43 protein-coding genes are annotated in these 44,113 nt (G+C 73.0%); 25 read left to right on the top strand and 18 right to left on the bottom strand.

What is annotated here, in order from left to right; translation table 11 throughout:
- Positions 1-300 precede the first annotated feature (300 nt).
- The 5 genes from AB0D01_RS36005 to AB0D01_RS35985 all read right to left on the bottom strand — a co-directional run bounded on the left by AB0D01_RS36005 (position 301) and on the right by AB0D01_RS35985 (position 4,280).
- The gene (locus tag AB0D01_RS36005) at positions 301-555 is read right to left on the bottom strand and encodes a hypothetical protein (protein WP_363062938.1); all 255 of its coding nucleotides are present in this window, start codon (positions 553-555) and stop codon (positions 301-303) included.
- Positions 548-700 (bottom strand): hypothetical protein, encoded by a 153-nt coding sequence (locus AB0D01_RS36000; RefSeq protein ID WP_363062936.1) that lies wholly within the window; start codon positions 698-700, stop codon positions 548-550. The genes AB0D01_RS36005 and AB0D01_RS36000 overlap by 8 nt, the downstream gene beginning before the upstream one ends.
- Before the next feature lie 94 nt (positions 701-794).
- Positions 795-1,952 (bottom strand): helix-turn-helix transcriptional regulator, encoded by a 1,158-nt coding sequence (locus tag AB0D01_RS35995; protein ID WP_363062934.1) that lies wholly within the window; start codon positions 1,950-1,952, stop codon positions 795-797.
- A gap of 34 nt (positions 1,953-1,986) precedes the next feature.
- Positions 1,987-2,628 carry an HAD family hydrolase gene (locus AB0D01_RS35990; RefSeq protein ID WP_363062932.1) on the bottom strand — a complete coding sequence of 214 codons (642 nt, stop codon included), beginning with the start codon at positions 2,626-2,628 and terminating at the stop codon, positions 1,987-1,989.
- A gap of 530 nt (positions 2,629-3,158) precedes the next feature.
- Entirely contained in the window at positions 3,159-4,280 is a 1,122-nt protein-coding gene (locus AB0D01_RS35985) for a beta-eliminating lyase-related protein (protein ID WP_363062930.1), read from the bottom strand.
- A gap of 131 nt (positions 4,281-4,411) precedes the next feature.
- Between AB0D01_RS35985 and AB0D01_RS35980 the strand changes: the two genes are divergently transcribed.
- From AB0D01_RS35980 to AB0D01_RS35925, 12 genes are all read left to right on the top strand, one after another.
- Positions 4,412-5,347, top strand: a complete 936-nt coding sequence (locus tag AB0D01_RS35980) for a DUF2520 domain-containing protein (protein ID WP_363062928.1) — start codon at positions 4,412-4,414, stop codon at positions 5,345-5,347.
- Positions 5,344-6,339 (top strand): pantoate--beta-alanine ligase, encoded by a 996-nt coding sequence (gene panC, locus AB0D01_RS35975; RefSeq protein ID WP_363062926.1) that lies wholly within the window; start codon positions 5,344-5,346, stop codon positions 6,337-6,339. Before AB0D01_RS35980 ends, panC begins: the two co-directional genes overlap by 4 nt.
- Before the next feature lie 41 nt (positions 6,340-6,380).
- Positions 6,381-8,132: an L-aspartate oxidase gene (locus AB0D01_RS35970; RefSeq protein ID WP_363062943.1), complete on the top strand. Its 1,752-nt coding sequence runs from the start codon at positions 6,381-6,383 to the stop codon at positions 8,130-8,132.
- A 2-nt stretch (positions 8,133-8,134) separates the two neighbouring features.
- Positions 8,135-9,103: a carboxylating nicotinate-nucleotide diphosphorylase gene (gene nadC / locus AB0D01_RS35965; RefSeq protein WP_363062941.1), complete on the top strand. Its 969-nt coding sequence runs from the start codon at positions 8,135-8,137 to the stop codon at positions 9,101-9,103.
- A gap of 3 nt (positions 9,104-9,106) precedes the next feature.
- Positions 9,107-9,916 (top strand): type III pantothenate kinase, encoded by an 810-nt coding sequence (locus tag AB0D01_RS35960; RefSeq protein ID WP_363062924.1) that lies wholly within the window; start codon positions 9,107-9,109, stop codon positions 9,914-9,916.
- 297 nt (positions 9,917-10,213) lie between these two features.
- On the top strand, positions 10,214-10,966 hold the full coding sequence (locus AB0D01_RS35955; protein WP_363062922.1) for a GntR family transcriptional regulator: 753 nt from the start codon (positions 10,214-10,216) through the stop codon (positions 10,964-10,966).
- Positions 10,967-11,099: 133 nt separating this feature from the next.
- Positions 11,100-11,291, top strand: coding sequence for a DUF397 domain-containing protein (locus tag AB0D01_RS35950; protein WP_363062920.1), 192 nt, complete (start codon positions 11,100-11,102; stop codon positions 11,289-11,291).
- 90 nt (positions 11,292-11,381) lie between these two features.
- Positions 11,382-12,113: a hypothetical protein gene (locus AB0D01_RS35945; RefSeq protein ID WP_363062918.1), complete on the top strand. Its 732-nt coding sequence runs from the start codon at positions 11,382-11,384 to the stop codon at positions 12,111-12,113.
- Between the two features lie 14 nt (positions 12,114-12,127).
- Positions 12,128-12,295 (top strand): hypothetical protein, encoded by a 168-nt coding sequence (locus AB0D01_RS35940; RefSeq protein ID WP_363062916.1) that lies wholly within the window; start codon positions 12,128-12,130, stop codon positions 12,293-12,295.
- Between the two features lie 169 nt (positions 12,296-12,464).
- Positions 12,465-12,887 carry a BlaI/MecI/CopY family transcriptional regulator gene (locus tag AB0D01_RS35935; protein WP_363062914.1) on the top strand — a complete coding sequence of 141 codons (423 nt, stop codon included), beginning with the start codon at positions 12,465-12,467 and terminating at the stop codon, positions 12,885-12,887.
- A 9-nt stretch (positions 12,888-12,896) separates the two neighbouring features.
- On the top strand, positions 12,897-13,427 hold the full coding sequence (locus AB0D01_RS35930) for an amino-acid N-acetyltransferase (RefSeq protein WP_363062913.1): 531 nt from the start codon (positions 12,897-12,899) through the stop codon (positions 13,425-13,427).
- Positions 13,428-13,593: 166 nt separating this feature from the next.
- On the top strand, positions 13,594-13,932 hold the full coding sequence (locus AB0D01_RS35925; protein ID WP_363062911.1) for an Lsr2 family protein: 339 nt from the start codon (positions 13,594-13,596) through the stop codon (positions 13,930-13,932).
- On the opposite strand, the gene AB0D01_RS35920 is transcribed toward AB0D01_RS35925, so the two are convergent.
- The gene (locus AB0D01_RS35920) at positions 13,911-14,513 is read right to left on the bottom strand and encodes an SCO3374 family protein (protein ID WP_363062909.1); all 603 of its coding nucleotides are present in this window, start codon (positions 14,511-14,513) and stop codon (positions 13,911-13,913) included. The two genes, AB0D01_RS35925 and AB0D01_RS35920, sit on opposite strands and share 22 nt — an antisense overlap.
- A gap of 451 nt (positions 14,514-14,964) precedes the next feature.
- On the opposite strand from AB0D01_RS35920, the gene AB0D01_RS35915 reads away from it, so the two are divergent.
- Positions 14,965-17,490, top strand: a complete 2,526-nt coding sequence (locus AB0D01_RS35915) for an ATP-dependent Clp protease ATP-binding subunit (RefSeq protein WP_363062907.1) — start codon at positions 14,965-14,967, stop codon at positions 17,488-17,490.
- Between the two features lie 421 nt (positions 17,491-17,911).
- Positions 17,912-18,529 carry a M23 family metallopeptidase gene (locus AB0D01_RS35910; RefSeq protein WP_363062905.1) on the top strand — a complete coding sequence of 206 codons (618 nt, stop codon included), beginning with the start codon at positions 17,912-17,914 and terminating at the stop codon, positions 18,527-18,529.
- A gap of 129 nt (positions 18,530-18,658) precedes the next feature.
- Here the strand turns inward: AB0D01_RS35910 and AB0D01_RS35905 are convergent, their stop codons facing one another.
- The 7 genes from AB0D01_RS35905 to AB0D01_RS35875 all read right to left on the bottom strand — a co-directional run bounded on the left by AB0D01_RS35905 (position 18,659) and on the right by AB0D01_RS35875 (position 25,153).
- Positions 18,659-19,828, bottom strand: coding sequence for a LamG-like jellyroll fold domain-containing protein (locus tag AB0D01_RS35905; RefSeq protein ID WP_363062903.1), 1,170 nt, complete (start codon positions 19,826-19,828; stop codon positions 18,659-18,661).
- 128 nt (positions 19,829-19,956) lie between these two features.
- A complete protein-coding gene (gene cseC, locus AB0D01_RS35900; protein WP_363062901.1) occupies positions 19,957-21,270 on the bottom strand; it encodes a two-component system sensor histidine kinase CseC in 1,314 nt (437 codons plus the stop codon).
- Between the two features lie 62 nt (positions 21,271-21,332).
- The gene (cseB, locus tag AB0D01_RS35895) at positions 21,333-22,046 is read right to left on the bottom strand and encodes a two-component system response regulator CseB (RefSeq protein WP_363062899.1); all 714 of its coding nucleotides are present in this window, start codon (positions 22,044-22,046) and stop codon (positions 21,333-21,335) included.
- Between the two features lie 66 nt (positions 22,047-22,112).
- Positions 22,113-22,763: a hypothetical protein gene (locus AB0D01_RS35890; protein ID WP_363062897.1), complete on the bottom strand. Its 651-nt coding sequence runs from the start codon at positions 22,761-22,763 to the stop codon at positions 22,113-22,115.
- A 38-nt stretch (positions 22,764-22,801) separates the two neighbouring features.
- Entirely contained in the window at positions 22,802-23,362 is a 561-nt protein-coding gene (locus AB0D01_RS35885; protein ID WP_363062895.1) for a SigE family RNA polymerase sigma factor, read from the bottom strand.
- Positions 23,363-23,607: 245 nt separating this feature from the next.
- The gene (locus AB0D01_RS35880) at positions 23,608-24,519 is read right to left on the bottom strand and encodes an A/G-specific adenine glycosylase (RefSeq protein ID WP_363062893.1); all 912 of its coding nucleotides are present in this window, start codon (positions 24,517-24,519) and stop codon (positions 23,608-23,610) included.
- A gap of 28 nt (positions 24,520-24,547) precedes the next feature.
- Entirely contained in the window at positions 24,548-25,153 is a 606-nt protein-coding gene (locus tag AB0D01_RS35875) for a phosphatase PAP2 family protein (RefSeq protein ID WP_363062891.1), read from the bottom strand.
- Positions 25,154-25,313: 160 nt separating this feature from the next.
- Between AB0D01_RS35875 and AB0D01_RS35870 the strand changes: the two genes are divergently transcribed.
- Positions 25,314-26,114 (top strand): hypothetical protein, encoded by an 801-nt coding sequence (locus AB0D01_RS35870; protein ID WP_363062889.1) that lies wholly within the window; start codon positions 25,314-25,316, stop codon positions 26,112-26,114.
- 103 nt (positions 26,115-26,217) lie between these two features.
- Here AB0D01_RS35870 and disA read toward each other — a convergent pair whose 3' ends face one another.
- Both disA and radA read right to left on the bottom strand, forming a co-directional pair.
- Complete coding sequence (disA, locus tag AB0D01_RS35865; protein ID WP_363062888.1) at positions 26,218-27,342, bottom strand: DNA integrity scanning diadenylate cyclase DisA; 1,125 nt, start codon at positions 27,340-27,342, stop codon at positions 26,218-26,220.
- A gap of 197 nt (positions 27,343-27,539) precedes the next feature.
- Complete coding sequence (gene radA, locus AB0D01_RS35860; protein ID WP_363062886.1) at positions 27,540-28,955, bottom strand: DNA repair protein RadA; 1,416 nt, start codon at positions 28,953-28,955, stop codon at positions 27,540-27,542.
- 179 nt (positions 28,956-29,134) lie between these two features.
- Between radA and AB0D01_RS35855 the strand changes: the two genes are divergently transcribed.
- Positions 29,135-31,168 (top strand): hypothetical protein, encoded by a 2,034-nt coding sequence (locus AB0D01_RS35855; protein WP_363062884.1) that lies wholly within the window; start codon positions 29,135-29,137, stop codon positions 31,166-31,168.
- A gap of 29 nt (positions 31,169-31,197) precedes the next feature.
- On the opposite strand, the gene AB0D01_RS35850 is transcribed toward AB0D01_RS35855, so the two are convergent.
- A complete protein-coding gene (locus AB0D01_RS35850) occupies positions 31,198-32,022 on the bottom strand; it encodes a hypothetical protein (protein ID WP_363062882.1) in 825 nt (274 codons plus the stop codon).
- 62 nt (positions 32,023-32,084) lie between these two features.
- Between AB0D01_RS35850 and AB0D01_RS35845 the strand changes: the two genes are divergently transcribed.
- The 4 genes from AB0D01_RS35845 to ilvD all read left to right on the top strand — a co-directional run bounded on the left by AB0D01_RS35845 (position 32,085) and on the right by ilvD (position 36,533).
- Positions 32,085-33,011 (top strand): Ppx/GppA phosphatase family protein, encoded by a 927-nt coding sequence (locus tag AB0D01_RS35845; protein ID WP_363062880.1) that lies wholly within the window; start codon positions 32,085-32,087, stop codon positions 33,009-33,011.
- 29 nt (positions 33,012-33,040) lie between these two features.
- Positions 33,041-33,865 carry a sugar phosphate isomerase/epimerase gene (locus AB0D01_RS35840; protein ID WP_363062878.1) on the top strand — a complete coding sequence of 275 codons (825 nt, stop codon included), beginning with the start codon at positions 33,041-33,043 and terminating at the stop codon, positions 33,863-33,865.
- Positions 33,862-34,539, top strand: a complete 678-nt coding sequence (locus AB0D01_RS35835; protein WP_363062876.1) for a TetR family transcriptional regulator — start codon at positions 33,862-33,864, stop codon at positions 34,537-34,539. The genes AB0D01_RS35840 and AB0D01_RS35835 overlap by 4 nt, the downstream gene beginning before the upstream one ends.
- A 143-nt stretch (positions 34,540-34,682) precedes the next feature.
- On the top strand, positions 34,683-36,533 hold the full coding sequence (ilvD, locus tag AB0D01_RS35830) for a dihydroxy-acid dehydratase (protein ID WP_363062874.1): 1,851 nt from the start codon (positions 34,683-34,685) through the stop codon (positions 36,531-36,533).
- 58 nt (positions 36,534-36,591) lie between these two features.
- Here the strand turns inward: ilvD and AB0D01_RS35825 are convergent, their stop codons facing one another.
- Positions 36,592-38,766, bottom strand: coding sequence for a serine/threonine-protein kinase (locus AB0D01_RS35825; RefSeq protein ID WP_363062872.1), 2,175 nt, complete (start codon positions 38,764-38,766; stop codon positions 36,592-36,594).
- A gap of 106 nt (positions 38,767-38,872) precedes the next feature.
- On the opposite strand from AB0D01_RS35825, the gene AB0D01_RS35820 reads away from it, so the two are divergent.
- The 5 genes from AB0D01_RS35820 to proC all read left to right on the top strand — a co-directional run bounded on the left by AB0D01_RS35820 (position 38,873) and on the right by proC (position 42,382).
- Positions 38,873-39,175 (top strand): peptidase, encoded by a 303-nt coding sequence (locus AB0D01_RS35820; protein ID WP_363062870.1) that lies wholly within the window; start codon positions 38,873-38,875, stop codon positions 39,173-39,175.
- A 189-nt stretch (positions 39,176-39,364) separates the two neighbouring features.
- Positions 39,365-39,814 carry a hypothetical protein gene (locus AB0D01_RS35815; RefSeq protein ID WP_363062939.1) on the top strand — a complete coding sequence of 150 codons (450 nt, stop codon included), beginning with the start codon at positions 39,365-39,367 and terminating at the stop codon, positions 39,812-39,814.
- Between the two features lie 91 nt (positions 39,815-39,905).
- Positions 39,906-40,712 (top strand): ABC transporter ATP-binding protein, encoded by an 807-nt coding sequence (locus AB0D01_RS35810; protein WP_363062868.1) that lies wholly within the window; start codon positions 39,906-39,908, stop codon positions 40,710-40,712.
- Positions 40,709-41,446, top strand: coding sequence for an ABC transporter permease (locus AB0D01_RS35805; protein WP_363062866.1), 738 nt, complete (start codon positions 40,709-40,711; stop codon positions 41,444-41,446). The genes AB0D01_RS35810 and AB0D01_RS35805 overlap by 4 nt, the downstream gene beginning before the upstream one ends.
- A gap of 126 nt (positions 41,447-41,572) precedes the next feature.
- Positions 41,573-42,382, top strand: coding sequence for a pyrroline-5-carboxylate reductase (gene proC / locus AB0D01_RS35800; protein ID WP_363062864.1), 810 nt, complete (start codon positions 41,573-41,575; stop codon positions 42,380-42,382).
- Positions 42,383-42,445: 63 nt separating this feature from the next.
- Here the strand turns inward: proC and trpS are convergent, their stop codons facing one another.
- Positions 42,446-43,444, bottom strand: a complete 999-nt coding sequence (trpS, locus tag AB0D01_RS35795; protein ID WP_363062862.1) for a tryptophan--tRNA ligase — start codon at positions 43,442-43,444, stop codon at positions 42,446-42,448.
- Between the last annotated feature and the right edge of the window lie 669 nt (positions 43,445-44,113).

Here is a 44,113-nt window from a genome sequence, read left to right as displayed (position 1 = left end):
TGTCGGGAAACCCCCGAAAGAACGGCCACGGGGCAGGAGCAGGAATAACTCCCGCATCAGCGACCCTCGACCTCCCGGGCGAGGAGCCGAGACCGGGCGACCCCCCCTTCACAGCCCCTTTCGGGACCCCACTCCCGCCCTACCCGCACCAAAAGTCGACCAGACCGCCCCACGGAGCACCCGAGCGCGTCAGATCGCTACGCGCTCCTCGATTCTCGGCGTCCGACCGCCGTCTTGGGCCGCTACTCGCACGACAGGACCATCACAGAGGCCCGGGAAGCGGTCGAGCGCGACAGATCGCTACGCGCTTCTCGATTCCTGGCGTCCGCCGGCCGTCTTGGGCTGGTCGTAGGCGGGTTCGAGGTTGGTGACGGCGGTGGTGAATTCACGGCCCGAAGCGGCACGGATGTAGGCCAGGTGCATCCAGCGCTCGATGCCGGTCGTCGAGACGTTCTCGTTGATCACGGCCATCAACTCGCCCTCGACTCCCGAGGCCACGTCGCGGACGCGACGGCGCAGGAGGTGGTGCGCGAGGTATTCGTAGCTCTCACTCATCGGGCGCCTCCTCCATGGAAGCGAGGAAGCGTTCCCAGCCGGCGTGAGCACGGTCGAGGAGTGTCTGACTGGGCGGGGGAAAGATCTCCTTGTCCGGTGTGGGGGCGGTGATGGTCCCTGCTGCTGCGGCCTTCTCGTCGGTCACTGTCCCTCTCAGCTGCCTGTGGGGTGTCGGCAGACAGATGGTGGGCCGCCACAAGAGGGCCAAGGGATACAGCCTGTATCCCTCCGCAGGGTTGTCAGATCACGCCGAGCCACTCGGCGTACGAAGTCAAAGGTTCCGCATCGGCGCGCTTGAGACGACGGATGGTCGCGATGTCCTCTCGGGCCCAGGGGTGCTCGCGTACGTGCTGCGGCGCGTGCCGGCGTGCTTCCTGAAGGGACCTGAAGGCGCCGTCGGGGTCCCCGGACCACAGTCTTGCCCGGGCCACTTCGATCCAGAATCCGGACCGGCGCTCGGCGGGGACCTCTGGGCCCGGGTGCCACGTGCGGGCAAGGTCGAGGGCATGACCGATGTGGTCTCGGCCGAGACTGACCGAGAGCGCGACCTCGTGGATGCGGACGCTCGACGGACCGAACGCGGTGCCGAGGTAGGTGCCTTCGTCGACCGTCTCGGCGAGCATTCGAGCCTCGCGGAGATGCGCGTAGGCAGCGTCGGGATCTCCACCGCGCGCGGTGACGACAGCGGTCCTCATGTGCAGCGCGCCACGTGTGGCAATCGACTGCTCGATGTTCGATGAGGGCATGGCGTCCAATGCCTGCTCCAGGACGATCCGGCCGACCCGGAACACACCGGCGGCGAGGAAGGTCTCAGCCCGGACGTAGGCGACCGTGGCGTGTACGGCCGGATCGTCCACGAATGCGGACGCCCATCGCATCACCTCGATCAGCCTCGCGGAGAGGTCGTGCGCCCCGAATTTGTAGGCCACCGCGTCCGCCGCGCGCGCGGCCGAGATGACCAGGTGCGCGGCTTCTGCCTCACCCGCGTGCAGGTGGGCCAGAACATCCGTGAGTAGTTCGGGTGCCTGGGCCGCGATCAGTCCGTACTGAGCTCCGAGCCGCCATTCGACGGCTTGGTCGATCTCGGCGCGGAGGCGGTTCAGGGGGCGCCGGGGCGTGTGCGGAGCGTACTCGTAGCCGGCGACGACCGCGGAGAGAGCCGGGAGCGCGGCGTGCACACGACGAGTCGTGCCCACGTATGTGGGATCCAGGCGGGAAGCGTCCACGCCCAAGGCGGTGGCGATGGCCTCCACGATCTGCGGGCCGGGCGTGCGGACACCCCGTTCGCAACTTTTGATCATGGAGAGGGAGACGTGGGCCTCGCGAGCGAGATCGGCCTGGGTCATGCGTCGGGCCCGACGCCGCGTGGCGATGCGCTGTCCGATGTGGTCGGCCATCCCGGCAACGTAGCCCGTTGGCGGGGGTGCGGGGCTACGGTTCGAGGAGGGTGGTCAGCTCGATGAGTGAATCGACGGACCAGTCGGCGGCGGACCGGACTTCGGGGGCGTCGGCCCACCAATGACCCCACGGCCCCCGTCTGAGATGTGCGGTGCGCAGGCCGGCGGCACGGGCGGGGTGGATGTCGTTGGCCGGGTGGTCCCCGACGTACAGGGTCTCGGCGGCAGGGTGGCGGGAGACGGACAGCACCCGGTCGAAGAAGCCCCGCGCGGGCTTGGCCACGCCCCACTCGCCCGAGGTGGCGATCAGGTCGGCCGGCAGATCCAGTCGGCGCAGCAGCTCACCCGCCCGACGCGTTTGGTTCCCCGCGATGACGACGCGCGCCCCGGCGGCCCGCAATGCGGACAGGGCCGGACGGACGTCCTCGTAGAGGTCCGATTCGTCGAGCCGCTCACCACACCCGGCCGCCTCGCGAGCGGCGTACTCGGCGGAGACGTCGATGCCGGGACGCAGGAGTCGGATGGCGTCCGCGTTGTCCCTTCCGTCCACGACCACCGCCCCCACCAGGGCGGAGAGCGTGTGCCGGGGCACGCTGAGCCAGTCGGCCCAGGCGGCCCAGTAGCGATCGTCTCGGGTGAGGGTCTCGCCGATGTCCAGAACGACCGTCCGAATCATGCGGTCAGCCTACGACCAGCCCAAGACGGCCTGAGGTCGCCGAGACCAGAGAGGCGCGTAGCGATCTGTCGCGCTCGACCGCTTCCCGGTCCTCTGTGATCGTCCTGCCGTCGTGCGAGTAGCGGCCCAAGACGGCCGGCGGACGCCGAGAATCGAGGAGCGCGTAGCGATCTGTCGCGCTTGGGTGCTCCGTGGGGCGGTCTGGTCGACTTTTGGTGCGGGTAGGGCGTCGGTCCGGTCCCGAAAGGGGCTGTGAAGGGGGGATGTCGGTCTCGGCTCCTCGCCCGGGAGGTCGAGGGTCGCTGATGCGGGAGTTATTCCTGCTCCTGCCCCGTGGCCGTTCTTTCGGGGGTTTCCCGACAGTCTTCGTTTGTCCGGGGCGGGACGGGCGGTCAAGGGTGGCCGAAGGCCATCGCGAAGCGACGCGAACGAAGTGAGCGCCCTTGAGGGCCCGGCCCGACCCGGAGAGACGATGAGACTGACGGGAAACCACCGGCACCTCCCCGACCCCGCCCGGCTCGGGTTCGGCTCTACACCCGGTCCAGGAAGTCTCGGACCGCCGTGGCGACGTCCTGGGGGGTCCAGGTCAGGCCCGGTTCGGTGATCGTCAGTTCCGTCACCGCGCAGCCCGGGGGGCCCTGGGCGTGCCAGCGGCGGAACAGGGCCGTGCCCGTCTCCTCCGCCAGGCGTACGGAGGCCTCCGTCAGGCGGTCGGCCCCGTACGGCAGCCACACCTGGAACTGGTGCGTGTGCGGGACCTCCGGGTGGACGCGGAACCACGGCACGCCCGCCCGGGCGAGGGACTCGTGGAGCGCCGCCGCGACCGTCCGCGCCCCCGCGACGTACTCCGGCAGGCGCGGCAGCTCCCGTTCCAGCCCGGCCAGCGCGGCCAGGGCCTGCGGGAACTGCCGGAACACCTGGCCGCCGTAGCGGTGGCGCCACACGCGGGTCTCCTCCACGAAGGAGCGGGGTCCCGCCAGGGCGGCTCCGCTGAGCCCGCCGAGCGACTTGTAGAAGGAGACGTAGACCGAGTCCGCGAGTCCCGCGATCCGATCCAGCGGGCGGCCGAAGTGGACGGTGGTCTCCCACAGCCGGGCCCCGTCGAAGTGGACGACCGCGTCGCGCTCCCGGGCCGCGGCGACGACGTCCTCCAGCTCCTCCCACGTCGGCAGCAGGAACCCGGCCTCGCGCAGCGGCAGCTCCAGCATCAGGGTGCCGAAGGGTTCCGCCGTGCCGGTGACCTCCTCGGCCGTCGGCGGGCGGGGTTGCGTCGTCGGGTGGGTGGTGCGCAGCCCCGACACCACGGACAGGGCGTCGCCCTCCCACATCTCGGGGTGGCTCATGGGGTGGAGGGCCACGACGGGGTTGCCGGTGCGGCCCGCCCAGCAGCGCAGGGCGATCTGCTGCGCCATGGTCCCGGTGGGGAAGAAGGCGGCGTCCTCGGTGCCGAGCAGGTCCGCGACCCGTCGTTCGAGTTCCGCGACCACTCCGTCGCCGTAGAGGTCGGGGGAGGCGTCCGGGTCGTGCGGGGTCCGGGTCAGGTCCGCCAGCAGCTCTCCCAGGGTGGGTTCCAGGGGGCCGCGCGTCAGGGTCCGCTCGGCCGCGCGCCAGGCCGCGACCAGCCGCTTTCCGTGTTCCTCGTCATCGCTCATGGAGTCGATCATGCCGCCGGCCGCGGGTCGGCGGTACCCGGCCGCCACCGGCGGGCCCCGGGCCCCAGGAGCTAGCATGGCGGCGTATCGTCCGGTACCCCCCGCGGACTGGAACGGAAGGCATTCCCCGCGTGAACGCACCCCATCAGACGGAGCCCCGGGATCCGTCCGGCCGTCCTGCCCGGCTCGCAGTCGGCGTCGTCGGGGCCGGTCGTGTCGGCCCGGCGCTGGCCCGGGCGCTCCGGCAGGCCGGTCACCACCCCGTCGCCGTGTCCGGCGTCTCCGAAGCCTCCCGGCGCCGTGCCGAGCGGATGCTGCCCGACGTGCCGCTGGTGGCGCCCGCGCAGGTGCTGGAGCGGGCCGACCTGGTGCTCCTGACGGTCCCCGACGACGCGCTGCCCGGGCTCGTCGAGGGCCTGGCGAACACCGGGGCCGTCCGGCCCGGTCAGCTCCTCGTGCACACCTCCGGCCGCTACGGGACCGCCGTGCTGGACCCCGCGCGCCGCGCGGGCGCCCTGCCGCTGGCCCTGCACCCCGCGATGACCTTCACCGGTACCGAGGTCGACGTGCAGCGCCTCGCCGGCTGCTCCTTCGGGGTGACCGCCCCCGAGGAGCTGCGGCTGGCCGCGGAGGCCCTGGTCATCGAGATGGGCGGGGAGCCCGAGTGGATCGCGGAGGAGAACCGTCCGCTGTACCACGCCGCTCTCGCCTTGGGCGCGAACCACCTGGTCACCCTGGTCGCGCAGGCCATGGAGCTGCTCCGGAAGGCCGGCGTCGGCCACCCGGACCGGATGCTCGGTCCGCTGCTCGGCGCGGCCCTCGACAACGCCCTGCGCTCCGGTGACGCCGCGCTGACGGGGCCGGTGGCCCGCGGTGACGCCGGCACCGTCGCCGCGCACGTCTCGGAGCTGCGCAAGCACGCCCCGGCCACCGTCTCCGGGTACCTGGCGATGGCCCGTACCACCGCCGACCGGGCCCTCGCCCACGGCCTGCTGAAGCCCGAACTCGCCGAGGACCTGCTCAGCGTCCTCGCCGACACCGTCGAACCGGAGGGTGGCGAGCGATGACCGGCCCGCTCCTGCTGAACACCGCCGAAGAGCTCCACGGGCTCCCGCGCGCCGGCCGTCGCGCCGTCGTGATGACCATGGGCGCCCTGCACGAGGGGCACGCCACGCTCATCCGCGGGGCGCGCGAGCAGGCCGGGCCCGACGGGCAGGTCGTCCTCACCGTCTTCGTCAACCCCCTCCAGTTCGGGGCGAACGAGGACCTCGACCGTTACCCGCGCACCCTGGAGGAGGACCTGCGGATCTCCGCGGCGGCGGGCGCCGACGCCGTGTTCGCGCCCTCCGTCGACGAGGTGTACCCGGGCGGCGACCCGCAGGTGCGGATCACCGCCGGACCGATGGGCGGCCGGCTGGAGGGCGCCACCCGGCCCGGGCACTTCGACGGGATGCTCACCGTCGTCGCGAAGCTGCTCCACCTCACCCGCCCCGACCTGGCCCTCTTCGGTCAGAAGGACGCCCAGCAACTGGCGCTGATCCGGCGCATGGTGACCGACCTGAACTTCCCCGTCGAGATCGTCGGGGTGTCCACGGTCCGCGAGGAGGACGGGCTCGCCCTGTCCTCGCGCAACCGCTACCTGTCGACGGCCGAACGCCGTACGGCGCTCGCCCTGTCCCGGTCCCTGTTCGCGGGCCGGGACCGGCTCGCCGCGCAGGCCGCGCTGCGGGCCCGTGCCGAGGCCGCGCCGGCCAGTGACGAGCGGGCCACCGCCCTGGCCCGGCTGGGCGAGGTCCGGGCCTCCGCCGACGCGCACGCCGTGTCCGCCGCGAGCCGCTGCCTGCCGGACGCCGTACGGGCCGCGGCCCGGCACGTCCTGGAGGAGGCGGGCCGGCACGATCCGCCGCTGGCCCTGGACTACCTGGCGCTGGTCGACCCGCGCGACTTCACCGACGTGGGGCCCGACTTCACCGGACACGCCGTCCTGGCGGTCGCCGCGAAGGTCGGCGCGACCCGGCTGATCGACAACATCCCGCTGGAATTCGGAGCACACGCGTGAGCACCACAGGCAGAGGCAGCAACCCGGCGAACGGCACCGGCATCGACAGCGGTGCCGGCACCGGCTCGGGCTCCGGCGGCTCCGCCACGGGCGGCACCGGCATACGCCTGCACGCCCCGGCGCCCGGCTGGGCGCTCGACGCCGACGTCGTGGTCGTCGGCTCCGGCGTCGCGGGCCTGACGGCGGCGCTGCGCTGCGCCGCCGCGGGGCGCCGTACGGTCGTGGTGACCAAGGCCCGTCTCGACGACGGCTCCACCCGCTGGGCCCAGGGCGGCATCGCCGCGGCCCTCGGCGAGGGCGACACCCCCGAGCAGCACCTGGACGACACCCTGGTCGCGGGCGCCGGCCTGTGCGACGAGGCGGCCGTACGGCTCCTGGTGACCGAGGGCCCCGGCGCCGTCCACCGGCTCATCGAGACCGGCGCCGTCTTCGACACCTCCGCCGAGACCGGGGAGATCGAGCTGACCCGGGAGGGCGGCCACCACCGCCGGCGCATCGCGCACGCGGGCGGTGACGCCACCGGCGCCGAGATCTCCCGCGCCCTGGTCGACGCCGTCCACGCGGCCGGCATCCGTACGGTGGAGAACGCCCTGGTCCTGGACCTCCTCCAGGACGCCGAGGGCCGCACGGCCGGGGTCACCCTGCACGTCATGGGCGAGGGGCAGCACGACGGCGTCGGCGCCGTCCACGCGCCCGCCGTGATCCTGGCGACCGGCGGCATGGGCCAGGTGTTCTCCGCGACCACGAACCCGTCCGTCTCCACCGGTGACGGCGTGGCCCTGGCGCTGCGCGCCGGCGCGGAGGTCTCGGACCTGGAGTTCGTCCAGTTCCACCCCACCGTGCTCTTCCTGGGCCCGGACGCCGAGGGGCAGCAGCCGCTGGTGTCGGAGGCCGTGCGCGGCGAGGGCGCGTACCTCGTCGACGCGGACGGGGTCCGCTTCATGCGGGGGCAGCACGAGCTGGCCGAGCTGGCGCCGCGCGACATCGTCGCCAAGGGCATCATGCGCCGCATGCAGGAGCAGGGCGCGCAGCACATGTACCTCGACGCCCGCCACTTCGGCGCCGCGATGTGGGAGCAGCGCTTCCCGACGATCCTGGCCGCGTGCCGGTCCCACGGGATCGACCCGGTGACCGAGCCGATCCCGGTCGCGCCCGCCGCGCACTACGCGTCGGGCGGCGTACGCACCGACCTGCACGGCCGTACGACGGTCCCGGGCCTGTACGCGTGCGGCGAGGTGGCCTGCACCGGCGTGCACGGCGCGAACCGGCTGGCCTCCAACTCGCTGCTGGAGGGCCTGGTCTTCGCGGAGCGGATCGCGGACGACATCGTGGCGCGGGCCCCGCACGGCGGTGGTCCGGGCATACCGGTGCCCGCCACGGGCCCGCTCCAGCCGGCCGAGGCCCGCTTCGAGGTCCAGCGGATCATGACGCAGGGCGCGGGCGTGCTGCGTTCCGCCGAGTCCCTGGCCACGGCCGCGGCGGCGCTGGAGGACCTCTACACGACGGCTCTGGGCGAGCTGGAGGCCCACGGCAAGACGGCCGTACCCGGCGTGGAGACCTGGGAGGCGACCAACCTGCTGTGCGTGGCCCGGGTCCTGGTCGCCGCGGCGCAGCGGCGCGCGGAGACCCGCGGCTGCCACTGGCGCGAGGACCACCCCGACCGGGACGACGCCGACTGGCGCCGCCATCTCGTCGTGCGCCTGTCGCGCACCGAGAAGCGGGCCCTGGTCGTCACCCCCACCGACTCCGCGGACTTCCCGTCCGTACTTCACCCCCTCAGCCTGGAGAAGTGACCGTGAGCACCCCCGAACTCCCCCTGATCGAGCAGAACGAAGGCGGCTGCGGCGACGACTGCGGTTGCGGTGACGGCGAGGAGACCGGTCTCGACCCGGCGCTCGCCCAGCTGCTGGTCGACGCGGGCCTGGACCCGATCGAGGTCGAGGACATCGCGCACATGGCGCTGTCCGAGGACCTGGACGGCGGGGTCGACGTGACCACCGTCGCGACCGTCCCCGAGGAGGCCGAGGCCGTCGCGGACTTCGTGGCCCGCGAGGCCGGTGTCGTGGCCGGTCTGCGGATCGCCGAGGCCGTGTTCTCCGTGGTGTGCACGGAGGCGTTCGAGGTCGAGCGGCACGCCGAGGACGGCGACCGGGTCGAGGCCGGCGCGCTGCTGCTGTCGGTCCGCGCCCGTACGCGCGACCTGCTGACGGCCGAGCGCAGCGCGCTGAACATCCTGTGCCGGCTGTCGGGCATCGCGACCGCCACCCGCCGCTGGGCGGACGTCCTGGAGGGCACGGGGGCGAAGGTCCGCGACACCCGCAAGACGACCCCGGGCCTGCGCTCGCTGGAGAAGTACGCGGTGCGCTGCGGCGGCGGCGTCAACCACCGCATGTCGCTGTCGGACGCGGCGCTGGTCAAGGACAACCACGTGGTGGCGGCCGGTGGCGTCGCCCAGGCCTTCAAGGCCGTCCGCGAGGCCTTCCCGGACGTGCCCGTCGAGGTCGAGGTCGACACGATGCACCAGGTCCGCGAGGTCGTGGACGCGGGCGCCGACCTGATCCTGCTGGACAACTTCACGGTCCCGGAGACCGAGGAGGCCGTCGCGATCGTGGCCGGTCGCGCGACGCTGGAGTCCTCGGGCCGGCTGACGCTGGAGAGCGCCCGCGCCTACGCCGGGACCGGTGTGGACTTCCTGGCGGTCGGCGCGCTCACGCACTCCTCGCCGATCCTGGACATCGGCCTCGACCTGCGCGAGGCGGTGTAAGGCGTGCTCCTCACCATCGACGTCGGCAACACCCATACGGTCCTCGGCCTGTTCGACGGTGACGAGATCGTCGAGCACTGGCGCATCTCGACCGACCCGCGCAGGACGGCCGACGAGTTGGCCGTCCTGATGCAGGGCCTGATGGGGACGCACCCGATGCTCGGCACCGAACTGGGCGACGGGATCCACGGCATCGCCATCTGCGCGACCGTCCCGTCCGTCCTGCACGAGCTGCGCGAGGTCACGCGCCGCTACTACGGGGACGTTCCGGCGGTGCTGGTGGAGCCGGGCGTCAAGACGGGCGTGCCGATCCTGATGGACAACCCGAAGGAGGTCGGCGCGGACCGCATCATCAACGCGGTCGCGGCCGTCGAGCTGTTCGGGGGGCCGGCGATCGTCGTCGACTTCGGTACGGCGACCACCTTCGACGCGGTCTCCACGAAGGGCGAGTACGTGGGCGGGGTGATCTCCCCGGGCATCGAGATCTCGATGGAGGCGCTCGGCGCGCGCGGCGCCCAGCTGCGCAAGATCGAGCTGGCGCGTCCGCGCAACGTGATCGGCAAGTCCACGGTCGAGGCGATGCAGTCGGGCGTGGTCTACGGGTTCGCGGGCCAGGTCGACGGGATCGTGAACCGGATGGCGCGCGAGCTCGCGGGCCCGGGCGGCGATCCGGACGACGTGCGCGTCATCGCCACCGGCGGGCTGGCCCCGATCGTCCTGGGCGAGTCCTCGGTGATCGACGACCACGAGCCGTGGCTGACGCTGATCGGCCTGCGGCTGGTCTACGAGCGCAACGTGCCCAACTTCGGCTGAGGCGAAGGCTCCGGCGCCCCCGCGAGGGGCCCGGCGCCCGCCCCCGCGGACGGCCCCCGCCCCACCGGCGGGGGCCGTCGGCGTCCGTCGGCGTCCGTCCGCGTCCGTCGACAGACGCCGACCGCGAGGGCGCGTGTCGCGCCCCTACGGCCTTTGTTCCGGGGCGACTTGGGGTCTGCGGCCTCCGGTCACCGGCCGCCAGGCCGAACCATCAGCTTCAAGCTGATCGGTTAGCTTGGCGGCGTCGGACGCCGCGCATGGGAAACGGCACCGCCGAGACGCCACAGGACGGCCCAAATGCCCCGTAAATCACCGTACTTGCAGGTGGTCGATTCACTCCGCGACCGGATCGAGGCGGGTGAATGGGAGATCGGCGGCAAACTGCCCTCGCGCGCCCGTTTCGCCGCCGAATACTCCGTCGGGCAGAGCGTCACCCAACGCGCCATGGAACAGCTGATCATCGAGGGCCTCCTCGAAGGCCGCGCCGGCTCCGGCACCTACGTCCGCACCCCGCGCCGCCGCATGCGCATGCTGCGCACCCGCCGTCGCGTCCCCGGCTCCGGCAACACCTTCCGCTCCGAGGCCGCCGCGCACGGCATCGCCGCCTCCTGGGACTCCCGCACCTACCCCCAGCTGCCCGCCCCCGCGCACATCGCGGCCCGCCTGGCCATCGAGCCCGGCGACCCCTGCGTGATGACCCGCTACGAGTTCATGGCCGACGGCAGTCCCGCCGAGCTCTCCGAGTCCTGGGAGCCGCTGGCCATCACCTCCGGCACCCCCGTCGTCATGCCGGAGGACGGCGAACTGCGCGGCGCGGGCGTCGTGGCCCGTATGCGCGCCATCGGCATCACGGTGGCCTCGGTCGTGGAGGTCCCGCGCCCCTCCCGGGCCAACCAGGATCAGGCCAACCTCCTCGGGATCAGCCTCGGCGCCCTGATCACCCAGGTCGAGCGCACGTACATCGACGCCGACGGCCGCCCCGTGGAGACCGCCGACCTCGTCATTCCGGACTCCCGCTACGAGATCGCGTACGCCTTTCCCGTTGAATGAGAACCGGCGGAGGAACGTCGCGCGTCGGAACATACGGGGCACGTTTTTCCCGGATGTCGGCCAAGTCCACGCCCCGTGGCGCTAGCGTCACGCTGGAGAAGCACCGCGACTCGTCCACTGCGGAGGAGAGACCATGACCGCGAACGCGCGCCCCGAGTGGCGGAAATCGTCCTACTGCGGCGAGGGTGACGCCTGCGTCTACGTCGCGGCGGCCCCCGGCACGCTCGTGCGGGTCGCCGACCGGGCCGACCCCGCGCACCTGGTGATGGCCACCACCCACGACGCCTGGGCCGCCTTCGTGGCGGCCGTCAAGCGCGGCGACTGAGCAGGCCGGGCGCGGCGGCCCCGGCCGTCCGCCGCGCCGCACATGCCCACCCTCAGGATGTTTTGTCCGATTAGCGCGTATCTTCGCCCCATGCCCACGCCCTACGGATCCCGCGGCGGCATGGCGTTCAGCGCCGCCGAGCTGCTCGTGCTCAGGCGTCTCCTCGCCCACGCCCTCCAGTCCTCCACGGCCCCCCTGACGGCCCTTGAGGTCCAGGACTGCCTGCGCCTCGCGGCGTCGGTGGACGAGGCCACCGCGGAGGCGCAGCGGCTCAGAGCCTTCCTGCTCGCCGATCTCGACCGCTACCGCGGAGCCCTGCCCGGGAGCCTCTCCGGCTACCTGGAGCTGCTCCAGGACGCCCTGGCGGCCGGCTACGAGCCCGTCCCGGACGATCTCGCGGCCCTGCGCGCCCTGCGGGCCAACCCGGCCGCCGCCGCCGTGCTGGCGCGCGCCCAGGCCGTCGCGGAGCGCTCCGTACGCCGCCGGCTGGCCGCGGCCGGCCCCGTCACCCCCGCGCCCCGCACCCGGCTGCTGGCCCTGGCCGGGGGGCGCGAGGAGCCCCGTACGGACGGCGAGCCCCGCACGGCCGCCGACCGGGCCGCGCGCGCCGACCGCGAGCCGCGCCCCGACCACGAGCCGCGTACCGGCACCGCCCGCTCCGCCGCCGCCGAGCCGCGCCCCGGGCAGCCCCGCCCGGAGCCCTCGCCCAAGGAACCCCCGCGCCCCGCCGAGCCCGGCAGGCCGGTCCCGACCCCCGGCGAGGTCTTCCCGCCGCGCCGCAAGCCGACCCCGCCCCCGGCGGCCGGTCGCGCGGTCGGGTAGCTAGGCTGGGGGGCATGGACTACGTCTCCGCGCTCGTGCCCCCCATCGTGATGGCCGCGTTCTTCATCGCCCTCGTGGTGACGATCGTCAAGAGCCAGGGCGGTGCCAACAAGGCCAAGGAGGATGCGGCCGTGGACGCCGTGCTCGCCCGCGCCGAGTCCGCGCAGCAGCCGCGCAAGTAGTCGCGCGAGGAGCCGCGCGAGGAAGCCCGGCGACCAACCGCGCGGGCAGCGCGCGGCCTCACGCCCGGTCGCCGGCCGGTCACCGCCAGGCGGTCGCCGCGCGGGTTTTCACCGCGCGTTGCCGACGAATAGTCGGGCAATTCATCCCAAGCCGCACTATCGTGCTGTTGTGCCTCGCCCCTTGGGAGAACTCGAAGACGCAGTGATGACGCGGGTGTGGCAGTGGAACCGCCCGGTCACCGTTCGGGAAGTCCTGGAAGACCTCCAGCAGGAACGGTCCATCGCGTACACCACGGTCATGACCGTTATGGACAATCTCCATCAGAAGGGCTGGGTCCGGCGGGAAGCCGAAGGCCGCGCCTACCGATATACGGCGGTCTCCACCCGCGCCGCCTACTCGGCCGCACTGATGAACGAAGCCTGGTCCACCAGCGACAACCCGGCGGCGGCTCTCGTCGCCTTCTTCGGCATGATGTCCGCGGAACAGCGCGAGGCCCTCCGCGACGCCGTACGGATCGTCCAGCACGACGACGAGACCCCGGTCGAACCCGAGGGGGAGTCCGGCGCACGCGGGACCGAGCCGGGGCGATAACGTCCGGGTATGGGAGACCTTTCCACCGCAGACGCGAAATCAGTCACGATCCGCCGCGCCCGCACCCGTGACGTCCCGGCCCTGCGCGGCCTGCTCGACCAGTACGTGCAGCAGCGGATCCTCCTCGACAAAGCCCCCGTGGTCCTTTACGAGGACATCCAGGAGTTCTGGGTCGCGGAACGGGACTCCGACGGCCGGGTGGTCGGCTGCGGCGCACTCCACGTCATGTGGGAAGACCTCGCGGAAGTGCGCACACTCGCCGTCGACCGCGAGTTGAAGGGCGCGGGCGTCGGGCACCAGGTGCTCGCCAGGTTGTTGGAGACGGCCCGTCGACTGGGCGTGAGCCGGGTATTCTGCCTGACCTTCGAAGTGGACTTCTTCGCGAAGCACGGCTTCGTCGAGATCGGCGAGACCCCCGTGGAGACCGATGTCTACATGGAGCTCCTGCGTTCCTATGACGAGGGCGTCGCCGAGTTCCTCGGTCTCGAACGAGTGAAGCCGAACACCTTGGGCAACAGCCGGATGCTTCTGCACCTCTGATCGATCACGCCGGGCTTTTCCGGGGCAGGGCCCGCCTGTGGCCTATGTCCGAATCGCGCACGTTTCCCGCCTTGTTGAGGTCCTGAACCTCTCCACGGGGGTTTGTGTTTTCCAGGCAAAAGCGGTTTCCTTTCCGCGTACTGCATTTTCGATGAAAGGAAATCCGGTGGCACAGAAGGTTCAGGTCCTTCTTGTCGACGACCTCGACGGTGGCGAGGCGGACGAGACCGTGACGTTCGCTCTGGATGGCAAGACCTACGAGATCGACCTCACCACCGCGAACGCAGAAAAGCTCCGCGGGCTGCTCGACCCTTACACCAAGGGTGGACGCCGCACCGGTGGCCGCGCCTCCACCGGTCGCGCCAAGGGCCGCGCCACGGCGTCCACGGGCAACCCGGACACCGCGGAGATCCGCGCCTGGGCGAAGTCCCAGGGCATGAGCGTCAACGACCGCGGCCGCGTCCCGGCCGAGATCCGCGAGGCCTACGAGAACGCCAAGGGCTGACGCGTACGCCGACCCAGGCGGGCGCGGTGGCATTCCGTCGCCGCCGCGGCCACCAGGCGTACGAGATCGGGCCCCGCGGCGTCCCCTCCGGGCCCGGTGCCCCGCCCGGGACCGGGCAGGGCCGGCAGTCGGGCCCCGCACCCCGGCTCCGGGGGCCGCAGCCACACGGCGGCCCCCCGCGGGACCCCGGAGCGCCCCGGCGGCACGGGAGCGGTGATCCCGCCCCCCGCGCCGAGGGCCACCAGGTCCAGGGCCACGCCGCCCCACTCCAGCCAGTCCAGCAGGCCGTCCAGCTCCTCGGCCCCGCCCGGGGCCACCAGGAAGAGCGTCCTGCGCCCCGCCAGCGCCACCGGACCGGTGGCCACGGGGCCCCGCAGCACCTCGGCACCGGCCTCCGCGGGCAGGTCCAGGACGTCGAACCGGGGACCGGTCAGGAGCGTCGCGGGCGGACCCGCGGCCACCGGCCAGCCCAGGACGCGCGCGTACCAGGCGGCCCACCCGGCCTCCCGGGACGTCGCCGCCGGCTCGGCGGCGGGCACGCGGGGCGACGGGACGAGGGCGCCGGCGGCACGGAAGACCATGACCGGAGCAACTGCGGCCCCGACCACGGGGTTACGCGGCGCGCACGGGTCATTGCGGAACGTAAACCCGCGTCGGGCGGAGTCCCACATTCGGGACACAAGCGTGTTCGCCCGTAGCGGAGGGAACCGTGCCCGGGGGCATGGACTGTCGGTCCTTACGGGTAAGACATTCCTAGTGGATCGGGGCGACACGCTGATTTGAGCGGCTTCCGTTCGCCATCGGCGTACACGTGTGACGGGTATCTGCCTGGCCTGCGGGAACATCGTCTCGCACCATCGGGTTGGAGCAGTTGTCGGCTCTTACAGCCGGTTTTCCTCACCGACGTGGGGGTGAGCCGCGGACGGATGTCGGCAGTTGGAATGAGCTGTCCCGCCCCGCGGGACTAGCATGCGGAAGGACAGGGCGGGGACCGACCCCGAACTGCCCGACCGCTCTGAGGAGCGATAAACGATGTTCGAGAGGTTCACCGACCGCGCGCGGCGGGTTGTCGTCCTGGCTCAGGAAGAAGCCCGGATGCTCAACCACAACTACATCGGCACCGAGCACATCCTCCTGGGCTTGATCCACGAGGGTGAGGGTGTCGCCGCTAAGGCCCTGGAGAGCCTCGGGATTTCGCTCGAGGCTGTTCGCCAGCAGGTTGAGGAGATCATCGGTCAGGGCCAGCAGGCCCCGTCCGGGCACATCCCCTTCACCCCGCGGGCGAAGAAGGTCCTGGAGCTTTCGCTCCGAGAGGCCCTCCAGCTCGGCCACAACTACATCGGCACCGAGCACATCCTGCTCGGCCTGATCCGCGAGGGCGAGGGCGTCGCCGCCCAGGTCCTCGTGAAGCTGGGCGCCGATCTCAACAGGGTTCGGCAGCAGGTCATCCAGCTGCTCTCCGGCTACACCGGCGGCGGCAAGGAGTCGGCCACGGCGGGCGGCCCGGCCGAGGGGACCCCCTCGACCTCGCTCGTCCTCGACCAGTTCGGCCGCAACCTCACCCAGGCGGCCCGCGAATCGAAGCTCGACCCGGTCATCGGGCGCGAGAAGGAGATCGAGCGGGTCATGCAGGTGCTGTCCCGCCGCACCAAGAACAACCCGGTCCTCATCGGCGAGCCCGGCGTCGGCAAGACCGCCGTCGTCGAGGGCCTGGCCCAGGCCATCGTCAAGGGCGAGGTGCCCGAGACCCTCAAGGACAAGCACCTCTACACCCTCGACCTGGGTGCGCTCGTCGCCGGTTCCCGCTACCGCGGTGACTTCGAGGAGCGCCTGAAGAAGGTCCTGAAGGAGATCCGCACCCGCGGCGACATCATCCTGTTCATCGACGAGCTCCACACCCTCGTGGGTGCGGGCGCCGCCGAGGGCGCGATCGACGCCGCGAGCATCCTGAAGCCCATGCTGGCCCGTGGTGAGCTCCAGACCATCGGTGCCACGACGCTCGACGAGTACCGCAAGCACCTTGAGAAGGACGCGGCGCTGGAGCGCCGCTTCCAGCCGATCCAGGTGGCGGAGCCTTCCCTCCCCCACACGATCGAGATCCTCAAGGGCCTGCGCGACCGCTACGAGGCCCACCACCGCGTCTCCATCACGGACGAGGCCCTCGTCCAGGCGGCGACGCTCGCGGACCGCTACATCTCGGACCGCTTCCTGCCGGACAAGGCGATCGACCTGATCGACGAGGCCGGCTCCCGGATGCGCATCCGTCGGATGACCGCGCCGCCGGACCTCCGCGAGTTCGACGAGAAGATCGCGGGCGTGCGCCGCGACAAGGAGTCGGCCATCGACTCCCAGGACTTCGAGAAGGCGGCTTCGCTCCGTGATTCGGAGAAGCAGCTGCTCGCCGCGAAGGCCAAGCGCGAGAAGGAATGGAAGGCCGGCGACATGGACGTCGTCGCCGAGGTCGACGGCGAGCTCATCGCCGAAGTCCTCGCGACCGCGACCGGCATTCCCGTCTTCAAGCTCACGGAGGAGGAGTCCTCCCGCCTCCTGCGCATGGAAGACGAGCTCCACAAGCGCGTCATCGGCCAGAAGGACGCCATCAAGGCGCTCTCCCAGGCCATCCGCCGTACCCGTGCGGGTCTGAAGGACCCGAAGCGTCCCGGTGGCTCGTTCATCTTCGCCGGCCCGTCCGGTGTCGGTAAGACCGAGCTGTCCAAGACGCTCGCCGAATTCCTCTTCGGTGACGAGGACGCGCTGATCTCCCTCGACATGTCGGAGTTCAGCGAGAAGCACACGGTTTCCCGTCTCTTCGGTTCGCCCCCCGGCTACGTGGGCTACGAAGAGGGCGGCCAGCTGACCGAGAAGGTCCGCCGGAAGCCGTTCTCCGTCGTCCTCTTCGACGAGGTCGAGAAGGCGCACCCGGATATCTTCAATTCCCTTCTCCAGATCCTGGAGGACGGTCGCCTGACCGACTCCCAGGGCCGGGTCGTGGACTTCAAGAACACGGTCATCATCATGACGACCAACCTGGGTACGCGGGACATCTCCAAGGGCTTCAACCTGGGCTTCGCCGCCCAGGGCGACGTCCGCACCGGTTACGACCGGATGAAGGCGAAGGTCAACGAAGAGCTCAAGCAGCACTTCCGGCCCGAGTTCCTGAACCGTGTCGACGACACGGTGGTCTTCCACCAGCTCAGCCAGGAAGACATCATCCAGATCGTCGACCTGATGATCGCCAAGGTGGACGAGCGCCTCAAGGACCGCGACATGGGCATCGAGCTCAGCGGTGACGCGAAGCTGCTCCTGGCCAAGCGCGGCTACGACCCGATCATGGGTGCGCGCCCGCTGCGCCGGACCATCCAGCGCGAGATCGAGGACCTGCTGTCGGAGAAGATCCTCTTCGGCGAGCTGCGCCCCGGTCACATCGTGGTCGTCGGCGTGGAGGGCGAGGGCGAGGACGCCAAGTTCACCTTCCGCGGCGAGGAGAAGTCGGCCCTGCCCGACCTGCCCCCGATCGAGGCCACGGGCTCCGGCCCGGACCTCTCCAAGGGCGCGTGAGCGGTAGCTCCTGACGCCGGGCGACAGGAGTGAAGGGGCGGCCCCGGAACCGATCGGTTCCGGGGCCGCCCCTTTCGCACGCCCCCAAGGGGCGTCCGCGGTCGCGGGCTTCGGTCCTCGCGGGCGGGGGCGGAGGTCCCGGGGCCGGTGACAAGCCGCACAGGGCAAATCGGACCTACTAGGACCTCTCGTAGGTTTTGGCGTCCGTTTTGTCCATGCCGCGCCCCAGTCCGGAGGCCGTCAACCGACCACGTCACACCCCGGCTCCTACGAGCCGGGGTAGTAAAAGGGATGTTTGGGGAAGTCCGGGGACACGGGTTACCAAGGATGGGCAAGCCCGGCACCGACGGCACACAGGCCGCAGAGCCGGGTCCTTTCTTGCCTGATTCACGTCCTTGTCCCCGGCCCCGGAGGTCCGCACATGTCCGCGAAGCGCGTCAGCACCCGTCGTATCCGCACCGCCATCACCGCCACCGGTCTCGGTGCGGTCCTGGCGCTCGGAGCCGGCACGGCCGCCGCCTTCGCCGACGAGGCCCCCTCCGCGATGCCCGCCACCGTCGAGCTGGCCGCCGTCCAGGCGCAGGCCGACGCCCAGGCCAAGGCCGCCGCCGCGCAGTCCGCCCTGTGGGCCAAGCCGGTCAAGAGCTACACGCTCTCCGCCACCTTCGGTCTCGGCGGCAACATGTGGTCGCACAAGCACTCCGGCCAGGACTTCGCCGTCCCGACCGGCACCCCGGTCAAGGCCGCCGCGGCCGGCACCGTCGTCAAGGCCGGCCCCAACGGTGGCGGCGACGGCCCCGCGTACGGCAACGCCGTCGTGATCAAGCACGCGAACGGCAAGTACTCCCAGTACGCGCACCTGTCGAAGATCCAGGTCCGCATCGGCCAGAAGGTCGCCGTCAACCAGCAGATCGCGCTGTCCGGCAACACCGGCAACTCCAGCGGCCCGCACCTGCACTTCGAGATCCGCACCACCCCGAACTACGGCTCGGCCATCAACCCGATGGCCTTCCTGCGGGGCGTCGGCGTCAGCATCTGACCCGGGCGGTACGCGGCCCCGGCCGCGCCGCCACAGCCCGAGGGCCCCGGACGTCACCACGTCCGGGGCCCTCGGGCGTTCCGTCGATCGGCGGCCGGCCGGGACCCGATCGGGAGCCGGCCGGACGGCCTAGACCAGCCAGGAGTGCGTCGGGCGGGTCTTCTTGTCGAGCTTGTCGTTCTTCATGCCGGTGATCTGCGCCTGGCCCAGTGCCTGGTCGAAGATCCGGATGTGGTCGAGCGGGCCGTCCCAGGCGGCGCTCCAGATCCCGTGGTGGCGGGCCCGACCCAGCTGGAGCGGACCGGGGCCCGCCCAGATGCCGGCGACCTGGGCCTGTCCGGCCTGCTTGTCGTCGACCCACAGCGCGATCGTCTTCTTCTCGGCGTCGTAGGTGCCCGTCAGCAGGGCCCACGTCCGCGTCGTGTCGACGTTGTCGGCGACGACCTGCTGGGCCGTGGCCCCCTGGCCCTTGTCGCCGGTCTGGACCCGGAACACCCAGGCCTTCTTGCCGTTCACGACCTCGAAGCCCAGCTCGAAGGAGTACGAGTCCCCGTCGCCCTGGCTCACCGCCATCCGGGAGCCGTTCTCGGCGACGTTGTAGGCGCGGGTGGAGACGGTGAAGCTCCGCGTCACGTCCACGGCGGCCTCGGAGCCCTGCGCGTAGGAGTCGGGCGTCCCCTTGAAGCGCACCTCGGTCCGCTTGGACAGCTCTCCCAGGGAGGCGCCGGGGCCCAGGGCCACGGCCAGCTTGCCGCTGCGGTCGCGCAGCAGGTTGGGCTCGCCCGGCACGGTGGGGGAGTCGTCCTCGGAGGCCTTCGGGTCGGGGGATTCTGCCGTGCCGCCGGAGGGGTCGGGGGAGCCGGAGACGGCGGTGGCCGGCTTGTCGGCGGGGTCGTCGGAGTCCCGCAGGAAGAACCAGGCGGTGCCGCCCGCGACGAGGGCGAGGACGAGGCCGCCGATCCCGAAGGTCAGCAGCCGGCGCTTGCGCTGTTCGGCCTCGGTGCGGTCGGCCAGCGCCTGCCAGTCGGGCTGCGGGGTGGCGCTGAAGGTCTCGGGGGCCGGGAACGCAGCCTGGGGCTGTGCCTGCGGCTGCGGCTGTGCGGGTCCGGCCGGCGGCGGCCCGAAGCCCTGCCCCTGCCCCTGCCCCGGGGCCGGTTCGGACCGGTACGGGTTCGGCTGCCCCGGCTGCGGCGCGCCGTACCCGCCGGGTATCGCGCCCGGCGGGTATCCGTAGCCGCCGCCGCTCCCGGGGGCGGGGTCGGGCTGGGGGCTGTGCGGGCGATCCGTACCGTCAGTCATGGCACGGATGCTAAGACATGGGCCCGTCGCGGCGAACGGCCCCGTCGGTCCCGGAGCCGTACCCCGTCGGTCCCGGGCCCCGGCGCCGCCGCCCCGCGGGCCCGTACGCCGCCCCGCGGGCCCGTGGTTCAGCCCGGGAGCTGGATGATCGGGAAGCTTCCCGTGGCCGTCGGGGCGTGCTCCGGGAGCCACAGCACCGCCACCGCGCCGGCGGAGGCGCCCTCGGCCACCGACCCGCCGGGCGCGGCGACGTTGCGGAACGTCAGCCGGGCGCCGAGGACCCGCGCCTGTCCCTCCGCGATGGTCAGCCCCAGGCCGTGGCCGACGCCGGCGCGGTCCGTGGAGCCGGTGCGGAAGCGGCTCGGGCCCTCGCGCAGCAGGGCTTCGGGGAAGCCGGGGCCGTGGTCGCGCACCCGCACGACGCGGCCCTCGATGTCGACCTGGATCGGGGCCTTGCCGTAGCGGGCGGCGTTCGCCAACAGGTTGCCGAGGATGCGCTCCAGGCGGCGCGGATCCGTGCTGACGATCTCGTCCGCCACGACCCGTACGGTCGCCTCGGGCATGAGCGTGGCCACCCTGCGGCTGACGAACTCGCCCAGGGCCACGTCCTGGAGCTCGGCCCGCTCGGAGGCGCTGTCCAGCCGGGCCACCTCCAGGACGTCCTCGACCAGGGCCCGCATGGCCTGGGCCCGGTCGCGCACCAGCTCCGTCGGACGGCCGGGCGGCAGCAGCTCCGCGGCGGTGAGCAGGCCCGTCACCGGGGTGCGCAGCTCGTGGGCGATGTCGGCGGTCACCCGCCGTTCGGCCTCCAGCCGTTGTTGGAGGGCGTCGGCCATGGCGTCCACGGCGCGCGCGAGGTCGTCCGTCTCGTCGCGTACGACGCCTCCCACCGCGTCCCGTACGCGGACCTCGGGGTCCCCGTGCGCGACGCGCTGGGCGGCGGCCGCGGCCTTGCGCAGCCGGCTGGAGATCTGGCCGCCGATGAGCACGCCGAGGGCCGAGCCGCCGATCACCACGGCGAGGGAGCCGACGATGAGCGCCTGGTCCAGGTCCCGCACCATGTTGGCGCTCTCCCGGAAGGGGTGGTGCAGGGACAGCACCTGCCCGTTGCCGAGCGGGACGGCGGCCCACACCTCCTGCTTGCCCCTCGGGTTCTCCTGGATGTAGGTGCCGCGCCGGCCCGACCGGGCCTTCTCCCGCAGTTCGGCGGGCAGGTCGGGGTCGTTGAGCTTGGCGCCCCAGATGGGCTTGCGGCCGGCTTCGGCGTTCACGGCGATGAACTGGACGCGGGCCAGCTCGCCGTCGCGGGCGCTCTCCAGCATCGAGACGCGGGCGGCGCTGTGCACCACCAGGCTCAGGGCGAGCGCGGTGAGCGCGCCGACGGCGGCGATGGCGAGCGTGATCTTCCAGCGGATCCCCGTGCGCAGGGTGAAGCGCCTCATATGGTGGTGGCCCTCATGCGGTGGTGGTCCTCACGCGGTCGCGGTTCTCATGCGGTCGGACCTCATGCCTTGAGCTTGTAGCCGAAGCCGCGGACCGTCTCGATGCGGTCCTGGCCGATCTTGGTGCGCAGTCGTTGGACGTGGACGTCCACGACGCGGGTGTCGCCGCCCCAGTCGTAGTCCCACACCCGCTCCAGGAGCCGGTCGCGGGACAGGACGGTGCCGGGGGCGGAGGAGAACTCCAGGAGCAGTCGCATCTCGGTGGGGGTCAGGGCCACCGGGGCGCCGGCCCTGCGGACCTCCATGCCCTCGGTGTCGACCTCCAGGTCGCCGAAGGACAGCACGCCGCGCTCGCCGGAGTCGTCCGCGTCGGGGCCGCCGTAGGCGCCGTTGTGGTTGCCGCCGGCGTGTCCGAAGCGGCGCAGGACGGCGCGGATGCGGGCGACCAGCACGGAGCCGTCGAAGGGCTTGGTGACGTAGTCGTCGGCGCCCGCCTCCAGGCCCAGGACCACGTCGATGGAGTCGGCGCGCGCCGACAGCATGATGACGGGGACGGTGGACTCGTCGCGGATGCGCCGGCACAGGCTCACGCCGTCCATGCCCGGCACCATGACGTCCAGCAGCGCGATGTCGGGGCGGTTCGCGCGGAAGGACTCCAGGCCGGACAGGCCGTCGGGCATGGCGGTGACCACGAACCCGTCGCGTTCCAGCGCCAGGGTCGTGGCCTCGCGGATGACGTCGTCGTCCTCCACGAACAGCACGTGGGTCTCCGCCATGCCCAGCCTCACTTCGTGTCCTCGCCGCGGTCGTCCGTCTCGCGCGGGCCGCGGTGCTCCCGTACGTCAGTTCTTGGTGATGGCCGGTGCGGGTTGGCCCCCGCCGTCGACCACGTTGCTGTACTCCGTGTGCACCCGGTCCAGTTCGGTGAACTTCTCCCCGTCCCAGCGGTAGGTGATCACGTCTTCGCCGGAGGGGTAGGCCAGGGCGTCGCTCTTCGCGTAGACCGGCTTGTTGACCACGAGGTCGCCCCGGTCGATCTCGGCGTAGACGGGTGGTCGCTCGTCCGAGAACACATTCTCGTACTTGCCGGCCGCCGACCGGTACACGTACGAGCCGCGGCCGAGCGCGTCGGCGCAGGACAGCACGTTGACCACGATGTCGACTTCCGTGTTCCCGGTGACCTTGCCGTAGCTGACGTCCACCGGGTACTCGTTGCCCGTGCAGGGCTTGAGGTCCCGTTTGACGGCGGAGCTGACCTTGGGGTCCGCCTTCAGCAGGGCCACCGGGTCGACCTTCTTGACCGGGCTCGCCGTGCCCGCGGCGGGCGAGTGGCCGGGCGCGGCCGGTTCGGTGGCCGCCTCGGCCGTCGGCGGGGTGCTGCGCACCACCGGGTCGGTCCGGGCGGGGCCGCCGTCCCGCAGACCCGTGCCGCCGGTGGAACATCCGGCCGCGAACAGCACTGTGCCGACGAGGACGATCGTCCCCGTCGACATCAGCACCAGTGAAGACCTGCCGCTCAGATCTGGGCCCCTCAGGCCGCGCACCGCTCCCGCCCCTCGTCACGGATGGTGTGGTCACCGCGTTCCAGCGCGCGCAGGTCCAGGTCCCGACTCTCCAGCTCCTGCCGGAGTCGGGCCAGGGCGCGGTGCAGGGTGCTCTTCACGGTTCCCGTCGACATGCCGAGCGCCGCGGCCGTTTCCTCGGTGCTCATCTGTTCCCAGTGTCGCAGGACCACCACGCTGCGCTGCTTGGGCGCGAGCACCTTGAGGATGTCCATCAGCAGGGCGCGGTCGGCGCGCTGCTCGGAGCCGTCCTCGACGGAGGCGTCCGGGAGCTGCTCGGTGGGGACCTCGTCGAGCTTGCGGGCCCGCCACCACTCGGTCCGGGTGTTGATCATGACCCGGCGGAGGTAGGCGTCGGCCAGGGACTTGTCGGCGATGCCCTCCCAGCGGCCGTAGGTGCGCACGAGCGCGGTCTGCAGGAGGTCCTGCGCGTCGGTGGGGTCCGGGACCAGGCGACGGGCACTGCGCAGGAGCGCGTCCTGCCGGGTGCGTACGTACTCCTCGAATTCGAGTACCTCGCCGTGCGCCATCCTGACCGCCTCCGCCTGCCGTCCACCGAACGTCCCTGCCTTGTGGATCCGAAGTTACGGACGGGTTGTCACGGCACTGTGCGGGTCAGCCTTCGGTGGGCGCACGGACACCCGTAGGTTGTGTAACAACGCCCGTGAGCTGCGGTTTCGTGGGCGGAAGCGGAATCTGTGCCTCAGTTCGACGGGGTCCGGGGTCGCGGGCCGGCGCCGCGGAAGGGCGGGGCCCGGCGCCACGGCCTCCCCGCTCAGCCCTGCGGCAGCCGGTACATCCCCTGCGCGAGCGGCTCCACCAGCCCGTCCGCGACCAGCCCGTCCAGCGACCGCGCCCGCTGCACCGGCTCGTCCCACACCGTGTCCAGCACCGACTGCGGAACGGGGCCGACCGCCTCCCGCAGCACGGCGAGGAGCTTGCCGCGCACCTGCCGGTCGGTGCCCGCGTACGTCTGACCGCGCCGCGGCGGCCCGTCGTGCGCCGGCTTGCCCGCCAGCCGCCAGGCGCACTGCCCGGCCACCGGGCAGCGCGCGCAGTCCGGGCTCTTGGCGGTGCACACGAGGGCGCCCAGCTCCATGGAGGCCGCCGCCCAGCGGGCCGCCGTCGGCTCGTCCTCGGGCAGCAACTCGCGCGCCAGGCGCCGCTCGGCGGCGGTCGTCGCGTTCGGCGGGTACTCGACGCCGGTGGTGGTGCGGGCGAAGACCCGCCGCACGTTCGTGTCCAGCACCGCGTGCCGCTGCCCGTACGCGAAGGAGGCCACCGCCGCCGCCGTGTACTCGCCGATCCCCGGCAGCGCGAGCAGCTGCGCGTGGTCGCGCGGTACGTCGCCCCCGTGCCGCTCCGTTATCGCCACCGCCGCGCCGTGCAGGCGCAGCGCCCGCCGGGGGTAGCCCAGGCGCCCCCAGGCCCGTACGGCCTCGCCCGGCGCCTCGGCGGCCAGGTCGGCCGGTCGGGGCCAGCGGGCGATCCACTGCTCGTAGACCGGCAGGACCCGGCTGACGGGCGTCTGCTGGAGCATGAACTCGCTGACCATGACCCCCCAGGGGCCGGCCTCGGGCCGACGCCAGGGCAGGTCACGGGCGTGCTCGTCGAACCAGGTGATGACGGACGAGTGCAGCAGCGCGCGCGCACGCGCGGCGGAGGTGTCTGAAGGCGATGCAGTCATGGCACACGCATCCTGGCACGTTTCGGGCTCAGTGCGCCGGGCCCCGGCCGGTGAACCAGACGGCCAGCGGATTGCCGGAGCCCCGCACGGCGGAGGTCAGCCGCGTCATCGGACCGGCCAGGCCGAGCACGGCCAGCGTCCCCAGGGAGGCGCCCAACAGCAGCCCCATCGCCACGTCGTGCGGGTAGTGCGCCCCGACGAACACCCGGGAGTACGCCATCAGCACCGCCACCGGGAGCGTCAGCAGCGCCAGCCGGGGCGCGGCGAGCGCCACGCCCACGGCCGCCGCGGCGGCGATCGCCGAGTGGTTGCTGGGGAAGGACCAGTCCCCGTAGGGCGGGCACGGCAGCAGGGACGCGGCGGCCCCGGCCACGGCCCGGCACGGCCGTTCCTCCTCGATGGTCGACTTGACCCCCTCGGAGGCGACGTAGACGAGGGCGGTGACCAGCGGCGCCAGGACCGCCAGGGCGAGCGCCCGCGGGGCCTGCGCGCGCGCCCGCCACCACACGGATATGTAGAGCACGGCGAAGAGCAGGAGCCCGTATTCGGTGAAGACCTCGACTGCCGACTGCAACCAGGGGGGCGCGGAGTGGGCGTAGTCGGTGATGTCGCGATAGAGGTCAGAGCTGTCCATGGTCACTGACGGTACGCAAGGCCCCGGAGCGGTCGTACCGGGCCCCTGGCTCATACCGACCGCCCCCGTGTGCTCCCGCGGGATGATCATCGGCAAAACCTGTCGGAACCGCGGCATGTGGGGCACTGATCGCGGGGCGAGTTCTCGTAAGGTTCGGTGCGTGGGATCACTGCGCAATCCGGTCGGGCCGCTCCCCTCCTCCATCTACTGGCGGCGGAGGGCCGTGTTGGCGTCCGTCGCCGCGCTCCTCGCGCTGCTCGCCGTATGGACCGTCAGTTCCGGTGGCGGCGGCTCCAGTACGAACGGCAAGGGCGGCGGAGACGGCTCCGGCCCCACCAAGACCATCACCCCGGGCCCCTCGGGCACCGGGCCGGCGATCAGTCAGGCGCCGGGCGGGCGCACCGAGTCGGGCGCCGCGGCCGGCACCGGCACCGGTTCAGGCTCGGGCGCGGGCGGCGTCGGCAAGAACGGCGAGCCGGGCGGTGGCCCGGGCGCCGGCGCCGCCGGCGGATCGACCGCGGGCGGCGGCGCCCAGGTCCCGGCGGACTCCCCCCTGCCCACGTGCGCGCCCGGCGCCGTGCAGTGGGAGGTCAAGAGCGTGAAGAACGAGTACGAGACGAACGAGAAGCCCCGCCTCGAACTCTTCGTCCGCAACGTCACCGGCAGCACCTGCAAGTTCGGAATCGGCCCGAAGCAGGCCGTCGTGACGATCCTTCAGGCCACGGGCGCCAAGGCCGTCTGGTCCTCCGCCGACTGCCCCACCGGCGCGGCCACCGCCTTCTTCCGCGTCCCGGCGCAGGGCGAGGCGAAGCAGTCGCTGGAGTGGGACCGCAGGTTCAGCGCCCCCGACCAGTGCCAGACGCCGCCGGCGGGCAGCGCCACCCCGGACACGTACGTGGTGGAGGTCAAGGCGAAGGACATGCCGGTGGCCCAGACCTCGTTCGTCCTGAAGCAGGACTGACCCGACCGACGGGACCCGACCCACGGGACCCGACCGACGGGGCTCCGGGAGGCATGCCGAAGGGCGCTCCCGGGGCCGTCGGCCGCCGGGTCCACGGGAACTCCTAGACGTAGCGCTCCAGGATCGAGGACTCCGCCAGGCGCGACAGGCCCTCCCGGACGCTGCGCGCCCGCGCCTCGCCGACGCCGTCCACGGTCTGGAGGTCGTCCACGCTCGCGGCCAGCAGCTTCTGCAGGCCCCCGAAGTGCTCGACCAGCCGCTCGATGATCGCCCCCGGCAGCCGCGGCACCTTCGCCAGCAGCCGGTACCCGCGCGGGGACACCGCCGAGTCCAGGGTCTCCGGCGAACCGGTGTAACCCAGGGCCTTCGCCACGATGGCCAGCTCCAGCAGCTCCGGATGCGTCAGCGCGTCCAGCGCCGGCAGCGCCTCGTCCACCGTGCGGGAACGCTTCGCCGTCGGCTCCGGCACGTAGTCCCGGATGACCAGCTCGCGCTCCTGCTCGATGCCGACGGTCAGCTCGTCCAGCTGGAGCGAGAGCAGTCGCCCGTCCGTGCCCAGTTCGACCACGTACTCGGCGATCTCCGTCGCGATCCGGCGGACCATTTCCAGCCGCTGCGCGACCGCCGTCACGTCGCGGACCGTGACCAGGTCCTCGATCTCCAGCGCCGACAGCGTGCCCGCGACCTCGTCCAGGCGCAGCTTGTACCGCTCCAGCGTGGCCAGCGCCTGGTTGGCCCGCGACAGGATCGCCCCGGACTCCTCCAGGACCCGCCGCTCGCCGTCCACGTACAGGGCGATCAGCCGCATCGACTGCGAGACCGACACCACCGGGAAGCCGCACTGCTTGGAGACGCGGTCGGCGGTACGGTGCCGGGTGCCCGTCTCCTCCGTGGGGATCGAGGCGTCCGGGACCAGCTGCACGCCGGCGCGCAGGATCTTGGTGAGGTCCTTGTCGAGGATCAGCGCCCCGTCGAGCTTGCACAGCTCGCGCAGCCGCGTCGCCGTGAACTCCACGTCGAGGACGAAGCCGCCCGTGCACATCGCCTCGACGGCCTTGTCCATGCCGAGGACGATCAGGCCGCCCGTGTTGCCGCGGACGATCCGCTCCAGGCCGTCGCGCAACGGCTGACCGGGCGCGACCGCACTGAGCGAGGCGCGCATGAGGGCGTCGTGCTTGGAGCTCGCGCCGGACTTCCCGGGTGCCGATGCCCCGTCCTTGGCTGCCACTGCACTCCTCCGGTCGCGGGTTGCGCCGCCTGCGTGGGGCCGGGCGGACCAGCACAAAGTCTACCGGCGCGGCCTGTGCGCCCGCCGAGCCTTGGCCCGCACCGCCCCCACGGGCGCCCGTGGGGACCCTTTGACCTGCCCCGGACCCCACGCCCCGAAACTCCCGCCGGACGGCTCCGGCCGGACGGCTCCCGCCGCTACTCGGCGGCGGCCCGGTCCCGGGCGGGCGTGCGCGAGCGGCCGCGCGGCAGGACCCGCAGCGCGTCCCCCATGTCCGCGACCTCCGTCACCTTCATCCCGGCCGGCACCTTCCCCGGGTCCGCGGGGACCAGCGCGTGCGTGAAGCCCAACCGGTGCGCCTCGGCCAGCCGCCGCTGCACGCCCGTCACCCGCCGGACCTCGCCGGCCAGGCCGACCTCCCCGATCGCGACGAGGTTCTTCGGCAGCGGCACGTCACTGGCGGCCGAGGCCAGCGCCAGCGCGATCGCCAGGTCGGCGGCCGGCTCGGTCAGCTTCACCCCGCCCACGGTCGCGCTGTAGATGTCCCGCTTGCCGAGCGCCGTGATGCGCCCGCGCTGCTCCAGCACCGCGAGCATCATCGACACGCGCGAGGTCTCCAGGCCCGAGGTGGTGCGGCGGGGGGAGGGGATCTGCGAGTCGACGGTGAGCGCCTGCACCTCGGCGACCAGCGGCCGCTTCCCCTCCAGGGTCACGGTCAGGCAGGTGCCCGGCACGGCCTCGGCGCGGCGGGTCAGGAACAGCCCGCTCGGGTCGGCCAGACCCGTGATGCCCTCGTCGTGCAGCTCGAAGCAGCCGACCTCGTCGGTGGCCCCGTAACGGTTCTTCACACCGCGCACCAGACGCAGCCGCGCGTGCCGGTCCCCCTCGAAGCTGAGCACCACGTCCACCAGGTGCTCCAGCAGGCGCGGGCCGGCGATGGCCCCGTCCTTGGTGACGTGGCCGACGAGCAGGGTGGCCATGCCGCGCTCCTTCGAGGCCCGGATCAGCGCGCCCGCGACCTCCCGCACCTGGGCCATGCCGCCGGGCGCGCCGTCGATCTCGGGGGAGGCGATGGTCTGCACGGAGTCCAGGACCAGCAGGGACGGCTTGACCGCGTCGAGGTGCCCCAGCACCGCGGACAGGTCGGTCTCGGCGGCGAGGTAGAGGTGATCGCTCAGGGCGTTGATCCGGTCGGCCCGCAGCCGCACCTGGCTCGCCGACTCCTCGCCGGTGACGTACAGGGTCCGGTGGTCGCCGTCGGCCGCCTTCGCGGCGACGTCCAGCAGCAGCGTCGACTTGCCGACGCCCGGTTCGCCCGCCAGCAGCACCACCGCGCCGGGCACCAGTCCGCCGCCGAGGACGCGGTCGAGCTCGTCCACGCCGGTGCTGCGCGCCGTCGCCGTACGGCCGTCGACCTGGGCGATGGGCAGCGCGGCCGTGGACACGCGACCGGCCGCGGTGGTCCGTACGGCCGGGGCGCCCATCTCCTCGACGGTCCCCCAGGCCTGGCACTCGGGGCAGCGGCCGAGCCACTTCGCGGTGGTCCACCCGCATTCGGAGCAGCGGTAGGACGGTCGGTCCTTGGCGGATGAACGAGCGGTGCGGGCAGCCATACGGGCCACCGTAGCCGCCCGTACCGACAGCGGCGGGCGGGGGCCGACCGGGGGACGGCCGGGGCCGGGGTCGCCCGCGTCAGGGACGCCGTCAGCGGACCTCGGATCTGTTCACCCGTAAGAGCTAAAACCGCTGAAGGCTTCCGGGGCGCCGGCGGCGTGCCGCCTACGGTCGCCGAGTGAACAGCAGCAACCAGGGACACCCCACGGCGCGCACCGGCGCACACCGGGCGCACGGGCGCACGCCCTCGGCGGGGCCGGTGGGACCGGAGGGAGAAGAGGGCTCGATGGGACAGGAGGGATCGCGGGCCCCGGCCGCGTTCCCGGCCGGCCACGGGACGAGGGCCGGCAGCGGAGGAGGGAGCGGGACGCGGGCCGCCGCGGAAGCGGCCGCAGCCCCGGCGGGAGCCGCCGTCGGGGGCGCGGATCCGGGCCCGGGCCCCGAAGCGCGCGGCGCCGAGGGCCCCGACGGGCCCGCCGCCGAGCGCCCTGACGCGCCCGCCGCCGAGCCGCCGCCCTTCCGGCACGAGCCCTATCTCGACGGACTGTTCACGTACTGCCTGTCGGTCCTGTGCGACCACGACGTCGCCACCGACGTCCTCGGCGACGTCCTCGCCGTGGCCGAGCGGCACCCGGGCCGCTGCCCCGACGAGGGCGAACGGCGCGCCTGGTTGTACGCCCTCGCCCGTTGGGCCTGCCTGAGCCGGCTCGCCGAACGGCGGCGCGCCCGCCAAGGGGCGCATTCCGCCCGGCGCACGCCGGAGCACACGGACGCCGGGCATGCGCCGGACGCGCCGCCGGGCCTCGACGTGAACGCCTACCGCCGCACCGAACTCGCCCGGCTCGCTTGGCCCGAGGCCGCCGGCACCACGCCGGAACAGCGCGAGGCCCTCGAACTCGCCGTCCGCCACCGCCTCGGCGTCACCGAGCTCGCCTCCGTCCTCGGCACCCCCGCACCCGCCGCCCGCGAGCTGCTGTCCGCCGCCGCCTGCGAGGTGGAGCGCACCCGCGCCGCCCTCGCCGTCGTCGAGACCGGGAACTGCCCGGCCGTCTCCCGCCTCACCGGCGGCGACGGCCCGGACGAGGGGTACGGCGCCCCGGCCTGCCCAGGCGGGCTGGGCGGGCGCAGCGGCGACGTCCTGCTGTCCGGCACCCTGCGCGCCGAGCTGGTGCGGCACGTCGACGACTGCCCGCGCTGCCGGCGCGCCGCCGAACACGTCGGCGCCCGCGCCCCCTGGCCCGGCTCCGCCGGCGTCACCGCCGCCCTCCCCCTGGTCCCGGCCCCCCGCCGGGCCGTCCACGCCGCCATGCTGCGCTCCGGGCGCCGCCGCTCCGGCCGGCCCGTCCCGCGCTTCGACCGCACCGGCTTCCCCCTCGCGGCCAAGGACCGCGCCGCCCGCCGCGACCGGATCCGGGCCCGCGCCGTGACCACCACCGTCGTCGCCACCGTCATCGCCGCGCCCGTGATCGCCCTGTGGGCCGCCTACCGGGGCGCGCCCGTCACCGGCGAACCCGTCGGCGCCGAGGGCACCCGGATCTCCGCCGGTGAATCGCAGATCCCGCCGCCGCCGGCCGGGGGCCTGCCCCTGACCGCGTACGAGAACCTCGGCAACACCGCCCACACCACGGGCGAACCGGCATTCGCCCCGGGCAGCGCCGCCCCCGACGTCTCCGTCGAGGTCATCAGCTCCGGCCCGCCCGTCACCCCCGAACCGGGTTCCCCCGGCGCCCCCGGGCGGCTCACCGTGGCCGCCACCGGCCAGGGCTCCGTGACCCTGCTGACCCTGAGCGCCGCCGGCGGCGCCCCCGTCGACTGGCGGCTCTGGTCCGACGCCCCCTGGCTGCGGGCGAGCCGGACGGCGGGCACCCTGGCCCCTGGAGAATCGGTCACCCTACGGATCACCGTGGACGTGGCGGCCCAGCCGGTCGGCGCCTGGTCGGCCCGCGTCGGCGTGGACCCGGGCGGCGCGGTGATCGCCATCCAGGGCCGGGGCCGCCCGGCGCCCCCCGCCGAACCCACCCCGACCCGCACCCCGCCCACCGCCGAACCCACGCCGGAGCCCACCCCGACCCCGACGCCCACGCCCACCCCGCCGGAGCCGACGCCGACCCCGACACCCCCCTCACCGACGCCGACCCCGAGCACGCCCGCGGAGCCCGGCCCGTCGGGGGGCCAGCCGGAAGGAACGGTTTCCCCGGGGCCGGCGACGTAGCGCCCCGGGGGAAGCGACGCGGCGGAGACCTAGACCGGGTCCGCCGGGTGCGGGGCCATGGGCAGCAGCGAGGCGAGCCGCGCCTCGCACAGCCGCACCAGCTCCGCGTAGGCCTCCGGGCCCATCAGCTCCGTCAGCTCCGGCCGGTACGACTCGTACACCGGCTTGCCCGCACCGTGCGCCGAGGTCGCCGACGTGCACCACCAGTGCAGGTCGTGACCGCCCGGCCCCCACCCGCGCCGGTCGTACTCGCCGATCGACACCTGGAGCACCCGGGTGTCGTCCGGCCGGTCGATCCAGTCGTAGGTGCGGCGGATCGGGAGCTGCCAGCACACGTCCGGCTTCGTCTCCAGCGGCTCCTGGCCGCTCTTCAACGCCAGGATGTGCAGCGAACAGCCCGCCCCGGCCGGGAAACCGGGCCGGTTCAGGAAGATGCAGGCGCCGTCCCAGCGGCGGGTCTGCTTCTCCCCGTCGTCGTCGAACTGCGTCCAGCCGCTCTCGCTGCCCTCGTCGTGGAACTGCCACAGCTCCGGCGTCAGCCGTGCCACGTGTTCGGCGACCCGCTTCTCGTCGTCCTCGTCGGAGAAGTGCGCCCCGAGCGTGCAGCAGCCGTCGGAGGCCCGACCCGCCTGGATGCCCTGGCAGCCACTGCCGAAGACGCAGGTCCAGCGGGAGGTCAGCCAGGTCAGGTCACAGCGGAAGACCTGTTCGTCGTCGGCGGGATCGGGGAACTCCACCCAGGCCCGGGGGAAGTCCAGCCCCTTCTCGTCCGGCTCCTTGCCCTTGCCCTTGGGCTTCGCCCCGCCCGCGGACTTCTTCGACGCGTTCTTGTTGGCCTTCTTCGTATTTGGCACAAACCCAAGCCTAAGCGCCCCTTACCTCACCCCTACGCGTTCGGCCCAGTAGCGTTTCCCGTATGAGACTCGGTGTCCTCGACGTGGGTTCGAACACGGTGCATCTGCTGGTGGTGGACGCCCACCCCGGCGCGCGCCCCCTGCCCGCGCACTCGCACAAGGTGCAACTACGACTGGCGGAGCTGCTCGACGAGCACGGCGCCGTCTCCCCCGACGGCATCGAGCGGCTCGTGTCCGTGATCGGGGCCGCCGTACAGGCCGCCGAGGACAAGGGCTGCGAGGACGTCCTGCCCTTCGCTACCAGCGCGGTGCGCGAGGCCACCAACGCCGACGAGGTCCTCGCCCGCGTCAAGGCCGAGACCGGGGTCGACCTGCCCGTCCTCAGCGGCGGGGACGAGGCCCGCCTCACCTTCCTCGCCGTGCGGCGCTGGTTCGGCTGGTCGGCGGGCAAGCTCCTCGTCCTCGACATCGGCGGCGGCTCGCTGGAGATCGCGTACGGCATCGACGAGGACCCCGACGCCGCCGTCTCCCTGCCGCTCGGCGCCGGCCGCCTCACCTCCGCCTGGCTCCCGACCGACCCGCCGGACCCGGGCGACGTGAAGGCGCTGCGCCGGCACGTGCGGGCCCAGATCGCGCGGACCGTCGGCGAGTTCAGCCGCTTCGGGGTCCCGGACCACGTGGTGGCCACCTCCAAGACCTTCAAGCAGCTCGCCCGGATCGCGGGAGCGGCCCGCGAGGCGGACGGCCTGTACGTCCAGCGCGACCTGACCCGCAAGTCCCTGGAGGAGTGGGTACCGCGCCTGGCGACGATGACCGCCGCCGAACGCGCCGGCCTGCCCGGCGTCTCCGAGGGCCGCGCCGGACAACTCCTGGCCGGCGCCCTGGTGGCGGAGGCCACGATGGACCTCCTCGGCGTCGAGGAACTGGAGATCTGCCCCTGGGCCCTGCGCGAGGGCGTGATCCTCCGCCGCCTGGACCACCTGCCGTAGCGGGGGCGTCGCGCGCGTAACCTGTCACCGTGGCAGAACCAGTCCGTATCCCGACCACCCGCGCCCCGAAGGTCGCCCTGTCCACCGCCTCCGTGTATCCGGAGTCCACGGCGACCGCGTTCGAGATCGCCGGCCGCCTCGGTTACGACGGGGTCGAGGTCATGGTGTGGACGGATCCGGTCAGCCAGGACGTCGACGCCCTGCGCCGGCTGTCCGACGACCACGGCGTGCCGATCCTGGCCATCCACGCGCCGTGTCTGCTGATCACGCAGCGCGTGTGGTCCACCGACCCGTGGACCAAGCTCCAGCGCGCGCAGGCCGCGGCCGAGAAGCTCGGGGCGTCCACGGTCGTCGTGCACCCGCCCTTTCGCTGGCAGCGGCAGTACGCGCGGGACTTCGTCGGCGGGATCTGGCGGATGGCGGACGAGACGGACGTGCGGTTCGCCGTGGAGAACATGTACCCGTGGCGCTACCGCGACCGCGAGATGCTCGCGTACGCGCCCGAGTGGGACGTGACCAAGGACGACTACCGGCACTTCACCGTCGACCTCTCCCACACCGCGACCGCCCGCACCGACGCCGCCGCGATGATCGACCGGATGGGCGACCGGCTGGCCCACATCCACCTCGCCGACGGGAACGGCTCCGCGAAGGACGAGCACCTCGTCCCCGGGCGCGGTACGCAACCCTGCGCCGAGCTGCTCGCCGGGTTGGCCCGTACGTCCTTCGACGGGCACATCGTCATCGAGGTGAACACCCGCCGGGCGATGTCCTCCGCCGAACGCGAGGCCGACCTCGCCGAGGCGCTGGAGTTCACCCGCCGCCACCTCGCGGAACCGGCGCGACGCCCGTGACCGACCCCACCGAGCCCGAGCGCGCCGAGCCCAAGCCCGAGCCCGCCGAGCCGACGGCCCCCGCCCCCGTCAGGCGCCGGCGCGGCCCCGGCCGCCCCCGGCAGGACGAGGCCGACGACGGCCCCGGCACCCAGGAGCGGATCCGGCTCGCCGCCCGCGAGGTGTTCGCCGAGCGCGGCTACGACAAGACCTCCGTGCGCGGCATCGCGAAGGTCGCCGGCGTGGACCCGGCGCTGGTGCACCACTACTTCGGGACCAAGGACGACCTGTTCGCCGCCGCCGTCGAGGTGTCGATGGAGCCCGCCCTGGTGGTCCCGGCCATCCTCGGCGAGGGCCCCGACGGCATCGGGGAGCGGCTGGCCCGGTACTTCCTGAGCGTGTGGGAGAACCCGGTCACGCGCGTCCCCCTGCTGGCCGTGATCCGTTCCGCGCTCACGCACGAGGCCGCCGCCAAGGTCCTGCGGGGGCTGGTCCTGCGCCGCCTGCTGGAGCGGGTCGCCGCCGACCTCGACGTCCCGAACCCGACCTTCCGGGCCGAGCTGGCCGCCTCGCACATGGTCGGGATCGCGATCCTGCGCTACGTCGTCCAGGTGGAGCCGCTGGCCTCCGCCGACCCGGAGGAGATCGTCACCCTGGTCGCCCCGACCCTCCAGCGCTACCTGACCGAGGCCTGACGGGGCCTGACCGAGGAATGAGCCCCCCGTCCCGGCATGCGGACGAGGTGTCCGGATCGCGGGCGGTGGGCGTAGCCTCGTAACCGAGCCATATCCACAGTCGCGGCTGACCGTACAGCCGCACTCATGGGGAGTGAAACCGCATGCCCGAGCTGAGGTCCCGCACCGTCACCCACGGCCGCAACATGGCAGGCGCTCGTGCGCTGATGCGCGCGTCGGGCGTAGCGAGCGAGGACATCGGCAAGCCGATCATCGCGGTGGCCAACTCGTTCACCGAGTTCGTGCCCGGCCACACCCACCTGGCCCCGGTCGGCCGCATCGTCTCCGACGCCATCCGCGCCGCCGGCGCGATCCCGCGCGAGTTCAACACGATCGCCGTCGACGACGGCATCGCCATGGGCCACGCCGGGATGCTGTACTCCCTGCCCTCCCGCGACCTCATCGCGGACAGCGTGGAGTACATGGTCGAGGCGCACTGCGCCGACGCCCTGATCTGCATCTCCAACTGCGACAAGATCACCCCGGGCATGCTGATGGCCGCCATGCGCCTGAACATCCCGGTCGTCTTCGTCTCCGGCGGCCCGATGGAGGCCGGCCAGGCCACCCTCGTCGACGGCACCGTCCGCAAGCTGGACCTGATCGACGCCATGGTCGACGCCTCCAACGAGAACGTGTCCGACGAGGACGTGCTCCGCATCGAGGAGAACGCCTGTCCGACCTGCGGCTCGTGTTCCGGCATGTTCACCGCCAACTCGATGAACTGCCTCGCCGAGGCCATCGGCCTGGCCCTCCCGGGCAACGGCTCGGTCCTCGCCACGCACACCGCCCGCCGCGCCCTGTACGAGAACGCCGGCCGCACGGTCGTGGAGATCACCAAGCGCTACTACGAGGGCGGCGACGAGTCCGTCCTGCCGCGCAACATCGCCACCCGCGAGGCCTTCGAGAACGCCATGGCCCTCGACATCGCCATGGGCGGCTCCACGAACACGATCCTGCACCTGCTGGCGGCGGCGCAGGAGGCGGGCCTGGAGTACGACCTCAAGGACATCGACGAGGTCTCGCGCCGCGTCCCCTGCCTGGCCAAGGTCGCCCCGAACGTGGCGCCGGGCGGCACGTACTACATGGAGGACGTCCACCGCGCCGGCGGCATCCCCGCGATCCTCGGCGAGCTGCACCGCGGCGGCCTCCTCAACAAGAACGTCACCACCGTCCACTCCCAGGGCCTCGACGACTGGCTGGGCACCTGGGACGCCCGCTCCGCCACCGCCTCCGAGGAGGCCATGGAGCTGTGGCACGCGGCCCCCGGCTGCAAGCGCTCCGCCACCGCCTTCTCCCAGTCCGAGCGCTGGGACACCCTCGACCTCGACGCCGAGGGCGGCTGCATCCGCTCCGTCCAGCACGCCTACTCCAAGGACGGCGGCCTGGCGGTGCTGCGCGGCAACATCGCCGTCGACGGCTGCGTCGTCAAGACCGCCGGCGTGGACGAGTCGATCTGGACCTTCGAGGGCCCGGCCGTGGTGTGCGAGTCGCAGGACGAGGCCGTCGACAAGATCCTCCGCAAGGAGGTGAAGGCCGGTGACGTCGTCGTCATCCGCTACGAGGGCCCGCGCGGCGGCCCCGGCATGCAGGAGATGCTCTACCCGACGTCCTTCCTCAAGGGCCGCGGCCTCGGCAAGGTCTGCGCCCTGGTGACGGACGGCCGCTTCTCCGGCGGCACCTCGGGCCTGTCCATCGGCCACGCCTCCCCGGAGGCGGCCTCGGGCGGCGACATCGCCGTCGTCGAGGACGGCGACCGCATCCGCATCGACATCCCGAACCGCTCGATCGAGCTGCTGGTCGACGAGGCCACCCTGGCCGCCCGCCACGCGGCCCTGGGCGGCGTGTACGCGCCGAAGGACCGCGAGCGCAAGGTCTCCGCGGCCCTGCGCGCCTACGCGGCGATGGCGACCAGCGCCGACAAGGGCGCCGTCCGCGACGTCAGCCGCCTGGGCTGATCCCGCACCACCGCTCCCCGTCCCACCACGGGACGTACGAGGACCCCGCCGGGCCGCTTCACCACCCGGCGGGGTTCCGCGCGTCCACGGCGAACACGCTGCCGTCGGGCGCGGTCGCGAAGACCCGGTTCTCGGCGGCGACGGGGGCGGGCAGGGTGGCGCTGAAGGCGCCCGCACCGGCCGGGGCGCGCAGTTTCGTCTGCCCCTCCAGCCGTCCGGCCGTCGCGTCCACGGCCAGCAGCCGGCCGTCCTGCGCGCTCAGGAAGAGCCGCCCCTGCGAGAACACCGGCCGCGAGGCCGCCGACACCCCGGTCTCCAGGCGCCAGCGCTCCCCGTCCGGCCCGACGGCCACGAGCGCCCCCGCCGTCCCGAAGGCGTACACCGTCCCGTCGGGGCCGACCGACCCCTCCGCGTCGAGGAGGGGCACGGACAGCAGGACGCGGTGCAGGGCGCGGCTCGCCAGGTCCACGCGGACCACCGCGCGGGTCTTCGTCGAGGTGTCGTCGTCCAGGAGGTACGCCGCCCCCCGGGCCACGCCGAGGGGGCGCAGCATCCCGCTCGTGCGCAGGTGCCAGCGTTCGGCCCCGCTCTCCGGGGCCACGGAGACGAGCTGCGTCGCCCTGCCGTCGGCCTCGCGGGTGGCGGCGTAGAGCCCGGAGCCGTCCGGGTCGGACCACCAGACGGAGCCGACGCCGCCGATCCGGCGGGTCCAGCGCTGCGTCCCGGTGGCCGTGTCGAGGACGGTCGCCTCGCCGGTCGGGCCGGCGAGCAGGGTCCGCTCGCCGAGGACCAGGACGCGGGTGGCGTCGGGCAGGGCGCGCTTCCAGCGTTCCGCCCCGGTGGCGGGGTCCAGCGCCCGCAGGGTGCGGCTGCCCGAGGCGACGGAGACGACCAGCCCGCCGCCGTACGCGGGCGCGCTGTCGGTGGCCGTCCGTTCGGCGGCCTCGCCGGCCCGTACGGACCACAGCGGCGCGCCGCTCGCCGGGTCCAGGCGGCCCGCAGCGACGCCGTGCCCGGAGCAGTAGAGGCCGCCCGACAGCCAGGAGCAGGCGGCGGCCCGGTTCCCGGCGCCGGGCTCGCCCAGGGTGGTGGCCCAGGGGGCGAGGGGGGCCGGGTCGTGCCCGGTGTCGGGGCCCTGTCCGACGCGGGTGCGCGGGGCCTCGTCGGCGGTGGCGAAGTGCAGCCAGGCTCCGGCCCCGCCGGCGAGGAGCAGCACGAGGGCGGCGGCGCCCCGCACGAGGCGCCGTCGGGCGCGCCGGGCGGGGGCTGCGGCGGCGGGCCCCGACCCCGCGTCCGGCTCCGCGTCCGGCTCCGGTTCCCGGGCGGCGGGCCGGTCGCGGAGGTGCGTGACCGGCTCCTCCTCCAGCGGGGAGGGCCGGCGCGGCTGCGGTATGAAGGTCTGCGTGTCCTCGCCCGTCGGGCTCGTCGCGGCGCGGACCTCGGCGATCAGGGCCTCGGCGGTCGGCCGCAGCTCCGGGTCCTTGGCCAGGCAGCGGGTCACGATCGGCACGAGCGGCGCGGGCAGCCCGGTGAGGTCCGGCTCGCTGTGCACGACCTGGTAGGCGACGAGGTAGTGGCTGTCGGAGTCGAAGGGGCCCCGGCCGGTCGCCGCGTGCACGAGCACCGCGCCGAGGGCGAACACGTCCGCCGCGGTGCCCACCTCGCGCGGCCGCTGGAACTGTTCGGGCGCCATGAACGGCGGCGTTCCGATCAGCTTGCCCGTCTCGGTCCGCAGGTCGCTGTCGGCCGGGCGCGAGATGCCGAAGTCGATGACGCGCACCCCGTCGGGGGCCATCAGCACGTTGCTCGGCTTCAGGTCCCGGTGTACGACGCCGGCGCGGTGGATGTCGCGCAGGGCCTCGGCCAGGCCGGCCGCGAGCCGGATCAGCTCGTCGGGGTCCAGCACGCGTTCGCGGACCCGCTCGGACAGGGTCGGGGCGTCGATGAACAGGGTGGCCATCCACGGCCGTTCGGCGTCGGGGTCGGCGTCGACGACGGGCGCGGTGAAGGCCCCGCTCACGCGCCGGGCGGCCGCGACCTCCTGCCGGAACCGCGCGCGGAACTCCGGGTCCACCGCGTGCTGGGCGTGGACCACCTTGACGGCGAGTTTCAGCCCGGAGCTGGAGGCGGCCAGGTGGACGACGCCCATGCCGCCGGAGCCGAGCACGGATTCGAGCCGGTACTGCCCGGCGTACTCCGGAAACCCCGCGTAGTCCGCGCGCAGCGAATGCACCGCTCATCACCCCCGATCGAGCCTAGTCGATGGCGCGGGCGGAACCCCAAGGTCCTGCTACCCTGCGCGCGTTGCGCAGGGCAACACCCATGGGGGGAGTTTTCTTATGTCCGTCGAGAACGATTCGAGCCAGGTCGAGAGCCTGGCCGCCGCGAGCGGTTTCCCGACCTTCCCGGTCGCGCCCGGCCACCAGGTGAACGTCCGCAGCGGCCCGGGCACCAACTACTCCGTCGTGCGCGTCCTGCCCCTGGGCGCGAGCGTCACCATCCGCTGCCAGTGCCCGGGCACGATGGTCTCGGGCCCGTACGGCACCACCGACCTGTGGGACTGCATCGGCAACGGCCAGTTCGTCTCCGACGCCTACGTCCGCACCGGGAGCGACGGCTACGTCGCCGGCCGCTGCGCCTGAGCCGGTCGGCCCGTCACCGTTCTGCCACGTGAGACGCCCCCGGCGGGCCGTGCCCGCCGGGGGATAATCGCCGGTGTGAGCGAAGACGAGCAGCGAGACCAGAACCAGGACCGGCAGCCGGAGCAGGGCTCGCCGGAGCGCCGGGCCGAAGCCCGCCCGGAGCCCGCGCCCGGCCCGCGGCCCGAGCCGATCAAGTTCTTCGGCACCACCTGGGTGGACCACGACGGCGGCTACGCCGCGCGCCGCGCGGGCGTCGCCGTCGGCTCGCTGCTGGGCGCCGTGGCCTCCGCGTACCTGCTGCGCTTCGCCTACGAGGGTCTGGAGATCGGCAACGTCGGCCCGTTCCTCAGCATCTCCGTCGTCATCCTCTTCGCGATCGCGAGTTCCATCGCCTTCGTCAAGACCTGGGACTCCTTCAGCCGTCGTGCCGCCCCGTCCTCCGACGAGGCCGCCCTCAAGGGCCTGAAGGCGATCGGCTTCATCGGCTCCCTCATCGCGTACTTCCTGCGCTCCCTCTTCGAGGCGCCGGGGGAGAAGCTCCACCGCGCCGAGTACGAGCGTGCCGTGGCCGAATTCGATCGCCGCCGCAGTTCCCGTACGGGCAACCCGGCCGCCCGCCGTCCCAAGCGCCGGAAGTAGCCCCCGCCGGGTCCGCCCGCACCGCCCGTCCGCGCCTTCGTCCGTTCCGGCCGATTGACGTCCGGGCACCGCCAGGAGCATTATTCATCACATGATGAATAACCGGTCGGACGGAGCCGCCCACGCCGTCCACGCCCACGACCTCACCGTCCGCCGCGGCACCGGCCGCCACCCCCGCACCGTCCTCGACGCCCTCGCCTTCGACGTCCCCCGCGGCCGCATCACCGGCCTCCTCGGCCCCTCCGGCTGCGGCAAATCCACCCTCATGCGCGCCGTCGTCGGCACCCAGGCCCACGTCACCGGCACCCTCGACGTCCTCGGCCGACCCGCCGGACACCCCGCCCTCCGCTCCCGCGTCGGCTACGTCACCCAGGCCCCCTCCGTCTACGACGACCTCACCGTCCGACAGAACCTCGACTACTTCGCCGCCGTCCTCGACCCCGGCCGGGCCGCCGCCGACCGCCGCACCGAAGGCGTCGCCCGCGCCATCGCCGACGTCGACCTCACCACCCGCGCCGACGCCCTCGCCGGCAACCTCTCCGGCGGACAACGCAGCCGCGTCTCCCTCGCCGTCGCCCTCCTCGGCACCCCCGAACTCCTCGTCCTCGACGAACCCACCGTCGGACTCGACCCCGTCCTGCGCCGCGACCTGTGGAACCTCTTCCACGACCTCACCACCGACCGCGGCACCACGATCCTCGTCTCCTCCCACGTCATGGACGAGGCCGAACGCTGCCACGACCTCCTCCTCATGCGCGAAGGCCGCATCCTCGCCCGCGACACCCCCGACGCACTGCGCACCCGCACCCACGCCACCACCGTCGAGGAAGGCTTCCTGCGCCTCGTCGACCAGGCCAACGCCGCCGCCCGGGACATCCAGGAGACCGAAGCCCGATGAACGCCGCCCGCACCACCGCCACCGCCGCCCGCGTCCTGCGCCAGCTCCGCCACGACCCGCGCTCCATCGCCCTGATGCTGCTGGTCCCCGTCCTGATGCTCACCCTGCTGCGCTACGTCTTCGACGGCAGCCCGCGCACCTTCGACGGCATCGGCGCCTCCCTGCTCGGCATCTTCCCCCTCATCACGATGTTCCTCGTGACCTCCATCGCCACCCTGCGCGAACGCACCTCCGGCACCCTCGAACGCCTCCTCGCCATGCCCCTCGGCAAGGGCGACCTCATCGCCGGCTACGCCCTCGCCTTCGGCGCCGTCGCCGTCGCCCAGTCCCTCCTCGCCACCGGCCTCGCCCTCTGGCTCCTCGGCCTCGACGTCACCGGCTCCCCCTGGCTGCTCCTGCTCGTAGCCCTCCTCGACGCCCTCCTCGGCACCGCCCTCGGACTCTTCGTCTCCGCCTTCGCCGCCTCGGAGTTCCAGGCCGTCCAGTTCATGCCGGCCGTGATCTTCCCCCAGCTCCTGCTGTGCGGCCTCTTCGCACCCCGCGACACCATGCAGCCCGTCCTCGAAGGCATCTCGAACGTCCTGCCCATGTCCTACGCCGTCGACGGCATGACCCAGGTCCTCACCCACACCGACATGACCACCGAGTTCCTCCGCGACGCCGCCGTCGTCGCCGCCTGCGCCCTGCTCGTCCTCGCCCTCGGCGCCGCCACCCTCCGCCGCCGCACCCCCTGACCACCCCACCGCCCCGACCACCCTGACCGCACTGCGGACAGCCCCCCGCCGCCCGCACCACGGGTGAAAGGATGAGGAGGCATACGCAGCACGCGTGAAGGAAACGTTCGGCGAGGTGAATCGGGCATGACCCAGACAGTCGCAGTCCTCGGTACCGGCAAGATCGGCGAGGCCCTGCTCAGCGGAATGATCCGCGGCGGGTGGCCCGCCTCCAAGCTCCTCGTCACCGCCCGCCGCTCCGAACGCGCCGAGGAACTGCGCACCCGCTACGGCGTCGAGGCCGTCAGCAACGCGGAAGCCGCCAAGCAGGCCGACACCCTCATCCTCACCGTCAAGCCGCAGGACATGGGCAAGCTCCTCGAAGAGCTCGCCCCCCACGTCCCCGCCGACCGCCTGGTCATCAGCGGCGCCGCCGGCATCCCGACCTCCTTCTTCGAGGAACGGCTCGCCCCCGGCACCCCCGTCGTCCGCGTCATGACGAACACCCCCGCCCTCGTCGACGAGGCCATGTCCGTCATCTCCGCCGGCAGCCACGCCACCGCCGCCCACCTCGCGCACACCGAGGAGATCTTCGGCGGCGTCGGCAAGACCCTGCGCGTCCCCGAGTCCCAGCAGGACGCGGCCACCGCCCTCTCCGGCTCCGGCCCCGCCTACTTCTACTTCCTCGTCGAGGCCATGACCGACGCGGGCATCCTCCTCGGACTGCCCCGCGCCCAGGCCCACGACCTCATCGTCCAGGCCGCCATCGGCGCCGCCGTCATGCTCCGCGACAGCGGCGAACACCCGGTCAAGCTCCGCGAGGCCGTCACCTCCCCGGCCGGCACCACCATCAACGCCATCGTCGAGCTGGAACGCCACGGCGTCCGCGCCGCCCTCATCGCCGCCCTCGAAGCCGCCCGCGACCGCAGCCGCGAACTCGCCTCCGGCAACAGCTGACCCCCGCACCCCGTCACGGGCCCCCGCACACGGCGGGGGCCCACCCCTCGCGGGGCGCGGACCTCAGGGCTCCAGCAGCCCGATCGCCCGGTACGCCCGGTCCACCACCGGCCGCGCCAACCCCCGCGCCCGCTCGGCACCGTCCCGCAGCACCTTCTCCACCGCACCGGGATCCGCCGCCAGCTCCGCGTGCCGCTCCCGCACCGGCCGCAGCGTCTCCACCACCACCTCGGCCACGTCCCGCTTCAGCGCCCCGTACCCCGCGTACCCCTCGGCGAGCACCGCCGGCTCCCCACCCGTACAGGCGCCCAGGACGTCGAGCAGGTTCGCCACCCCCGGCCGCGCGGCCCGGTCGTAGACGACCCCGCCGTCCCCGCTGTCGGTCACGGCCCGCATGAACTTCCTGCGGATCACGTCCGGCTCGTCGAGCATGAACACCACCCCGGGCCCGGCGTCACCGGACTTCCCCATCTTCGACGTCGGGTCCTGGAGGTCCATGACCCGCGCCGCCACGACCGGATGCGTCGCCTTCGGCACGGTGAACGTGTGTCCGTACCGTTGGTTGAACCGCACCGCCAGGTCCCGCGTGAGCTCGACGTGCTGCCGCTGGTCCTCACCCACCGGCACCTCGTCCGTCCCGTACGCCAGGATGTCCGCGGCCATCAGCACCGGATAGGTGAGCAACGACAGCCGTACGCCGTCCCCCGAAGCCTGCGCCGCCGCCGACTTCTCCCGGTACTGGACCATCCGCCGCAGCTCCCCGTCCGTCGCGGTGCACTCCAGCAGGTACGCCAGCCGGGTGTGCTCGTCGACGTGGCTCTGTACGAACAAGGTGCACCGGAGCGGGTCCAACCCGGCGGCCAGCAACAACGTCGCCGCCTGCCGACTCAGCCGGCGCACGCGCGCCGGATCGTGCTCGACGGTCAGCGCGTGCAGGTCGACCACGCAGAACAGCGCCTCGTCCGGCGCCTGGTCCGCGGCGACCCACTGCCGTACGGCCCCCAGGTAGTTGCCCAGCGTCAGGTGCCCGGTCGGCTTGACCCCGCTGAAGATCCTCGTCATGTCCTCTGTCTCCCTGTCCGTGTCGGTGGCCCCGCCTCGGGCGACCGCGCCACTCCCGGGAGGGAGAAACAGAAACGGCCGCCGGATCGGCGGCCGTGAGCGCATGCGTGCGCGCGTGTGGATCGGCCGCCGTCAGGCGGCCCACCAGCGAAGGCTGAGCGCATGCGTAGTCATGGGGACGAGCCTAGCCCTCGGACCACGCGGACGGCATCGGACTTTCGGCCGGCCGCCAGTCAGCCAGGGGTTGACACAGGTGTGCCTGGTCCGTAAGGTTCTTCGAGTTGTCCGACGTGAGCGCCGACTCCGGTCGGTCCCCGGACAGCCATCCCGCACTACACATTCGAACGAACGACGCACTCTGTCGTCTCGTTTTCATGCGTATTTGCGAATGAGGAATCCGCGTTCCAGGACGCAGCCGCCGATTGGCTTCGGGGGCAAGGAATCCGCTACTGTCTCACTCGCCGGAAGGGCCCAACAGCCCGGAAAGCAAAACCCGCTGACCGGGAGTCAGACCCGAAAGAGTCTGATAGAGTCGGAACCGCCGGAAAGGGAAAGCGCGAAAGCGCAGAACCTGGAAAGCACCGAGGAAATCGGGCCCGAAAGAGTCTGATAGAGTCGGAAACGCAAGAACACAGAACGAAAGCCCGGAGGAAAGCCCGAGAGGGTGAG

This window comes from Streptomyces sp. NPDC048606 (assembly GCF_040650855.1).
GTDB lineage: Bacteria > Actinomycetota > Actinomycetes > Streptomycetales > Streptomycetaceae > Streptomyces.
This window is presented reverse-complemented; position numbering and strand designations above follow the sequence as displayed.

Excerpts from the sequence above, each read along its gene's own strand:
- AB0D01_RS35820 (WP_363062870.1), top strand. The coding sequence starts at position 38,873 with ATGTCCGTCGAGAACGATTCGAGCCAGGTCGAGAGCCTGGCCGCCGCG.
- AB0D01_RS35945 (WP_363062918.1), top strand. The coding sequence starts at position 11,382 with ATGCCCACGCCCTACGGATCCCGCGGCGGCATGGCGTTCAGCGCCGCC.
- cseC (WP_363062901.1), bottom strand. The coding sequence starts at position 21,270 with ATGAGGCGCTTCACCCTGCGCACGGGGATCCGCTGGAAGATCACGCTC.
- AB0D01_RS35920 (WP_363062909.1), bottom strand. The coding sequence starts at position 14,513 with ATGGTCTTCCGTGCCGCCGGCGCCCTCGTCCCGTCGCCCCGCGTGCCC.
- AB0D01_RS35810 (WP_363062868.1), top strand. The coding sequence starts at position 39,906 with ATGATGAATAACCGGTCGGACGGAGCCGCCCACGCCGTCCACGCCCAC.
- AB0D01_RS35985 (WP_363062930.1), bottom strand. The coding sequence starts at position 4,280 with ATGAGCGATGACGAGGAACACGGAAAGCGGCTGGTCGCGGCCTGGCGC.
- AB0D01_RS35890 (WP_363062897.1), bottom strand. The coding sequence starts at position 22,763 with ATGTCGACGGGGACGATCGTCCTCGTCGGCACAGTGCTGTTCGCGGCC.
- AB0D01_RS35880 (WP_363062893.1), bottom strand. The coding sequence starts at position 24,519 with ATGACTGCATCGCCTTCAGACACCTCCGCCGCGCGTGCGCGCGCGCTG.
- AB0D01_RS35990 (WP_363062932.1), bottom strand. The coding sequence starts at position 2,628 with ATGATTCGGACGGTCGTTCTGGACATCGGCGAGACCCTCACCCGAGAC.
- trpS (WP_363062862.1), bottom strand. The coding sequence starts at position 43,444 with ATGACGAGGATCTTCAGCGGGGTCAAGCCGACCGGGCACCTGACGCTG.
- AB0D01_RS35950 (WP_363062920.1), top strand. The coding sequence starts at position 11,100 with ATGACCGCGAACGCGCGCCCCGAGTGGCGGAAATCGTCCTACTGCGGC.
- AB0D01_RS35845 (WP_363062880.1), top strand. The coding sequence starts at position 32,085 with ATGAGACTCGGTGTCCTCGACGTGGGTTCGAACACGGTGCATCTGCTG.
- AB0D01_RS35955 (WP_363062922.1), top strand. The coding sequence starts at position 10,214 with ATGCCCCGTAAATCACCGTACTTGCAGGTGGTCGATTCACTCCGCGAC.
- proC (WP_363062864.1), top strand. The coding sequence starts at position 41,573 with ATGACCCAGACAGTCGCAGTCCTCGGTACCGGCAAGATCGGCGAGGCC.
- AB0D01_RS35910 (WP_363062905.1), top strand. The coding sequence starts at position 17,912 with ATGTCCGCGAAGCGCGTCAGCACCCGTCGTATCCGCACCGCCATCACC.
- ilvD (WP_363062874.1), top strand. The coding sequence starts at position 34,683 with ATGCCCGAGCTGAGGTCCCGCACCGTCACCCACGGCCGCAACATGGCA.
- AB0D01_RS35930 (WP_363062913.1), top strand. The coding sequence starts at position 12,897 with ATGGGAGACCTTTCCACCGCAGACGCGAAATCAGTCACGATCCGCCGC.
- panC (WP_363062926.1), top strand. The coding sequence starts at position 5,344 with ATGACCGGCCCGCTCCTGCTGAACACCGCCGAAGAGCTCCACGGGCTC.
- radA (WP_363062886.1), bottom strand. The coding sequence starts at position 28,955 with ATGGCTGCCCGCACCGCTCGTTCATCCGCCAAGGACCGACCGTCCTAC.
- AB0D01_RS35940 (WP_363062916.1), top strand. The coding sequence starts at position 12,128 with ATGGACTACGTCTCCGCGCTCGTGCCCCCCATCGTGATGGCCGCGTTC.
- AB0D01_RS35995 (WP_363062934.1), bottom strand. The coding sequence starts at position 1,952 with ATGGCCGACCACATCGGACAGCGCATCGCCACGCGGCGTCGGGCCCGA.
- AB0D01_RS36005 (WP_363062938.1), bottom strand. The coding sequence starts at position 555 with ATGAGTGAGAGCTACGAATACCTCGCGCACCACCTCCTGCGCCGTCGC.
- AB0D01_RS35905 (WP_363062903.1), bottom strand. The coding sequence starts at position 19,828 with ATGACTGACGGTACGGATCGCCCGCACAGCCCCCAGCCCGACCCCGCC.
- AB0D01_RS35805 (WP_363062866.1), top strand. The coding sequence starts at position 40,709 with ATGAACGCCGCCCGCACCACCGCCACCGCCGCCCGCGTCCTGCGCCAG.
- cseB (WP_363062899.1), bottom strand. The coding sequence starts at position 22,046 with ATGGCGGAGACCCACGTGCTGTTCGTGGAGGACGACGACGTCATCCGC.
- AB0D01_RS35885 (WP_363062895.1), bottom strand. The coding sequence starts at position 23,362 with ATGGCGCACGGCGAGGTACTCGAATTCGAGGAGTACGTACGCACCCGG.
- AB0D01_RS35875 (WP_363062891.1), bottom strand. The coding sequence starts at position 25,153 with ATGGACAGCTCTGACCTCTATCGCGACATCACCGACTACGCCCACTCC.
- AB0D01_RS35915 (WP_363062907.1), top strand. The coding sequence starts at position 14,965 with ATGTTCGAGAGGTTCACCGACCGCGCGCGGCGGGTTGTCGTCCTGGCT.